The organism is Pantoea wallisii (assembly GCF_002095485.1).
In the GTDB taxonomy this organism is placed as follows: domain Bacteria; phylum Pseudomonadota; class Gammaproteobacteria; order Enterobacterales; family Enterobacteriaceae; genus Pantoea; species Pantoea wallisii.
Genome location: NZ_MLFS01000015.1, coordinates 1 through 57,443 on the forward strand (window position 1 = coordinate 1; position 57,443 = coordinate 57,443).

Sequence of the window (57,443 nt, forward strand, 5' to 3'; positions counted from 1 at the left end):
TAATGGCGGAAAGTCGTCAACGGGTTTCGTAAAAAAAGCGTAGCATTCGTGACTGACTGCCTGCTTTTCAGACAGGCTGCGCAAAAAGCCTACGCCAGGGCGCCATTTTTGCGGCACAGCGCGATGCCCAGTACATCCTCCGCCAGCCCGCGCGCGGTCGCCACATCCATAACGTTGCGCTTAACCAGCAGCTTACTCAGGCACCCTTCCAGGATCAGCTCCATCTGGTCAGCGACCATTGTCGGGTTATCCAGCGCCAGCTCAACCAGAATTTCATGGGTAAATTGCCATGAGCTGCGCTTCTGCTGCTCTGCAAGTTGGTGCACCGGCTGATCTGGCTGGGGATAGAAGCTGCAGGCAGCGATAAACAGGCAGCCGGGAAAACGGCCTTTGCTGACATACTCAGTCAGCACTTCGTAGCGCGCCAGCAGTTTCTGTTCAGCGCTGAGCTGGTCGTCGAGCTGCACCTGGCGGCGCCAGCTATCAATTTGCTGCGCGTGATAGCGCAGCGCGTCATACAGCAGAGCATCGCGATCGGGCCAGTAACGTGCCAGCTGCTCTGTTGTCAGGCCGGTTTCTCCCGCCAGCTGCTGGAGGGAGGTGGTGGCAGCAAGCCCGCGCTGTTCGAGTACATTCAGCGCATGGTCAAGAATTTGTTCGCGTTGCAAGTGGCTCTCCTCTGGAATGCGAGCCCGCTCGCTGGCGAGCGGGCAGTGTCCTGCAACCAGTGTCGTTTAACGCGGCAGATTGTGCAAATGCGTCTGAAAATCCGTCGCGTTAAGGAAACCGGTAATGCGTGAACCAGGGATCTCTTCACCCCGGGCATTGAAAAACAGGATGGTAGGCAGCCCCAGAACCTGTAAATGCTGCAATAGCGCATTGTCCTGCGCGCTGTTGGCGGTGACGTTGGCCTGTAGCAACTGCACGTTGCTCAGTGCGCTGCGCACGCCGTCATCACTGAAGGTGTACTTTTCGAACTCCTTGCAGGCGACACACCAGTCGGCATAGAGATCGACCATCGTGATACGGCCTTGCGCCTGTTGCAGCGCACTGTCGAGCTGCTCGCTGCTGGCGATGCGCGTGAAGGGCAGGTGCGCGACCGCGGAGGCGCTATGGCTGGTGCCAAAGGCCCAATCCTGTAACGGACGCGCCACGACCAGCGCGGCAGCCAGCATCAGGATTTGCATCAGGCGCCACGCGCCGCCTGCGCGCAGGCTGAGGCTAAAGCCCCAGGCAAAGAACGCCACGCCGAGCAGGCTCCATAAGCGCAGCCCCCAGACATCACCGATGATCCGCTCCAGCAGAAACACCGGCAGCGCCAGAATCACGAAGCCAAAGCCCTCTTTAACGCTCTGCATCCACGGCCCGCTTTTCGGCAGCAGCCTGTTCCCGAACAGGGTGATAGCGATCAGCGGCAGCCCCATACCGAAGGCGTACAGCCAGAGCGTGCCCGCGCCGGCCCACAGATTACCGCTCTGCGCGATATAGAGCAGGATGGCGCTGAGTGGCGCGGTGGTGCAGGGCGAGCAGATTAAACCGGCCAGCGCGCCCATGAAAAACACGCCGGGCAGCGATCCGCCCTGCTGACGGTTGCTCCAGAGCGCCAGCCGCGTTTGTACGCTGGTGGGCAGCTGCAGCGGGAACAGGCCAAACATCGACAGCGCCAACGTCACAAACAGGGCAGACAGCGCGATCAGAACGTAAGGGTGCTGCAGCGCAGCCTGAAAGCGGAGACCGGCAGCAGCGACAACCACGCCAAGCAGCGTGTAGGTTAGCGCCATGCCCTGTACGTAGACCATCGCCAGCGCGAACAGCCGGCCTGGCGAGTAGCGGCGCGATCCCCCGAGGATGAGGCTGGAGATCAGCGGATACATCGGCAGGACGCACGGTGTAAAGGCTACGCCAATCCCAATCAGCAGCGCCCAGAGCGGTGAAAAGGGCAGCGGCGTGGGATGAGGCTGAGCGGCAGGCGCATCGCGGGTGGCGCTCACCGCGCTGAGCGGTACGGTGCGGGTCTCCGGCGGATAGCAGAACCCGGCGGCGGCACAGCCTGATAAGTCACGGTTACGGATGCGCCGTCTCCGGCCTGCTGTATCGATACCGGTACCTGCACATCCTGCGGGTAGATTTCGCTTTTGCCATAAAACTCATCTTCGTGCGGCTGGCCGGGCGGCAGAGCGAGCGGGGCAAGCTGTGCCTTTTGCGGCGTAATATGCAGCTGCTGGCGATAAAGATAGTAACCCTCTTTGACTCGCCAGCTCAGTTCCAGCTGATTGTCGTGCTGGCTAAAATCGAAAGCAAAAGCCTGATCGACCGGCACAAAGCGGCTGCTGTTTTGGGGGGAAAAGAGGCTGGCCTGCGCGGAGAAGCAGAACAGCAGTGCCAGGCACAAAGCCATCAGGCGGGAGAATCGGACGGCCATAACGAATTAATCAGCTCCGGTGGCGAAGGGGCCGCGATCATAACACGGCCGCTTCGCCACGAGGTTTTCAGGATGTAACGGCGCTACAGGATTAGGCTACCAAACAGGAAGCCGAACGCCACCGAGAAGGCAATTGCCAGTACGCCGGGAATAATAAAGGAGTGGTTAAAGACAAACTTGCCGATTCGGGTTGAGCCGGTGTCGTCCATTTCGACCGCCGCCAGCAGCGTAGGATAGGTTGGCAGCACGAACAGGGCGGAAACGGCAGCAAAAGAGGCCACGGCCGCCAGCGGTGACACGCCCAGCATCAGCGCTGCGGGCATCAGCGCTTTGGTGGTCGCCGCCTGCGAATAGAGCAGGGTTGCAGCGAAGAACAGCACCAGCGCCAGCATCCACGGGTAGCTCTGCAGCATATCGCCGGCCAGAGTCTGGATCTCGTTCAGGTGGGCCTTCACAAAGGTATCGCCCAGCCATGCCACGCCCATGACGCAAATACAGGCGCTCATACCAGATTTAAAAGTGCTGGCGCTCAGGATCTCACCGGTATCGATTTTGCAGGTCAGGCAGATCAGCGTGGCCACGGTAAGCATAAACACCACGATTGCCTCATTGCGCGGCAGCAGCGGGTTGGCGATCAATCCCACGCTGTCGCTGATGGCGGTGGCGTACAGCACAACCGCGATGATACCGATCAGGAACAGCAGCACAGCACGCTTCGCGCCGGGTTTGATCTGATAAACCTGCTCGCCGCGCAGCGTCACTTCACCTTTCGCCAGGCGCGCCTGATAGACCTCATCATCCTTCAACTCTTTGCCGAGGAAATTGGTAATGATGGCTGCGCAGAAGATGGCTGCCATCGTCGAGGGCAGCGCGACGCCGAGCAGCGCCAGATAACTCACGCCGCGCGGTTCAAGAAGAGAGGCAAAAAACACCACGGCAGCAGAGAGCGGTGACGCGGTGATGGCGATTTGTGAGGCGACCACGGCAATAGAGAGCGGGCGCGATGGACGTACGCCTTGCTCTTTTGCCACTTCAGCAATCACCGGCAGCGTGGAGAATGCCGTATGGCCGGTGCCGGCCAGCAGCGTCATCAGATAGGTCACCAGCGGCGCGAGAAAGGTAACGTAGCGTGGATGACGGCGCAGCAGGCGTTCCGCCAGCCCGACCAGATAATCCATGCCGCCCGCAACCTGCATCGCGGCGATTGCCGCGATCACCGCCATAATAATTTCAATCACATCAAACGGGATAACGCCGGGCTTCATGCCGCAAAACAGCGTCAGCACCAGCACGCCCAGCCCGCCGGCAAAGCCGATGCCAATACCGCCCAGCCGGGCCCCCAGCCAGATCGCCAGCAGAACCACCACCAATTCCACGATTACCATGCGTTTTCACCCCTGAGCCGGAGACGTCCGGCTCTTAAAGTTGTAGCCGTCAAAATAAAAAAAGCACGCCGTATTGTATACAGGCGTGCTTTGAACGACTTGATCCGGCGTAGATTATTGTTCGTTTTCGTCGGTGTAGCGTTTGGCTTTATAGGCAGGATGCATCAGGTTCTGAATGGAGAAAATATCATCCAGCTCGGCTTCGGTCAGCAGGCCACGCTCCAGCACCACTTCACGCACGCTCTTACCGGTCTCCGCACAGATTTTGCCAACAATATCACCGTTATGGTGGCCGATGTACGGGTTGAGGTAAGTCACGATACCAATGGAGTTAAATACGTAAGCTTCACACACCGCTTTGTTGGCGGTGATGCCGTTGACGCATTTCTCCAGCAGGTTGTAGCAGGCGTTAGTCAGAATACTGATGGATTCAAACAGCGCCTGACCGATAACCGGCTCCATCACGTTCAGCTGCAGCTGACCCGCTTCGGAGGCCATGGTCACAGTGATATCGTTGCCGATCACTTTGAAGCACACCTGGTTGACGACTTCCGGCACCACCGGGTTAACCTTGGCTGGCATAATGGACGAGCCCGCCTGCAGTTCCGGCAGGTTGATCTCATTCAGGCCAGCACGCGGGCCGGAGGAGAGCAGGCGCAGGTCGTTACAGATCTTCGACAGTTTCACCGCCAGACGTTTCAGCGCCGAGTGCACCATCACATAGGCACCGCAATCGGAGGTCGCTTCAATCAGGTCCTCTGCCGGCACGACTGGCAGATTACTCACTTCCGCCAGACGCTGTACTGCCAGCTGCTGATAGCCATCCGGTGTATTCAGGCGCGTACCGATCGCGGTCGCCCCGAGGTTCACTTCCAGCAGCAGCTCCGCCGTACGCAGAATACTGCGCGTCTCTTCGTTCAGTAACACGTTGAACGCGTGGAACTCCTGACCGAGTGACATAGGCACCGCATCCTGCAGCTGGGTACGGCCCATCTTCAGAATGTTTTCAAACTCTACGGCTTTACGCTGGAACCCTTCGCTCAGCTGGCTGATGGCATCCAGCAGCTTCAGAATGGAGGCGTAAACCGCAATGCGGAAACCGGTGGGATAAGCATCGTTAGTGGACTGACACTTATTCACGTGATCGTTAGGGTTGAGGTACTGATACTCACCTTTCTGATGGCCCATCAGTTCCAGACCGATGTTGGCCAGCACCTCATTGGTGTTCATATTGACCGAGGTGCCGGCGCCGCCCTGATAGACGTCCACCGGGAACTGATCCATGCATTTACCGTTATTCAGTACTTCATCACAGGCCTGAATGATGGTATTCGCGATATTACGCGGGATGGTCTGCAGCTCTTTGTTGGCGAGCGCGGCTGCTTTCTTTACCATCACCATACCGCGAACGAATTCAGGTATGTCACTGATTTTACTGCTACTGATATAAAAGTTCTCAATCGCACGCAGAGTATGAACACCGTAGTAAGCGTCTGCCGGAACTTCGCGCATGCCTAACAGGTCTTCTTCGATACGAATGTTGTTCGCCATGATTACCTTCTTATTATTTCTGCGGGTTACTGCCTGGCCGGCCGGGATGGACGGGCGGCAAATAACGTGCAGGTGAAGCAATTATATTGTCGTGGAATACCAGTGCCGACATTTTATCCATCTTCGGGCTGGCGAGCACGATCATATTCTGTTGTTACAAAATTGTTTGTGCACAGATCACTTTACGGGCATTTGCTGGCCCGTCGGTAATAACGATATGTGATGTAGTTCGCATTTTTAAGTCGCCAGTAAAAATTTAACCCGACAGGTTGAATTTGCCCGGCATAGCGCCCACTTCAACAGTTGAGGTCCATGCTGACCGCCCCATTTTGCCGCTGCGCACGCTGCGTGACGGCCCAACACACAGGAGATATCGGTGCGCTGGTTACCGTTTGTGATTTTTTTTGTTCTGGCCTGGATTGAGATCTCACTCTTCATCCAGGTTGCGCATGCGCTGGGCGTGCTGCTCACCATGCTGCTGGTGATCTTTACCTCTTGCATTGGCGTGTCGCTGGTTAAGAATCAGGGCATGAAGAACTTCATGCTGATGCAGGAGAAGCTGGCGCGTAATGAGAGCCCGGCGGCGGAGATGATCAAAAGCGTTTCGCTGATCATTGCCGGCTTCCTGCTGCTGCTGCCTGGCTTCTTTACTGATTTCCTCGGTTTGCTGCTGCTGCTGCCGCCGGTGCAGAAGCACCTGACGCTGAAACTGATGCCGCACCTGCGCGTCTGGCGTGGGCCAGGCCAGGGGCCGGACAGTGGTTTCACCATGGATGGCGAGTTCGAGCGCAAAGATCAGGACCGTATCGAACAGGATAAAGATCGATAAAGGTTAACGAGGCGGCGGAAGCCGCCTTTTTGCTGGCTTTTTCGCCAGCTGTTACAGAAACGAAAATTTTTTATTTTTTTGCCCTTGAAAGCCTCTCTGCTCATCCCTATCTCTTCCACCACGAGGCCGGAAGCCATGCAGCCCGGTGTTCAACCCAAAAACTGAATGATTGGACTTCTCAAAGGAGAGCTATCACATGAAAATTCGTCCGTTGCACGATCGCGTTATCGTCAAGCGTAAAGAAGTTGAAGCAAAATCGGCTGGCGGTATTGTCCTGACCGGTTCCGCAGCAGGCAAATCAACCCGTGGTGAAGTTCTGGCTGTCGGCAATGGCCGCATCCTGGAAAACGGTGAGGTTAAGCCGCTGGACGTGAAAGTGGGTGATCTGGTGATTTTCAGCGAAGGCTACGGTGCAAAAACCGAGAAAATCGACAACGAAGAAGTTCTGATCATCTCTGAAAGCGACATCCTGGCGATTGTCGAAGCGTAATTACGCGTAATTCACTGAACGAAACGAATTTAAGGGATATTTGAAATGGCAGCTAAAGACGTAAAATTCGGTAATGACGCACGCGTAAAAATGCTGCGTGGCGTAAACGTACTGGCAGATGCAGTAAAAGTTACCCTGGGCCCGAAAGGCCGTAACGTGGTTCTGGATAAATCTTTTGGTGCACCGACCATCACTAAAGATGGTGTTTCTGTGGCACGTGAAATCGAGCTGGAAGACAAGTTCGAAAACATGGGTGCGCAGATGGTGAAAGAAGTTGCCTCTAAAGCGAATGACGCAGCAGGCGACGGCACCACCACCGCAACCGTTCTGGCACAGTCTATCGTTAATGAAGGTCTGAAAGCCGTTGCAGCGGGCATGAACCCGATGGATCTGAAGCGCGGTATCGATAAAGCGGTTGCAGCAGCAGTTGAAGAGCTGAAAACCCTGTCTGTACCTTGCCAGGATTCACGCGCTATCGCCCAGGTTGGTACCATCTCTGCTAACTCTGATGAGAGCGTCGGCACCCTGATCGCCCAGGCGATGGATAAAGTGGGTAAAGAGGGCGTGATCACGGTTGAAGAGGGCACCGGCCTGCAGGACGAGCTGGATGTGGTTGAAGGTATGCAGTTTGACCGCGGCTACCTCTCTCCTTACTTCATCAACAAGCCAGAAACCGGTGCGGTGGAGCTGGAAAGCCCATTCATCCTGCTGGCTGACAAGAAAATCTCTAACATCCGCGAAATGCTGCCAGTACTGGAAGCCGTGGCGAAAGCCGGCAAACCACTGCTGATCATCGCTGAAGATGTGGAAGGCGAAGCGCTGGCAACGCTGGTGGTCAACACCATGCGCGGCATCGTGAAAGTGGCTGCGGTGAAAGCGCCAGGCTTCGGCGACCGTCGTAAAGCGATGCTGCAGGATATCGCGATCCTGACCGGCGGTACCGTGATCTCTGAAGAGATCGGTATGGAGCTGGAAAAAGCAACGCTGGAAGATCTGGGCCAGGCGAAGCGCGTGGTGATCAACAAAGATACCACCACCATCATCGATGGCGTGGGCGATCAGGGTGCTATCTCTGGCCGCGTAGCGCAGATTCGTCAGCAGATTGAAGAAGCAACCTCTGATTACGATAAAGAGAAGCTGCAGGAGCGTGTCGCGAAACTGGCAGGCGGTGTTGCCGTTCTGAAAGTGGGCGCAGCTACTGAAGTTGAAATGAAAGAGAAGAAAGCGCGCGTTGAAGATGCCCTGCACGCAACCCGTGCTGCGGTTGAAGAGGGCGTGGTTGCGGGTGGCGGTGTAGCGCTGGTTCGCGTTGCGGCGAAGATCGCTGCTTCTGGTCTGAAAGGTCAGAACGAAGATCAGAACGTCGGTATCAAAGTTGCGCTGCGCGCGATGGAAGCGCCACTGCGTCAGATCGTCTCTAACGCCGGTGAAGAGCCATCTGTTGTGGCTAACAACGTGAAAGCGGGCGACGGTAACTACGGTTACAACGCGCAGACTGAAGAGTACGGCAACATGATCGACTTCGGTATCCTGGACCCAACCAAAGTGACCCGTTCTGCGCTGCAGTACGCATCCTCTGTTGCAGGTCTGATGATCACCACCGAAGCGATGGTGACCGACCTGCCGAAAGGCGACGCGCCTGATTTAGGTGCTGGCGCTGGCGGTATGGGTGGCATGGGCGGTATGGGCGGCATGATGTAATTGCCCTGAACGCTTAGTTCGCTGAGAAACCCCCGATCGGAAACGGTCGGGGGTTTTTCTTTTGGCGGCGAACAAGGTATAAGTATGAGCGCACTACTTCGGCTCTGCGGGTTTATACCCGTCATATTTCAAATTGCAGATGCGTTGGCTGCGTGCATTCACCCCAGTCACTTACTGGAGTAAGCGCCTGGGTATTCATGCCCTTGCCGCCTTTCTGCACCTTGAACTATTTAGGGTATAAGGCAATGAATGTTCAGAAAAAATATGCGCTTTTCTGCTACGCTGCCGCCCGACACTGATGATAATAAATGGGGATTATAATGCGGATTAACCTCTTGCCTGGACTGGCAGTCGGCGTTTTGCTGCTGGCGGGCTGTAGCACCTCTAACCAACTGAGTGCCGCTGGCGAACGTGTCACCTTCGTTGATCAACAGCCAGGCAGCCAATGTCAGCTGCTGGGCAACCTGACCGGCTCACAGAGCAACTGGCTGAGTGGTTCTGGCGGTGAAGGCAGTTCACTGCGCGGCGCGGCGAATGACCTGCGCAACCGCGCGGCTGAGATGGGCGGTAACGTCATTTACGGTGCCACCAGCCCGACGCAGAATCTGCTCTCTGCTTTCGCCCCGCTGGACAGCAAAATGTCTGGTCAGGTGTATAAGTGCCCGTAATGGCATAGCAGAAATAAAAAAAGCCGCGCCTGCGGCTTTTTTTATTTGCGGCGGGATGTGGGGGGATTACGAGCCGCTGTGGTCGCCATTAATGGCGACCCTACATAAGCGCGCCGGGCACGCATCAATCGTGGGATGTCTGTTTGTAGGGTGCGCATTAATGCGCACCGGGTAGGGGCGCAAAAGGTTATGCCTGCCGCAGCTGCAGATCCAGCGGCGTCTTGCTTGGCTCACCGCCAATCTCTCGCGCCAGTTTCGGCACCATATAGCCAGACACCATGCTCAGCAGCTGTCGCATCAGCGCACGGGCTTCATCATCAGAGACAAAAAAGTGCGCTGCGCCCTGGACCTTATCCAGCACGTGCAGGTAATAGGGCAGAATGCCGGCATCAAACAGCGCATTGCTGAGATTTGCCAGCGTCTGCGCGCTATCATTTACGCCGCGCAGCAGCACGCTCTGGTTGAGCAGCGTCACGCCGGCGCGTTTCAGCATCTGCATACGCTCGCGCAGCTCCTCGTCAATCTCCTGCGCGTGATTGATGTGGCTTACCAGCAGCACCTGCAGCCGCGTTTCCGCCAGAGTCTGGCACAGCCCTTCCGTAATGCGCGCCGGAATCACCACCGGCAGGCGACTGTGAATACGCAGACGCTTCAGGTGCGGGATTTTTTGCAGCTCGCCCACCAGCCAGGTCAGCTCGTGATCTTTCGCCATCAGCGGATCGCCACCGGAGAAAATAATCTCGTCCAGCTCCGGATGTGCGGCAATGTAATCAAGCGCGATCTGCCAGTTACGTTTATTGCCCTGATTATCCTGATACGGAAAATGGCGGCGGAAACAGTAGCGACAGTTGACCGCGCAGCCGCCCTTGACCAGCAGCAGCGCGCGGTTCCTATACTTGTGCAGTAAACCCGGCACCACGCTGCTCTGCTCGTCGAGCGGATCGGTGCTGTAACCCGGCGCATCCTGAAACTCCTGATGGCGGGTGATGACCTGCAGCAGCAGCGGGTCCTGCGCATTGCCCGGCCGCATGCGCCGGATAAAGGCCCGGGGCACGCGCAGGGCAAAAAGCCGGCGCGCGTCGTGGCCTGCGGCCAAATCCGCATGCTGTTCAAGGGATAAAAGTTGCAGTAATTCAGCAGGATCGGTGACAACATCAGCAAGTTGCTGCAACCAATCTTCTCTGACAGGGGAATTTAGGGTTACAATGTGTGCCATTTTTTTGGCTATTACCAGTTCAATATTTACAGAGGGCCTTTATGGCGACTTATCTTAGCAACGATTTCCGTCCCGGTCTTAAAATCATGTTCGAAGGCGAACCTTATGCCATCGAAGCCAGTGAGTTCGTTAAGCCGGGTAAAGGCCAGGCATTCGCACGCGTTAAAATGCGTCGTCTGCTGACCGGTTCTCGCGTTGAGAAAACCTTCAAATCTACTGACTCTGCCGAAGGCGCAGACGTTCGTGATATGACGCTGCAATACTCTTACAACGACGGCGACTTCTACTACTTCATGCACCCTGAGTCTTTCGAGCAGTATCAGATCGAAGCCAAAGTGCTGGATGACGTGACCAAGTGGCTGCAGGATAACGCCGATTGTATCGTTACCCTGTGGAACGACAAAGCGATCGCGGTTCAGCCACCGAACTTTATCGAAGCCGAAGTGACTGAAACCGACCCGGGCCTGAAGGGTGATACCGCAGGTACCGGCGGCAAGCCTGCTACGCTCTCTACGGGCGCAGTGATCAAAGTTCCACTCTTCGTGCAGATTGGCGAAGTGGTTAAAGTTGACACCCGCTCTGGCGAATACGTCTCCCGCGTAAAATAATCGTCACATCAGGCGCATCAATGATGCGCCTTTTTTCTGCTCGCCTGCCAGACCCCGTCTTTTTTCAGCGCGTTAACCGCCAGCCTCGCGTATCCGGTCTATGCTTTAAAAGCTGTACTTTTACTGCAACCAACAAGGATATGGCTATGTTCAAGAAAAGTATTGTCGCAATTTTCTCGGTACTGGTGCTCTCCTCGCTGCTCTCTGCCTGCAACACCACGCGTGGCGTAGGGGAAGATGTGGAAGCCGGCGGCCAGGCAATTCAGCGCACCACGCAATAACACCCACCGGTACGAAACAGGCTTTCGTACCGGCTTTTTTCCGCTTCACTCTCTTCTCCGGCCTGCCGTTTCTGAAACTGCGCAGTGCACGTGCCGCGTCGTTGTTTGCCATCGTCAATACGGGTAGACTTCCACCCCTTATCTGTATGAGGAGTCATCAACATGAGCGAAACGGCAAGCTGGCAGCCGAGCGCACCCATTGCCAATTTGTTGAAACGCGCCGCGATCATTGCGGAGATCCGTCGTTTCTTTGCCGATCGCGGCGTACTGGAAGTGGATACCCCGGCCATGAGCCAGGCAACCATCACCGATATCCATCTGGTGCCGTTTCAGACCCGCTTTGTCGGGCCAGGCGCAGCGGAAGGGCGCGATCTGTGGCTGATGACCAGTCCGGAGTACCATATGAAGCGCCTGCTGGCGGCGGGCAGTGGCCCAATCTACCAGATGGGCCGCTGCTTCCGTAATGAGGAAGCGGGACGTCACCACAATCCGGAATTCACCATGCTGGAGTGGTACCGTCCACATTACGATATGTACCGCCTGATGAATGAAGTCGACGATTTGCTGCAACAGGTGCTGGAGTGCGACAGCGCCGAATCACTCTCCTATCAGCAGGCCTTTATTCGTCACCTTGAGCTCGATCCGCTGTCGGCGGATAAAGCGCAGCTGCGTGAAGCGGCGGAGAAGCTGGGCGAGGGTGAGCTGGCGAATCGCGAAGAGGATCGCGATACGCTGCTGCAGCTGCTATTTATGCTGGGCGTAGAGCCGAAGATCGGTAACGATAAGCCGTGCTTCGTTTACCACTTCCCGGCCAGTCAGGCAGCGCTGGCGGAGATCAGCACTGAAGATCACCGCGTTGCAGAGCGATTTGAGGTCTATTACAAAGGGGTTGAGCTGGCGAACGGGTTCCGCGAGCTGACCGACAGCCGCGAGCAGCGTCAGCGTTTTGAGCAGGATAACCGCCGCCGCGCCGCGCGGGGCCTGCCACAGCATCCAATCGATACCTATCTGCTGGATGCGCTGGCGCACGGCATGCCAGCCTGTTCCGGTGTCGCGCTGGGCGTTGATCGCTTGATTATGCTGGCGCTCAGAGCGGAAGCGTTGAGTGATGTCATCGCCTTCCCGGTGGACCGCAGTTAAGGCCCTTTGCAGCGCAATGCATCATGGGAAGCGGTGACATAAGGCTGGCGCCGCTTCCCATAAAGTTACTGTGACGGCGTGTTTGTGGCTTCCGGAAACTCCTGAATGGTCACCGGCAGCGTCATTTTCTGTTCATTACGCAGTATCTGCACATCAATCACCGAGCCCGGACGAATCTCCGCAACCTGATCCATGGTCTCCTGCGCCGAGAGCGCCGGTTTGCCGTTCACCTGCAACAGCACGTCGTTGGCCTGCAGGCCGGCGCGATCGGCGGGCCCGCCGGGCGCCACATCGCTGACGATAATGCCCTGAACCCGATCCAGATTACTGCCCTGGCCGTGCAGCGGCGGCAGTTCACGGCCGGTGATCCCGATATAACCGCGAATGACGCGGCCATCACGAATCAGCTTATCCATAATTTTGCTCGCCAGCGCGGTGGGAATGGCAAAGCCGATGCCCTCTGGCGTTTCGCCGTCATTGCTTTTATCAAAGGTCAGGGTATTGATGCCCATCAGCTCGCCGAGCGAGTTGATCAGCGCACCGCCGGAGTTACCCTGGTTGATAGAGGCATCGGTCTGCAGGAAGTTTTGCCGGCCAGAGGAGCTGAGCCCGATACGCCCGGTGGCACTGATAATGCCCTGCGTAACGGTTTGCCCCAGGTTGTAAGGGTTACCAATCGCCATCACCACATCGCCAATATGCGCTGCCCGCTTCGAATTTATGGGGATCACCGGCAGGTTGGTGGCATTGATCTTCAGCACGGCCAGATCGGTCATGGCGTCGGAGCTACCAGCGTGGCTTCAAAGAAGCGTCCGTCCTGTAAGGCGACAATGATCTGATCGGCGTTATTAATGACGTGCTTATTGGTAAGGATGTAGCCTTTTACGTTCATGATCACGCCGGAGCCCAGCGTGGTGATGCCGCGGTTATTGTTACCGTGGGCGCTACGGTTATAGACGTTGACGACCGCAGGAACGGCACGGCGCACGCCCTGATTAAAACTGAAGGGCGCTTCATCGGCGCTGCTGTCATGCTCGAAAGTGACGTTGCTGCCCATTCGCAGCGCAGGGATCGCGACAAGTAGTAAACCCGCCACGATCAGGCCCATCACCACTGAACGCAAAAGTTTAAGAAACATGGTGTTATTTCAAGCCAGGTGAGATCGCAGGGCAGAATAGCACGAGAAAGGCGGACAAACACCTGCTTGTCCGCCTGATGCGAGGATTATCGCAGAAGCAGGTAGATCGTCTCGTCGCCGCGTACCACGTTAAGAGCCAGCACCGGCGGTTTACCCTCCAGCACCTTGCGCATTTCAGCGAGGTTTTGCACGCGAGTGCGGTTAACGCCGATGATCACGTCATCCTTCTGCAGGCCAACCTGTTCTGCAGGCGTGCCTTTTTCAAGGGTATCGACCTTCACGCCTTTATCACCGGTTTTGGTGGTGCCATCGCTCAGCGTTGCGCCCTGCAGGGCCGGTGACATCAGCTGTGCGCTGGCCGTAGATTGCGCGCTCTGTTCCAGCGTGACGGTCACAGTCACCGGCTTACCTTCGCGCAGCAGACCAATTTTCACCTGCTGGCCCGGCGGCGTGGTGCCCACTTTCACGCGCAGCTCCGCAAAGCTGGTAATCGGTTTATCGTTAATCGCGGTAATAATATCGCCCGCTTTAATGCCAGCTTTCTCCGCCGCGGATTTTGGCAGCACTTCAGAAACAAATGCACCGCGCTGGGCATCAACGTTAAATGCTTTGGCGATATCGGCGGTCATCTCAGTACCTTTGATACCGAGCTGGCCGCGCTTCACTTCGCCGAACTGAATCAGCTGCTGTGCAAGGTTCATCGCCATGTTACCGGGAATAGCGAAGCCGATGCCGATATTGCCGCCGCTGGAGGCAAGAATCGCGGTATTAATACCAATAAGCTCGCCGTTGAGGTTAACCAGCGCGCCGCCGGAGTTGCCGCGGTTGATCGCTGCATCGGTCTGGATAAAGTTCTCCAGCCCCTCAAGGTTCAGGCCACTGCGGCCCAGCGCCGAGATAATCCCGGAGGTTGCCGTCTGACCCAGGCCAAATGGGTTACCGATCGCCACGGCAAAGTCGCCGACTTTCAGCGCATCGGAGTCAGCAATTTTCACCTGCGTCAGGTTTTTCGCCCCTTCAACCTGAATCAGCGCAATATCAGTTTGCTCATCGTGACCGATCAGTTTGGCATCGTACTCATTGCCATCGCTCATCTGCACGCTGATTTTGTCTGCACCGTTGACCACGTGGTTATTTGTGAGGATATAGCCTTTCGCGGCATCAATAATGACGCCGGAGCCCAGCCCTTCGAACGGCTGCGGCTGCGCCTGACCCGGCGCCTGACCGAAGAAGCGCTTCAGCGGTTCAGGAATGTCCTGCGCCTGCTGGCCGCTGTCGGTGCCTTCCACGTGCACGCTGACCACGGCCGGCAGCACTTTTTCCAGCATCGGTGCCAGGCTTGGCAGATCCTGTCCCTGAATTTGTGCGGGCAGCGTCGCCATTGCAGCCGGTGCTGCCGCCAGACTCATCCCAATGCTCAAGGCTAATGCGCTTAACAGGTTTACTTGTTTTTTCATTGCTACAACGCTCTCGCTGCGAAAAGGGGGATAAAAGAAGTGTGACAGTTGTTTGTAATAAGTGTTCGGAAAACAAAAAGGGCACAGCGATGCTGTGCCCCAAAAGGATTAGTTGCGTGGAGTACGTTCGCCACCGCGCAGTAAACCGGATGCGCCTTCAGAGTAGTCGCGCGGGATCTGCACCGGCGCCTGATCGTTATCAGCTTCGGCTTCCGTCAGCTGGTAGGCAAACGGGTTCTTTTCACCCGGCAGATCGGGCAGCAGGTCATTCGACCCTTTCGCCATGTGCTGATACAGCTGGCGATAATCACGCGCCATGTTGTCCAGCAGCTCTGCACTGCGTGCAAAGTGGTTGGTGAGCTCTTCGCGATAATCTGCCAGCTCGGCCTCGATTTTTCCAGTTCGTACTGCATGCTGCGCTGCTCACGCAGCTTTTTGTTGCCAAAACGCACTGCTACAGCGCCGACAATAATGCCAATCACTAAACCAATCAGCCCGTATTCCCAGGTCATAATAACTCCCGTGTAATTTCCGTTGCTTCGTAGGGCATTGCTTCTGTTTCAACTTCAATAGTAGCCACTATACCCGTTAATCTATTGGAAGTGGAACTCTCAGGCTGTATCGCTTAGTGTAGAGCGGCCTAATTTTCGACAACCGACACGTGGATCGGACTTATTCAGGGATTCTGGAAGAACCATGCAAACCTCATCTCCGCTTGCGCGCTATGAGCAGGCGCTGTCGCAGGGCGAGTTTCGTCCGGACGATGTACAACGTGCAGCAATTACCCGTTTAGATCGCATCCAGCAAGGATTGATTGCCCGTGCGGGCAGCCAGGAGCCGGCCGCGAAAGGGCTGTTGGGACGCCTGTCAAAGCTGATGAATAAAGAGAGAAGCAGCAGCGAAGCGCCGGTGCGTGGCCTGTACATGTGGGGCGGCGTCGGACGGGGAAAAACCTGGGTGATGGATCTGTTTTTTCAGTCTATTCCTGGCGATCGCAAACTGCGTCTGCATTTTCACCGCTTTATGCTGCGTGTCCATCAGGAGCTGACGCAGCTGCAGGGCCACAGCGACCCGCTGCTGATTGTGGCTGACCGCTTTAAAGCCGAAACTGACATTCTCTGTTTCGATGAGTTTTTTGTGTCGGACATCACCGATGCGATGCTGCTCGGCACGCTAATGGAAGCGCTGTTTGCCCGCGGCATTTCACTGGTCGCTACGTCAAATATTCCACCGGATGAGCTCTACCGCAACGGCCTGCAGCGTGCGCGCTTCCTGCCCGCGATCGAACAGATAAAGCAGCATTGCGATGTGATGAATGTGGATGCCGGAATTGATTACCGCCTGCGCACGCTGACGTCGGCGCACTTATGGAACTTCCCGCTCAGTGACGCCACGCACGCCGAGATGGAGCGCATGTTCCGTGCGCTCTCCGGCAAATCGCGTGAAGAGGCGCCGGTACTGGAGATTAACCACCGGCAGATGCCCACGCTGGGCGTGCATGAAGGCGTACTGGCGATTAACTTCCTGACGCTGTGCGGCGAAGGGCGTAGCCAGCATGACTATATTGAACTGTCGCGCCGCTTCCACAGCGTGCTGCTGTATGATGTGCCGGTCATGATTTACAAAACCGAAGACCAGGCGCGCCGTTTCCTTGCGCTGGTGGATGAGTTCTATGAGCGCCACGTCAAACTGGTGGTCGCCGCTGAAACGTCGCTGTTTGAGATTTATCAGGGCACGCGCCTGAAATTCGAGTACCAGCGCTGCCTGTCGCGCCTGCAGGAGATGCAGAGCGAGGAGTATTTGCGTCTGCCGCACCTGCCCTGATAATGAGCAGGAATCGTCGAATTAGCTGTAAAAAGGTTCGATCTTTGAGTTCGACTTCTCTATAATCTTGCGACCCCACGTTACGGCATAGATTTTCTTTTCCCGGAAAGCTATGTGATCCGGTAACTCTACCTGAGGGGGTGGGCTTGCTGGGCGAAATGGTCGTGTGAGCCTCAATCGTTAACTTAGCGTTTGGGATTTCACCAACGTGTAACTTTTATTTGGGTAAGCTTTTCAATGAAAACTTTTACAGCTAAACCAGAAACCGTACAGCGTGACTGGTATGTTGTTGACGCAACTGGCAAAACCCTGGGTCGCCTAGCGACTGAACTGGCGCGCCGTCTGCGTGGTAAGCACAAAGCGGAATACACTCCGCACGTTGATACCGGTGATTACATCATCGTTCTGAACGCTGAGAAAGTTGCTGTAACCGGCAACAAGCGTAACGACAAGATCTATTATCACCACACTGGCCACATCGGTGGTATCAAGCAAGCGACCTTTGCAGAGATGATCGAACGCCGTCCTGAGCGTGTGATTGAAATCGCGGTTAAAGGCATGCTGCCAAAAGGCCCACTGGGTCGTGCTATGTACCGTAAACTGAAAGTTTACGCAGGTAACGAGCACAACCACGCGGCGCAGCAACCGCAAGTTCTTGACATTTAATCGGGATTATAGGCAATGGCTGAAACTCAAAACTACGGCACTGGTCGCCGCAAAAGCTCTGCCGCTCGCGTCTTCATCAAGCCGGGTAGCGGTAACATCGTAATTAACCAGCGCTCTCTGGAGCAGTACTTCGGTCGCGAGACTGCACGCATGGTCGTGCGTCAGCCGCTGGAGCTGGTTGATATGGTTGGTAAACTGGACCTGTACATCACCGTTAAAGGTGGTGGTATTTCTGGTCAGGCTGGTGCGATCCGTCACGGTATCACCCGCGCTCTGATGGAATACGACGAGTCTCTGCGTTCTGAACTGCGTAAAGCGGGCTTCGTTACCCGTGATGCACGTCAGGTTGAACGTAAGAAAGTCGGCCTGCGTAAAGCACGTCGTCGTCCGCAGTTCTCCAAGCGTTAATTGTTTGCTGCTTCGGCAGTTACAATTGGCTCAAAAAACCCGCTTCGGCGGGTTTTTTATTGCCTGAATGCGCGATATTTCAGGCTAAAAACGCGAGCTTTCCCCGCATTTTGCCTGCAAATGATCAACCCCGCCCCACAAGCTGCTTAAAATCTGGTAAACTCACTGACACTTTGCGCCCGCGAGCCGCTGCGTTGTGCCTGTCGTTCCTGTCGGGAAGACCGGACACAGCACTGCACGCCCGGCTGTGTGCGAATCTGATAAGCAGGTGAGTCGCCGCGTGGTGGGCTATTCGCAGTATTTTTTTGTGAACAAACTTGGAGGTTTTCATGGCTGTCGCTGCCAACAAACGTTCGGTAATGACGCTGTTTTCTGGTCCGACTGACATTTTCAGCCATCAGGTACGTATTGTGCTGGCTGAGAAGGGCGTCAGCGTGGAGATCGAGCAGGTTGAAACGGATAATCTGCCGCAGGATCTGATTGACCTCAACCCGTACCGCACTGTGCCAACGCTGGTCGACCGTGAACTGACCCTTTACGAATCCCGCATCATCATGGAGTACCTTGATGAGCGCTTCCCGCACCCACCGCTGATGCCGGTCTATCCGGTTGCGCGTGGCGAAAGCCGCCTGATGATGCACCGCATTGAGCAGGATTGGTATAGTCTGATGCGTACCGTGGAAACCAGTAGCGGTGCCGATGCCGATGCGGCGCGCAAACAGCTGCGTGAAGAGCTGCTGGCGATTGCGCCTCTGTTCGCACGTACCCCGTTCTTCATGAGCGAGGAGTTCAGCCTGGTGGATTGCTACCTGGCCCCGCTGTTGTGGCGTCTGCCGCAGCTTGGCGTGGATCTCTCCGGTGCCGGTTCAAAAGAGCTGAAAGGCTACATGACGCGCGTATTTGAGCGTGACTCTTTCCTCGCTTCATTGACTGAAGCAGAACGTGAAATGCGCCTGCAAGCCCGAGGCTAATCTATGGAAATGTCGCAACTTACGGCTCGTCGTCCCTATCTGCTGCGTGCATTTTATGACTGGTTGCTGGATAACCAGTTAACGCCGCATCTGGTGGTCGATATCAATCTGCCGGTGTGCAGGTGCCGCTGGAGTATGCGCGTGATGGGCAGATCGTTCTGAACATCGCGCCGCGTGCGGTCGGCAACCTCGACCTCGCCAATGATGAAGTGCGCTTCAACGCACGCTTCGGCGGCGTACCGCGTCAGGTTTCTGTACCGATGGCGGCAGTGCTGGCCATCTATGCGCGTGAAAACGGCGCAGGGACCATGTTCGAACCGGAGCCGGCCTACGAGCTGGCAGGGGATGAGCAAGAGGGTGGTCAGGAAGAGACCGTGATGTCGGTAATTGATGGCGATCGCCCTGACGATGCGACCGACGACGATCACTCGCCGGATGATGAACCCCCGCCGCGTGGAGGACGACCTTCACTGCGCGTCGTGAAATAGTTCATGCATAATAAAAAACGGGCCATCAGGGCCCGTTTTTTTATGGCTGCGCGCCTCAGTAAACGTCGCGCAGATAACGCTTATCTTTCTTCAGCTGGTCAATATACGCGGCCGCACGCTCGCTGGAGAGGCCACCAAACTGACGCACCACTTCATACAGCGCGGCATCGACATCCTTCGCCATGCGGGAAGCGTCACCACACACGTAGAAGTACGCACCTTCCTGCAGCCAGGCGTACAGCTCAGCGCCTTTCTCCAGCATGCGGTTCTGCACGTAAATCTTCTCTTCCTGATCGCGTGAGAAGGCCAGATCAAGATTTGTGAGCAGGCCACTCTGCTGCCAGCCAGCCAGTTCATCCGCGTAGATGTAGTCGTGCTCCTGATGCTGATCGCCAAAGAAGAGCCAGTTTTTGCCCTCTGCGCCGGTTGCCTGACGCTCTTGCAGGAAGGCGCGGAACGGTGCAATACCGGTGCCCGGTCCCACCATAATCAACGGCGCACTGTTGTTCTGCGGCACGCGGAAGGCTTTGTTCGGCGAGATGAAAATAGCCGGTTTCTCACCGCGGCGCACGCGCTCGGCAAGATAGGTTGAGCACACGCCTTTACGCTCACGTCCGCCGCTGTGATAGCGCACAGAAGCAATCGTCAGGTGCACCTGATTAGGATGTGCTTTCGAACTGGAGGAGATAGAGTACGCGCGGTGCTGCAGCGGGCGCAGCATCGCCACGAATTCCGGTACTGACAGGCTGCGCTTCAGCTCGAGCTGCAGCAGATCCAGCGTATCTTTGCCCCACAGCCAGTTAGCCAGCGTGTCTTTATCATCATGCTGGAGCACGTGCAGCAGCTCCTGGTTCGACGTGTGCTGGCCCACCCACTCAATCAACTTACGTGACGGCTCAGAGATCTCAAACTGATGCGTCAGTAAATCGCCCAGATTGCGATCGAAACCAGGCACCGGCGTTTCGTAGTCGGCTTTTAGCTCGTTCAGCAGCAGGCTAACCAGCTCTGCATCGTTGACCGGGATGATACCCAGCGCATCGCCCGCTTCGTATTTCAGGCCGCTGTCGGTCAGGTCGAACTCAAAGTGACGGATATCTTTGGCCGACTGCTCGCCCGACAGGCGTTTGTTTGTTGCCAGAGCGGCGGCGTACGGGTTCTGTTTGTTGCTACCCGGAATCACCGGCGCCTCTGGTGCGCTCTCTAACACCGTGCCACTGCTGCCCGCGCTGGCGGCAAACTGCGGCATGGCGTTACCAATCCATTCGCTGGAGGGCTCTTCAAAATCGATATCGCAGTCGATACGATCGAATACGCGTTTCGCGCCCAGCTGCTCCAGACGCATATCAAAGAATTTGCCGGCCTGGCAGAAACCATCGTAGCCGGTATCGCCAATGGCCAGGATGGCGAAGTGCATCTGTTCCAGACGCGGTGCAGTGCTGGCAGAGAGCGCCTGCCAGAACAGCTGAGCGTTGTCCGGCATCTCACCTTCGCCGTACGTGGAGGTGACAATCAGAACGTGGCGCATGGTGGCGAACACATCCAGATCGACTTCGCCCAGTGCCTGAACCACCGGCACCAAACCTTTGGCGCGTGCCGCTTTCGCTGCGCTCTGCGCCAGCGCTTCTGCGTTACCGGTCTGTGAACCGAACAGAATGTGCAGCTGGGCGCTGGCGCCCGCACCGGCAGCCGGTGCGGTCTGCTTATCTTCTAATACCAACAGACGCGAGTGGAGACCGGCGAGAAAACCCGCCAGCCAGTATTTCTGCTCGCCGTTAAACGGCGCATCTTCAGGAATGTAAGGAATCTTCATGGCTATCAGTACTCAAACCCGTTTCGTCATCAATATTCTTCAGTACAGCGATCAGGAGAGTTTCCCGACCGCAGCAGCGATTTCTGGCAGTGCAGCACGCGCAAACAGCTCTTCAAAATCAGGCAGATGACCGAGCACCTCGCGGTTGCAGGCATCCTGGTAAATGATCCAGCCGTAGGTCGCCAGGCTATCCATGGAGCGAATGTTACGCTGCGTCAGCGCCGCTTTGTAATCCGCCATACGTTTCGCCCCGATCAGGCTGGCCAGCTCATCATCGCTGTAGCTCTCAATTGCCGCGCGGGCGTGGCGCTGCAGCTTACTGACCAGCGCGAAATCTTCGGTCATCAGCAGGTTACGCACCGCTTTCTCAACTGCCGCATCTTCACCGCCGTGCCTTTAGGCAGTTTGCCCAGTGCCAGCTGCTGCGCGAAGCTCAGTACGGTGTAGTTGTTCAGCAGCACAAACATCTCTTGCGTGTCCGTCGCGCCGTAAGCCGGCACGGCACCATCCGCGATGGTTTTCCCGGCGCGCCAGGCGGACTTAAATTTCGCGACCTGATGCGCCGCCAGCGATGTCGACAGCTCTTCCAGCAGATCTTTGCGCGATTTCGCTTTCAGGATCTCACCGCCATCCTGATACAGCAGCAGTGAACGCGGCATCACGTAGACGAAGTGCTGACACTCCGTTTCCCAGTTCTCCAGCAGCCATGCGGCACGCGGGGATTGCGTCGCTTCCAGATGCCAGTTCAGCATCGCCAGCACCGCCTGTTTGTGCACCTGCGCCATTTCATCCGCATCGGCGATGGAGCCAAACAGTACCGAATCACCTGCAGCATGCGCCGCAAGCGCACCGTACGGATCGTACTGGTAGGCAAAGCCGCCGCTCATACCGTTGCCGAAGCCTTTACCAAAGGTCCCGAGGTTAAGAATCGCGCCGTTCGTCATATATTCACAGCAGAAGTCGCCCACGCCTTCCACCACTGCCGTGGCACCGGAGTTACGTACCGCAAAGCGGTCACCGGCCTGACCCTGCACGAACAGACGACCACCGGTGGCGCCAAACAGCGCGAAGTTACCAATCAGCACGTTGCCGTCACTGTCCTGCGCGCCGCCGCCCGGTGACATCACTACCAGCTCGCCGCCGCACTGACCTTTCCCGACGCCATCGTTACAGGTGCCGTAGTGTTTCATCTGCATGCCGTCGTTACAGAATGCGCCGAACGACTGGCCGGCTGAGCCACTGGTGTGAATCTGCACGGTGCGCGGTGCCAGGTAGCGGCGGCCGCGATCGTCTTTCAGAACTGCAGGCATCGCAGCCAGCTGTTGTGCTGACAACTCGTGGTTCAGCATACGTTCGATGTCGATGGCCAGCTGGCCGCCGACGCTCTTGTTACGGTTATTCAGGGTGATGCCTGCACCAAGAGCAATCTCGCGGCTTGCAGCACCGATCAGCTGCGTTTTCAGCGCCTCAACCCAGCCATCGTCCAGCTCGAAATCTTTTTCCAGGTAAACCGGCTTGGCGATCTTCTGCTCCGGGACAACCGTCAGCATGGCGCGCAGATCGAGCTTGCCCACCTCCAGCGGATGGTCCATCAGGTGCAGCAGATCCGCACGGCCGCGCGCTTCGCGCAGGGAGCGCAGGCCAAGACGTGCCAGGAACTCACGCACCTCCTGCGCAACGTTGATGAAGTACTGCGCCAGCTGACGCGGATCGCCATCAAAGGCTTCGGCGTTGGTCGTCAGGCCGGCCGGGCACTTAACGTTACAGTTTTTCGCCATTACGCACTTCAGCATCATCAGCGCGGTGGTACCGAACTCAAAGCTGTCGCCGCCAAGCAGGGCGGATTTAATCACGTCGCTGCCGGTTTGCTGCGCGCCGGAGCAGCGCAGCTGGACTTTGTCACGCAGGCCATTGGCACACAGCGCCTGGTGCACCTCAGCAATACCGATTTCCGCCACGCGGCCGGTATATTTCAGGCTGGTGACGGAAGCCGCACCGGTACCGCCAGTGTTACCCGCCACGTTGATCACATCTGCGCCCGCTTTCGCCACGCCCACGGCGATGGTGCCGATGCCCTCAGAGGAGACCAGTTTTACGATGACGCGCACGCGCGCGGCTTTACAGTCGTGAATCAGCTGCGCCAGATCCTCGATCGAATAGGTATCGTGGTGCGGCGGCGGTGAGACCAGCTCCACGCCTGGCGTACCGCCACGGGCAGCCGCAATCTCAACGGTGACTTTCGGCGCCGGCAGCTGACCGCCTTCACCCGGTTTCGCCCCCTGACCAATTTTGATCTCCAGCTCTTCCAGCATTGGATCGGCGAGATAGGCCGCCCATACGCCGAAACGGCCGGATGCCAGCTGCTTGATGCGTGACGCACGAATGGTGCCGTGACGCGAGTAGTGCTCGCCACCTTCACCACAGTTGCTCATGCCGCCGACCATATTGGTGCCGTGTGCTACCGCTTCATGTGCCGGAGCGACCAGCGCACCGTGGCTCATGGCGCCCGAGGCAAAGGTACGGGTAATTTCGTGTGCAGGCTGGATCTCCTCCAGCGGCAGCGAAGGCAGTGCAGTGAAGATCTTCGACAGATAGTCAGCGGCTTTACCATACGCGGTGATCTGCAGGGCGCCATCGGCCACGCTGCTGCTCTCGATCTCATCACTGAAGCGGGTTTTCAGCGCGCGCGCCAGTGCTGCCAGACGCTCGCTCTCCGGCTTCAGGCCATCAATCGCATCCACCAGACGCAGTTCGAACTGGTTCATGCTGCCGTTTACCGCTTCACACTTCAGGCCACGTGTGGCAAATCCATTGTTGGTGAGCGAATAGCGGCCCAGCTTGCGGCCGAACTCAGCTTCGCTATCCACGTGCGTTAAATCACACGGCAGCGCGAGAATGTCGCGCAGGGCGGCCGGACGACGCTTACGCTCGGCGTGCATCAGGCTGGAGAACTGGCGGTAATCCGGCGTGATAGCAAAGGTATCGATCACGGCATTCGGGATGCGCTCAAAGCTGCTGTCCTTGAAGGCGTCCGCTTTGATGCTGAACGCATTCTCCAGTTTGGCCAGCGTCATCAGACGGATAAAGTTATCCTCTTCACGCGCTTTATCAGCGAAGCGAATTGGCTGCTCCGTCATATCAATAAAGGTACGTACCGCGATGGTGCCGTATGAGTGACCCGCGCCTTCGGAGCGCTCTTTAAACAGGCCGAGCAGCGGGACTTCCGCTTCGCCCTGGATTTTCAGCGCGCTTTGATGCCAGTCCACCGCCATCTGGGCAATGGCCGGGAAGCCCGCGCCGCCCACCGGCGTTTTAATGTTCGGGAAGTACTTCTTCAGTACCGGATCTTCGGTATCAAGGAAGTTCGGTTCAAAGAACTCGCCGCAGCTATAGCTCTCAACGGTACACAGGCCCACTTTGCCCATGGTTTTCATCAGCGCTTTTTCAGCTGCTTTGGCGTAGCGTTTGAACGCTTTATTGCCCTCTTCACCTTCACCAAACTTCTCTTCTGCGCGCATCTGTACGCCCAGCGGATAGACCGCAGAGGCGCCGAAGCCTAAGGTGGCGGCGATGTGGTGGGAGGAGATGCTCTGGCCGCTCTCAACGACCAGCGACACATCCAGACGCAGACCCTCCTGCACCAGACGCTGGTTGATGGCGGAGACCACCAGCAGCATAGGGATCGCCGCGTGGGTTGAGGAGATATGGCGATCGGTAATGACCGCAATACCGCCCTGCTCACGCGCGAAATCCACCACCTGCTGAGCCAGATCGTCGATGGCGCGCTCCAGCGCGGCAGCATTGGCCGCACGGCTGACGATATCTTTACCGATCACCGGCTCATACAGCATCTCGAAACGCGCATAAGGGGCAACGTTCTGCTCACGCAGGCGCAGCATGTCCAGGTGCGTCAGGATCGGGCTTGGCACAATGATCTGCTGGCCTTTACTGCGGCCAAGGTGCGGTTTGGCACCCAGTGCCACACGCAGCGTCATTCCGTCCGCTTCACGGATGGAGTCGAGCGGTGGGTTAGTGACCTGCGCAAAACGCTGCGAGAAGTAGTGCGCCATGCCGCCTTCGTGGTCGGACAGGCCATTGATGGCGTTGCCGTAACCCATGGCTGAGATCTTCTCAGCGCCGGTTTGCAGCATCGGGTCCATCATGAATTTGAAGCTCTCCTGGTTGTAGTAGTAAGCCACAAAACGCTGATAGGTTTTGAGGTCACCCCGATAGCGCAGCGGTGAACCGAGCTGTTCCGCCTGTACTTCCGGCAGCTCCTGCAGTTCGACGCGCGCCGCTTTCACCAGTGCCTGATAATCTTTCTCTGCCGCCAGCTTCTCCAGCGCTTCTACCGTGGTGTAAGAGCGCTTCTCTTTGTGATCGTAATAGAGCATGCCACCCGCTTCGATACGGCCGCGACGCAATACGCTCTCTGGGGGGAAGGCGATCTGACCGGCTTCCGACATGGCACCGATATACTCAGCGGTCTCCACTGAGCGCAGCGGACGCAGGCCAAGACGATCCAGGCGTGCACCGATAACCTCGCCGTTGCCGAAGATCAGCGCCGCCGGGCCATCATTCTTCTCTTCATACAGTGAGAAGTACTCCAGCATGGCGCGCACATCGTCTGACAGCGACGTATCATTCTCCCACGCCGGCGGCATCATGGAGACCACGGCGTTGATCAGGTCGAGGTTATCTTCCATCAGGCGGCTATGGATGCTCTGGTCGAGGCGCGAGCTATCGGACTGGCCTTTCGGCCGCACGATTTTCTTGCCGCGCGCCAGCATCAGTGCGGCTTCCGCGATGCGGTTTTTACGATCGGTGTTCAGCTCGCCGTTGTGCGCCATCAGGCGGAACGGCTGGGCCATAGTGGTGTGCGGATCGGTATTGGTCGAGAAACGGGTATGGAAGAACAGCCCGCGTACCTGGTGATCGGCATCGGTTAAATCTTTGAAGTAAGGAATCACTTCGTTGGAGTTCAGGCGCGCTTTAAACACCTGTGTGCGCGACGAGAGCGACAGCGGATAGAGGCCGCCAAATTCACTTTCGGTAAAGGCGCGCGCCTCAATATCCAGCAGCGCACGGTAAATGTGACGTTCGAATTCGTTTTGGTCGCTGATACCCTGTGGCGCCGCAAATACCCACTGCACAATCGGCAGCTGGAAGGGCTGCGCCGCCGGGCGGGTTACGCTGCTGTCCAGCGGCATATCGCGCCTGACCAGAATCGGGAAGTTATACGCGGCAAGGGTCTCTTCTACCAGACGCTCGGCGTTAGCGCGCTGCTCAGCATCTTTCGGTACGAAGAAGTTACCCACGCCAAAGCGACCGGCTTCCAGCGGCTGGCCGGTAACTTTACGGAAAAAGTTCAGGGAGAGGTCAACGTTAACGCCAGCACCATCGCCAACGCCCTCGGCAGACATACCGCCACGATGCGGTACCGTGCACAGTGCGCTGTGCGCCATCTGCAGAATTTCATGGGTCTGCTCGCCGTCCTTACGGGTAATAAACCCTACACCACAGCTGTCGCTTCCTGCTGATGGATCATACAAACCCCAGGGATTCGGTTTTTGAGTGGACATTGAGGGTCTCCTTAAACTGCTTTAGACATTACCTGCATTATTTCAGGCACAGAGCGCTACTGCGTGCTGTATCTGTTTGTTTTCACGCGCTTTATCGCGGACGTCGCAACACCGAGCAAAGGCTCTCAGGACACTGTTGTCACGTCCTTGATGAGCTGCTCATAAATTCCGGTCTCTAACGGGAGATAACTTGCATCCAGAGGGAGTCTTCTTGCTGCATAGATATGCCGAGACACAGTCCCGACTGGAAAGCATCCAGCGGAGTTCCAACTTATCGGGAAAGCGTACTCAGGTCAAATCGCCAGCTTTATTGCGGTTAATACGCCCTTTTTGCACTTAATTATATGATTTTTAAGGTTTAGTTACGTAAATATATGTCAATCTGAGCATTCCCATTGCAGGGTGAAATGTGAGCCGTCTCACTATGCATACGGCTGCCGATATCTAAACAATGCTAATTAATGCAGTGATCACAGTATAAAATTCTATTCGGACCGTTTCGTGCACAGCATGTATCTGTTTTTCTTATGGCGCTATATTTGAATCAAAATGGGGTAACCATTAGTAAAATTAATCAGCAGGAAGGTGATTAAAATAGCGCTTAATTTGAATGGATATGCAATAACGAGGCGCAACCATTGTGATAAATGGCTGCTGAAAGAAGCAGATAAGCAGCAGGTGCTCATAGATGACCGCAAAAAAGGCGGCCTTTCAGATTATTCAGTTGGCAGAATTAGTCAAGCGCTTTGCGCATAAAGGGGGGAACGTCGCCGAAATCCCCGTGAGCTGCACCATAACAGAGCAAAACCGCTGCGTTTTGACCCTCTGAAGCGGCGCAGCAGGGTGATAATTACGCTATCATGAGCCTGATTCGTTCAGGGAGCCCGTAATGAAACAAATTCGTCTTTTAGCGCAGTACTACGTTGATTTAATGGTCAAGCTTGGGCTGGTACGCTTCTCGCTGCTGCTGGCCTCTGCGCTGGTGGTGCTGGCAATGATCGTCCAGATGGCCGTCACCATGGTACTGCGCGGCCATGTCGAAAGTATTGATATGGTGCGATCGATATTCTTCGGCCTGTTGATTACGCCCTGGGCGGTCTATTTTCTTTCGGTGGTGGTTGATCAGCTGGAAGAGTCACGCCAGCGTCTGTCGAAGCTGGTGGATAAACTGGAGGAGATGCGCACGCGCGATCTTGAGCTCAATCAGCAGATGAAAGAGACCATCAACCAGCTCAATCAGGAGATTAGCGATCGTATAAAAGCTGAGCAGGCGCGTGAGCAGGTGATGGATAAGCTGCGTGAAGAGATGACGCGCCGCGAGCAGGCGCAGATCGAGCTGGAGCAGCAATCTTCGTTTCTGCGTTCGTTCCTTGATGCCTCACCGGACCTGGTTTTCTACCGCAACATTGATAAACAGTTCTCCGGCTGTAACCGGGCAATGGAGCTGCTGACCGGCATGAGCGAGAAGCAGCTGATTGGCCTGACGCCGCGGGATATCTATGACGAGGATGCCGCCACTAAGGTGCTGGAAACCGACGAGAAGGTGTTCCGCCACAATGTCTCCCTGACATACGAACAGTGGCTGCAGTATCCGGACGGCCGCAAAGCCTGCTTCGAGATCCGCAAAGTGCCGTATTACGATCGCGTCGGCAAACGCAGCGGTCTGATGGGCTTTGGGCGCGATATCACCGAGCGTAAGCGTTATCAGGATGCGCTGGAGAGCGCCAGCCGCGAAAAAACTACCTTTATCTCTACCATCAGCCACGAGCTGCGCACGCCGCTGAACGGTATTGTCGGGCTGAGCCGTATTCTGCTGGATACCGATCTCAATCAAGAGCAGCTCAAATACCTGAAAACCATTCATGTCTCAGCTATCACACTCGGTAACATCTTTAACGATGTGATTGAAGTGGACAAGATCGAACGGCGTAAAGTGCAGCTCGACAATCAGCCGCTGGATTTCACCGGCTTCCTGGCCGATTTAGAGAACCTCTCCGGCCTGCTGGCGCAGCCAAAAGGGCTGAAATTTGTTATGGCGCCCGCGCTGCCGCTGCCGCATAAGATCATCGCGGACGGAACGCGTCTGCGCCAGATTCTCTGGAACCTCATCGGCAACGCCGTGAAGTTTACCCAGCAGGGTGAAATCGTTGTGCGCGTGGCTTATCAACAGAATGAGACGCTGCGCTTTGAGGTGCAGGATTCGGGCATGGGCATTCCGCAGGAGGAGCAGGACAAGATCTTCGCCATGTATTATCAGGTGAAAGATCAGCACGGCGGGAAACCTGCGACCGGCACCGGCATCGGGCTGGCGGTCTCACGTCGGCTGGCGCAGGCGATGGGCGGTGACATAACCGTCAGCAGCGCGCCGGGGCAGGGATCGTGCTTTGTTGTTGAGATCAATGCACCGCGTGTGGCCGATGAAGTCGAGGATGAAAGTCCGGACGACAGTATGCCGCTGCCGGCGCTGCACGTGCTGCTGGTTGAAGATATTGAACTCAATGTGATTGTTGCCCGTTCGGTACTGGAGAAGCTGGGCTGCAGCGTGGAAGTGGCGATGACCGGCAGCGACGCGCTGGCGATGTTTGACCCGCAGGAGTTTGATCTGGTGCTGCTGGATATTCAGCTACCGGATATGACCGGCCTTGACGTATCGCGCGCGATTCACCAGCAGCACGCTGGCGTGACGCTGCCGCCGCTGGTGGCGCTGACGGCAAATGTTCTCAAAGATAAAAAAGAGTATCTCGATGCCGGAATGGATGATGTGCTGAGTAAGCCGCTGGCCGTGCCGGCACTCACCGCAGTGATTAAACGGTTCTGGGACTATCAGGCGGAGCCGGAAACCACGCTCAGCGACTCATCGGACGAGCAGTCACGCTCGCTGTTAGATGTGGCAATGCTGGAGCAGTATATCGAACTGGTGGGCCCGGGGTTGATTACGCAGAGCCTGACGATGTTCGAGAAGATGATGCCGGGCTATCTCGACGTGCTGGATTCCAACATGATGGCGCGAGATCAAAAAGGCATTGCCGAAGAGGGCCACAAAATCAAAGGTGCTGCGGGATCGGTTGGCTTGCTGCATCTGCAAAAGCTGGCGAAACAGATTCAGTCACCGGAACTGCCGGCGTGGTGGGATAACGTACAGGAGTGGGTTGACGAGCTAAAACAGGAGTGGCAGCACGACGTAAACGTATTGCGCGCGTGGGTGGCGGAGCGGGAAAAGTAGCGAACGCTGGAAAAAAATGACCCCAGTCGAAACCGGGGTGCGCGAATACTGCGCCAACACCAGGGAAATGGGCGCTGTTGCTATCGTTAGAAGTCGAATATAAAAGCAACAGCGTGGTATTGGTTAACGCTTTAAAATCACCTTAGCAAATTCGTCACCGCTTGTGACAAGATTCATTAAATTGTGTGATGTTGAGCAGCGTTTAAATACAGAAAACATTAATTTGCTGACACAGTCAAGTAAGGAATCAATTTCTTTGCCGTATTGCTCTATTTTTAACCATAAAAAGGCCTTTTTGCCTGGTTTTAACACAGACCAATGTGAGAATTACCCGTTAGTTACGACGAAACGGGGTCGCTGAAGCAAAGTCAGTGATTTTTAGGAATAAGTGTATGATTTGTAAAGCGATAAAGGGTTGTGAAGGCAGGTTATCCAAAACGTTTTGGAAACCCTCTGCTGAAAGTTCCAGTTTACGCTTCATATGAGAAACGTAAACTAAATGACAGCTAAAATGCTTTACAACATAATCACGCGGTTATTGCCTGCTGGCCGGCATTTCACACGCAATTTTAAGACTGGTCTCAGTTATTAATGAAGCAGAGCCGATGATGGCAACATCCATTGTTAAGCAGCGTGAAACTTTATTTGTGAGCTTCATCACGCCAGGTAAAGTATTTAATGTGAGGCGCTTTGCACGGTTTTTCACCATGGAACCGATTCCTGAATGATGGAAGTGCTTGATGTAAATGGCTCTAATAGAGGAACAGTGAGTGTCCGGACAATCACTTTTTCCAGCCGCGGTTACGCTTCTGAGATAAAATTTCCCTTTGCATGACAACTATTCGCAATCATGACTTTAGTGATTGATAAACACAGGGAACAGGTGAGAGAACATTTGATGAGTAAGAGTAAAGGAAAAGGGGCGCGCCGCATCAGGCTGCTGATAGCAAAAATTGTGCTGGCGTGGCTGGGCATCTGGCTGGCCGGCATTTTACTGTTCGCTTTTGTGCCGGTGCCCTTTTCAGCTGTGATGGTAGAGCGTCAGCTTGGGGCCTGGTTCAGTGGCCGTTTCGATTATGTAGCACACTCTGATTGGGTTGGTATGGATGAGATTTCACCGTGGATGGCGCTGGCGGTGATTGCCTCAGAGGATCAAAAATTCCCCGAGCACTGGGGTTTTGACGTACATGCAATTCAGCAAGTGCTGGATAACGACGGAGGCGAGCGCATGCGCGGGGCTTCAACGTTGTCGCAGCAGACAGCCAAGAACCTGTTTTTATGGGATGGCGCAGCTGGGTGCGTAAAGGTCTGGAGGCGGGTCTCACCGTCGGCATTGAAACCGTCTGGACTAAGCGTCGCATCCTGACGGTGTATCTGAACATCGCCGAGTTCGGCAACGGCGTATTTGGCGTAGAAGAGGCGGCGCAGCGCTATTTTCACAAGCCAGCCAGCCGCCTGACTATGTCGGAAGCGGCACTGCTGGCGGCTGTGTTACCCAACCCGATCCGTTTTCGTGCCGATGCGCCTTCCGGCTACACCCGACAACGACAGCAGTGGATAATGCGGCAGATGCGTCAGTTGGGCGGCGAGGGCTTCCTGAACCGCTACCAACTGCACTGAGCCGCTTAATCCTCATCAAAGCCGGCTTCAAACAGTTCGATGACCGCAGCCAGCGCCTGCACCTCCTGCGGGCCGCTGGCTTCTATCTCAATGTGGCCACCTTTTGCTGAGTCGAGCATCAGCAGAGCAATCACGCTGCTGGCTTCGGCCTCGGTGCCCGCTTCGTTGCGTAGCAGGACTTCAGCATCAAAACTCTGCACCAGTTCAAACAGCTTCATGGCCGGGCGAGCGTGCATGCCCAGCTTGTTGCGGATCTCAACGGTTTGCTTCACGGTCATGATTTACGTTTTTCCAGAGTGCGATGGCGCGACTGCACATTTTTGCCGCGCGATCGGAAATAGTCCGCCAGCTGCTCGGCAATGTAAACTGAACGGTGTTTGCCCCCGGTACAGCCAATTGCCACCGTCAGATAGCTGCGGTTGTTGGTCTCCAGCATGGGCAGCCACAGCTCAAGGTAACTGCGCGTCTGATAGATAAAGTTGTGCACTTCGGTATGGCGATCGAGGAAGGCGGCGACCGGACGATCCAGACCGGTCATCGGACGCAATTTGGGATCCCAGTGAGGGTTTGGCAGAAAACGCACATCGAACACGTAATCTGCGTCAATCGGAATGCCGTGCTTGAAGCCAAAGGATTCAAACACCATCGTCAGCTCGCGCTCGCGCTTGCCCAGCAGGCGCGTACGCAGCATCTCGGCCAGTTCATGCACCGACATCTCCGACGTATCGATGATCAGGTCAGCGCGCGAGCGCAGCGGCTCCAGCAGGTCGTTCTCTTCATCGATCGCGCTCTCCAGCGACAAGTTTTTGCTGGAGAGGGGATGCAGACGGCGCGTATCGCTATAACGGCGAATCAGCGTATTGCGATCGGTGTCAAGAAACAGCAGCTGGGGCGAAAAGGATGCCGGCAGATTATTCAGCGCATGCTCAAAAATCTCCGGGGACTCCGGCATATTACGCACATCAATGCTGACCGCTGCCGATATGTTGCGCTCGGCTAAGGTGTTTGCCAGCTCCGGCAGCAGCACCACCGGCAGGTTGTCGACACAGTAGAAGCCCATGTCTTCAAGCGCACGCAGCGCGACGGATTTTCCTGAGCCTGACCGACCGCTAACGATCATCAGCACCATTACCTATCTCCCGTTTTAAACCGGCGCGCAGGCCGGTAAAGGTATGTAACGCTTACGAGTGTTCTTCCTGAGCTTCTGTAATGATGGCGTAGAGCTCTTCGTTGCTCTGTGCCGCGCGCAGACGGCGGCAGACGGTTTTATCCGCCAGGCGTTTCGCCACCAGCGACAGCGTGTGCAGATGGGTTTTACACTGGTCAGCAGGCACCAGCAGCGCAAACAGCAGGTCAACCGGCTGGTTATCCACCGCGTCAAACGCGATGGGCTGATCGAGCTGATAAACACGCCAACGGCGCGCAGGGTGTCCTCCTCCAGCTTGCCATGCGGGATGGCTATACCGTTGCCTATGCCGGTACTGCCCATGCGCTCACGGGTCAGGATCGCTTCGAAAAGCGTCTGGTGCGGCAGATTGAGCTGCTTTGCGGCCAGCTCGCTGATGATCTCCAGCGCGCGTTTTTTACTTTGGCAGTGTACACCGCTACGGGTGCAGTCCAGCGAAAGGACCGAGCTCAATTCCAGTGTCAGATCGTTATTCATCATCGTTTCACTTGCGTGTTCACAGAGCCACAGACAACGTGCCTTAACGCCGCGAGCGGGCGGGCAGGTTACCTGCTGGCGCTTGCGCAGATAACAAAACGGGGCGGTGACTCGCCCCGTTTCCTCTCTGAGTGCTGAACCAATCAGCACTCTGCAAGCGTGAAGGTTAGTGTTTTTTCAGTTTGTCTTTGTGTTTGGTCAGCTGGCGGGCCAGCTTATCAATCAGCCCGTCAATGGCCGCGTACATATCTTCCGCTTCCCCTGTGGCGTGCAGCTCTCCACCGTTAACGTGCAGCGTTGCTTCTGCAATCTGCGTAACCTTCTCCACTTTCAGAACAATATAAACCTGATTGATACGATCAAAATAGTGTTCCAGTTTGGCAAATTTGCTATTTACAAACTCGCGCAGTGGGTCAGTGATTTCAACATTAAGTCCGGTAAGATTAAGCTGCATAGGTCTTCCTTCTTCGTTCGGTCAAACCAGCTGTTTACGCTGGTTTGATGGCGGTATAGATAAAGACTCGCGATACTTCGCAACCGTACGTCGCGCCACCATGATGCCCTGTTCAGATAACATGGAGGTGAGTTTGCTGTCGCTCAAGGGTTTTGCGGGATTTTCCGCAGAGATTAACTTCTTCACCAGCGCACGAATCGCCGTAGAAGAGGCCTCGCCGCCGCCCTCGGTGCTGACGTGACTGGAGAAAAAATACTTCAGTTCAAAGATGCCTCGCGGGCTGTGCAGATACTTTTGCGTGGTAACGCGGGAGATCGTGGATTCATGCATATCCACGGCCTGCGCAATATCGGCCAGCACCATGGGGCGCATATACTCTTCGCCCTGTTCGAAAAACGCCTGCTGCTGCTCGACGATGCAGCGCGTTACTTTTAACAGCGTATCGTTTCGGCTCTCCAGACTTTTAATCAGCCAGCGCGCTTCCTGCAGATTGCTGCGGATGAACTGGCTGTCGCTGTCATTACGCGCTGAGCCACCCATCGCCGCATACTGCTGATTAATTTTGAGGCGCGGCAGGCTATCAGCGTTGAGTTCAACCGTCCAGCGCGTGGCGGTTTTACGCACCAGCACATCAGGAATCACATACTCAGGTTCGCTGGTGTTTACAGACTGGCCGGGACGCGGGTCGAGCGACTGAATCAGCAGCATCGCCTCTTTCAGAACATCCTCTTTCAGCCGCGTGACGCGCATCAGGCTGCGGAAATCGTGGTTCGCCAGCAGGTCGAGATGCTCGCTGACAATCAAACGCGCTTCCGCCAGCATCGGCGCATCGGCCGCATACTGCGAAAGCTGCACCAGCAGGCAATCGCGCAGATCGCGCGCGCCAACGCCGACGGGATCGAAACGCTGCACGCGTTTCAGTACCGCTTCCACCTCTTCCAGCGTCAGCTCTTCGTCACCAATACTGTCATAAATGTCCTGTAAGCTCACCGTGAGGTAGCCGGTATCATCAATGGCATCGACAATCGAGGTCGCAATGGCGCGATCGGTATCCGTGAACGGCGTCAGCTCCACCTGCCACATCAGGTAATCCTGCAGTGACTGGGTGGTTTCACCCTGATAAACCGGCAGCTCGTCATCCTGATAATCGGTGCCGGTGCCGGAAGGCGTGCCTGCGGTGTAGATCTCGTCCCAGGTGGCATCAAGCGGCAGCTCATCAGGCATCTCTTTCTGCTCAAGGGCTTCACGTGTATCCAGCGCTTCACTCTCCTGGAGCTCACGCGTATCGATCTCTTCATGCAGATCGGTTTGTTCAAGCAGTGGGTTGCTCTCCAGCGCCAGTTGCAGCTCCTGCTGGAGTTCAAGCGTTGAGAGTTGCAGCAAGCGGATTGCCTGCTGCAACTGGGGAGTCATCGCCAGCTGTTGGCTGAGCCTGAGTTGCAAACCTTGCTTCATAATCCGGCTTGAATTTCCTAAGCAGATGTCGGGTATAACGACACCTTATCAGAGTCTGAACTCTTCGCCCAAATAAACCCGCTTAACCTGCTCATCTGCAAGAATTTCATCCGGCGTACCGTGGGCAATAAGGTTGCCCTGGCTTACGATATAGGCACGTTCACATACCGCCAGCGTTTCGCGCACGTTGTGGTCAGTAATCAGTACGCCGAGACCACTGTCACGCAGGTGCTCAATGATCTTTTTAATGTCGATAACGGAGATTGGGTCGACGCCGGCAAAGGGTTCATCCAGCAGGATAAACTTTGGATTCGCGGCCAGCGCACGGGCGATCTCAACGCGACGGCGTTCACCGCCCGACAGCGCCTGCCCCATGCTGTCACGCAGATGCTCAATGTGGAACTCTTCCATCAGCTCATTAGCGCGATCCTGACGCTGCTCTTCCGTCAAATCGTCACGTATCTGCAGAACCGCCATCAGGTTGTCATAGACGCTCAGACGACGGAAAATCGATGCCTCCTGCGGCAGATAACCGATGCCGCGACGCGCGCGCGCATGCAGCGGCAGGATGCTGATATCCTCTTCGTCAATAACGATACGGCCGGCATCACGCGGCACAATACCCACCACCATGTAGAAGGTAGTGGTTTTGCCGGCACCGTTTGGCCCCAGCAGCCCGACAATTTCGCCGGACTTCACCTGCAGGCTAACATCTTCTACCACGCGGCGGCCTTTGTAGGCTTTCGCCAGGTTTTCAGCGATTAATGTGGCCATGGCTATCAGTTACTCTTTTTTGGGCTCGCAGAGGAACCGTTTTTATCCTGCAGCTGTGACGGCACCAGCACGGTGGTCACGCGCTTGCTCTGGCCCTGACTGTAGGCCTGCATTTTCTGCTCTTTCACCAGATAAGTGATGCGATCGCCAGTGATATTGCTGTCCTGCTGTTCGATAAACGCGTTACCGGTCAACTCTACAAAATCGTTGGCCAGTTCGTAATGCAGTTTGGCGGCGTGGCCCTTAACCGGCTTGCCGTTGTCCTGCATCTGGTAGAAGGTAGCCGGATTGCCATAAGCATCAACGATGGTTTTGTTGCTGTCGCCGCCCGGACGCGTTACCACCACTTTATCCGCGGTGATTTTAATGGTGCCCTGCGTCACGATGACATTGCCGGTAAAGGTCGCCACATTGCCCTGCAGATCCAGCGCCTGGTTAACCGAATCAATGTTAACCGGCTTATCCGAGTCGCCGGTTAACGCCAGCGCAGGCAGGCTGGTCGCCAGCAGGGCACTCACCAGCAATAACTTAAGGCTGCTTTTGTTCATTTTGAATTTCATAGGAAGTTTTGACCTTTTCAAGCAACTCGGCATTTTTTGTCCGTAAGTTGCCGCGCATCTTCATGCCGGTGGAGTTAAAACTGCGGCCAAAAAGGGTGACCTGATCGTCAGACGTCACATCCTGGGTGACCAGATTTACCTGAGCATTATCGGTGATAATGCGTTCAAGCTGAGAATCCTGTGTCAAAGTGCGTACTTCTACGTGGCCGTAAAGATAAAGCATACGATCTTTCGTCAGCTTTGCTTTATCGGCACGTACTGACCATGTCGGCACTTTGTTTTCGTCAAAGGTGGTCATGATCGGGTTATCGAACCAACTCACTTCATCGGCCGAAAAATAGGTCACCTTATCGGAAATCAGCTTATAGGCCAGCGCACCGGTGGGGTTATACACCACGGAGTTTGAGTTGGCGCTGGTGTACGTGGGCTCCTGCTCGTTGGTCGCCACCGGCGTTTTGCTGTCATCCTGATTGGTCAGATTCCAGCCGATCAATACCAGCGCGATCAGGGCCAGAATCAGCGTTATCCAACGCCTGCTTTTACTCATACCGATTGCCCTTTGGCATCCTCAAATTTATTCTGCGCCATTAAAATCAGGTCGCACAGTTCGCGAACTGCGCCGCGCCCGCCCGCGATGCGCGTGACATAGTGCGCGCGCGGCAGTAACACCGGATGTGCATCCGCCACCGCGACGCTCAGGCCAGCCTCAGCCATTACCGGCCAGTCGATCAGGTCGTCGCCGATATAGGCGACCTGTTCGGCAGACAGTGACAGTTTATCCAGGAGTTCGCGCCAGGCCAAAAGCTTATCCGATTGTCCCTGGTAAAGATGCGTAATGCCGAGCGTCTTACAGCGATCTTCCAGCAGTTTCGCGCGCCGGCCTGTAATGATAGCCACTTCGATGTCGGAGGTCAGCAGGCAACGTACGCCATACCCATCGCGCACGTTAAAGGCTTTCAGCTCTTCACCGCTGTTGCCCATGTAGATCAGGCCATCAGACATCACGCCATCAACGTCGCAAATCAGCAGACGGATTTTCGCGGCGCGAGCCATCACAGCCGCACTGACCGGACCGTAGCAGGTTTCGACCAGGGTGGATTCAGCACTCATTATGTTTTCCCGTTCAGACCACGCCAGCGCGCAGCATGTCATGCATATGTACCACACCGAGCAGGCGATCGTCATCGGCCACCAGCAGCGCGGTAATGTTTTTGTTTTGCATCAGATTAAGGGCGTCTACCGCCAGCATATTTGGCCGGACGCGAATGCCGCCGCGCGTCATGACATCCTGAATGCTCGCCGCCTGGAAATCGACGCCCATGTCAAAGACACGACGCAAATCCCCGTCCGTAAAGATGCCTTCAATTTTCATCAGATCATCCACAATCACCGTCAGGCCAAGATTTTTGCGGGTGATCTCCAGCAGCGCATCGCGCAGCGAGGCTTCACGCGTTACGTGCGGAATCTCATCACCGCTGTGCATGATGTCGCTGACGTGCAGCAGCAGTTTGCGGCCCAGCGCGCCGCCAGGATGCGACAGCGCAAAATCTTCCTGCGTAAAACCGCGCGCTTCCAGCAGCGCCACGGCGAGCGCATCGCCCATCACTAACGTGGCGGTGGTGCTGGTGGTCGGTGCCAGACCAAGCGGGCAGGCTTCCTGCGGGACCTTCACGCACAGATGCACATCGGCCGCCCGGCCCATGGCGCTCTCCGGGCGGCTGGTCAGGCAGATCAGCTGCACTTTCTGGCGCTTAAGTACCGGAATCAGGGCGAGAATTTCACTGGATTCACCGCTGTTAGAGATCGCAATCACCACATCATTGGTGCTGACCATGCCGAGATCGCCGTGGCTGGCTTCGCCAGGATGCACAAAAAACGCCGGCGTGCCGGTACTGGCAAAGGTTGCGGCCATCTTCTTGCCGATGTGGCCGGATTTTCCCATGCCCATCACCACCACTTTGCCGCGGCAGGCAAAAATCATTTCGCAGGCGCGGTTGAAGTCGGCATTAATATACTGGTCGAGCTGCTCCAGCCCTTCACGCTCGATGCGCAGTACCGCTTTTCCTGCCTGTTGAAAGTCGAAATCCGCTTGCTGCTGTAGCATGGTCAGTCCGTCCTTAATAGCTTGCGATAAGCGCAGGGCCGAGCCAAAGCCACAGCACCCACACAATAAATCCACCTAATAACAATGTGCCCGCTACGCGGCCAATGCGCCGTTTGCGCAGCAGGCAGAGCAGGGCAAAGAGCACGCTCACGCCCAGCATAATCCAGTAGTCACGGGCAAAGACGTGCGTATCTATTTCGCCAGGATGAATCAGTGCAGGCAGGCCGAGCACGATCGCCAGGTTAAAAATGTTAGCACCGATCAGATTGCCGATGGCGATATCGTCTTCGCCCTTCAGTGCGCCCGCCAGCACGGTGGCCAGCTCGGGCAGGCTGGTGCCCACCGCGATCAGCGTCAGGCCCATCACCAGCTCGCTCACGCCGAAGTAGTCCGCAAACACTGTCGCGTTGTCGATCACCATATGTGTCGACATAGGCAGAATAATCAGCGCGACCGCCAGCCACAGAAACGCCACCGTATTGCCGGTTTCATCGCGCGGCAGTTCGGCCAGTTGCTCACGGGTTAAGGTGTCGTTATTGTCGCGCTCGGCGCGGCGGGCAATATGGATCACTGCCACCACGTAGCCCGCGGCGAGCAATAACAGCGCGACGCCATCCAGCCGGCTGAGAAAGTTGTCAAACAGCACAATGCCGCTCAGCAGTGAGACCAGCAGCATTAACGGGAGTTCGCGCCGAATCAGTCTGGAGTGTACGGTTAAGGGGTGCAATAACGCTGCGCAGCCAAGAATCAGCAGGATGTTGGTAATGTTTGATCCCAGCGCGGTGCCTACGGCCAAATCCATCTGCCCATGCTGCGCCGCAGAAAAAGAGACAATCAGTTCGGGTAACGATGTGCCGATACTCACCACTGTCATTCCGATGATCAGCGGCGGTATGCCGAAGGATCGACACAGGATCGCGGCGCTGAATACCAGACGATCGGCGCCGTAAGCCAGTAAAATCAATCCGATAAACAGCAGGGCAGTGGCTACGAACATGAAAAATCCTTGATGGATAACGGTGCCGGCAAACCTTGTCCGACAGGGAAAAACGTTGCGCGCGCGGAAACAGCCGCTGATTTTGACTGTCTGAGAGGCAAAAGTAAATTTTAAGGCCGTTTTCGCCACACCGGACGGGTAAGTTTCTGTAAAACTATCGTGCATTGGGGTTTACCAGGCTACCATCCACGACGTTAATAATGCCCGGTCCGCATAACGAGGTAATGATGATCCAGCAGCAAACGAATCTGGTTGAGGTTCGTGGCGTCAGTTTTACACGCGGCGATCGCACCATCTTCGACGATATCTCCCTGACGGTCCCGGCGGGCAAAGTCACCGCCATCATGGGGCCGTCCGGCATTGGTAAAACCACGCTGCTGCGCCTGATTGGCGGCCAGCTGCAGCCGGATAAGGGCGAGATCTGGTTCCGCGATCAGAACATCCCGACGCTGTCGCGCCGTAAATTGTATGAAGTGCGCAAAAAGATGAGCATGCTGTTCCAGTCAGGCGCGCTGTTTACCGATCTGAACGTCTATGAAAATGTCGCCTGGCCGCTGCGGGAGCATACCCGCTTGCCGCCGGAGCTGCTGCACAGCACGGTGATGATGAAGCTGGAAGCGGTAGGTCTGCGTGGCGCAGCTAAGCTGATGCCCGCTGAGCTCTCTGGAGGCATGGCGCGGCGTGCTGCGCTGGCGCGGGCGATTGCCCTTGAGCCAGAGCTGATTATGTTTGATGAACCCTTTGTGGGCCAGGATCCAATCACCATGGGGGTGTTGGTCAAGCTGATCGATGAACTCAATCACTCCTTAGGCGTCACCTGCATTGTGGTTTCGCACGATGTGCCTGAGGTATTGAGCATTGCCGATCATGCCTATATTGTTGCCGGGCAAAAGATAATTGCTCAGGGCAGTGCGCCGCAGCTGCGGGAGAATCCCGATCCGCGCGTGCGCCAGTTTATTGAGGGTCATGCGGATGGTCCGGTACCGTTCCGTTTCGCCGCCGGGGATTACCTCGACGATTTGACCCGCGCAGGGAGAACCTAAACTGATGTTGCTACAGGCACTGGCGGCATTTGGCCGTCAGGGAATTAACACATGTGCGTCGTTTGGCCGTGCGGGCCTGATGCTGTTTCATGCGCTGGTGGGTAAGCCCGCGTTTCGTAAGCATACGCCACTGCTGGTGAAGCAGCTATACAGCGTTGGGGTGCTGTCGCTGTTGATCATCGTGGTGTCCGGGCTGTTTATCGGGATGGTGCTGGGCCTGCAGGGCTATCTGGTGCTGACCACCTACAGCGCGGAAACCAGCCTTGGCATGCTGGTGGCACTTTCACTGTTACGTGAGCTGGGGCCGGTGGTCACTGCGCTGCTGTTTGCCGGGCGTGCCGGGTCAGCGTTAACGGCGGAGATCGGCCTGATGAAAGCCACCGAGCAGCTCTCCAGCATGGAGATGATGGCGGTGGATCCGCTGCGTCGCGTGGTATCACCACGCTTCTGGGCCGGTTTTATCAGCATGCCGCTGCTGGCGCTTATCTTCACCGCAGTGGGTATTGCCGGTGGGGCGCTGGTGGGCGTTGGCTGGAAGGGTATCGATCCCGGCTTCTTCTGGTCAGCCATGCAGAGTGCGGTCGATTTCCGTACTGACGTGCTCAACTGCATTATCAAAAGCGCGGTCTTTGCCGTCACGGTAACCTGGATTGCGCTGTTCAATGGCTATGATGCTATTCCGACCTCGGAAGGGATCAGTCGGGCAACGACGCGTACCGTAGTACATGCTTCACTGGCGGTACTCGGATTGGATTTTGTGCTGACAGCACTGATGTTTGGGAATTGATGCAATGCAAAGCAAGAAAAACGAAATCTGGGTTGGCGTATTTATGCTGGCCGCGCTGGTGGCGCTGCTGTTCCTCAGCCTGCGCGTCGCCGATCTCAAATCGCTCGGAACCGAGCCGACATGGAAGCTCTACGCGACCTTCGATAACATTGGTGGCCTGAAAATCAGTTCACCGGTGAAGATTGGCGGCGTAGTAATTGGACGCGTAACGGACATTTCGCTGGATGACAAATCACTGTCGCCGCGCGTAACCATGGCGATTAGCGATCAATATGCCGACAAGATCCCGGATACCAGCTCGCTGGCCATTCGCACCCAGGGATTGCTGGGCGAGCAGTTCCTTGCGCTCAATTTAGGCTTTGACGATCCCGATCTCGGCTCTGCGATGCTGAAAGATGGCGGTACACTGCGTGATACCAAATCTGCGCTGGTGCTGGAGGATCTTATCGGTCAATTCCTCTACAAGAGCGGCGATAATAAAGACGAGAATAAATCAGCGGGGGCGGAGAGCGCGCCTGCACCTGCAGCACCTGCCACAACGGAATAACCCAGAGAGGATGAACACGATGTTTAAACGTTTTCTGATGATTGCCCTGCTGGCCATTGCGCCCGTGGCGGCGAATGCAGCCGGTACGGACCAGAGCAACCCGTACAAGATGATGAATGAAGCGGCGGAAAAAACCTTTACGCGTCTGAAGAACGAACAGCCGAAGATCAAGCAGGACCCGAACTACCTGCGCCAGATCGTACGTGAAGAGCTGCTGCCCTATGTGCAGATTAAATACGCCGGTGCGCTGGTGCTGGGCCGTTACTACCGTGAAGCCACGCCTGCACAGCGTGACGCTTACTTTGCCGCATTTGGTGATTATCTGGCCCAGGCATATGGCCAGGCGCTGGCGCTCTACCATGGCCAGACGTATCAGATTCAGCCAGAGAAACCGATTGGCGATGCCAATATTGTCGCCATCCGTGTCACCATCCTTGACCCGAATGGTCGTCCGCCGGTGCGCCTGGATTTCCAGTGGCGTAAAAACAGCCAGACCGGTAACTGGCAGGCGTATGACATGGTGGCTGAAGGGATCAGCATGATTACCACCAAGCAGAATGAGTGGAGCGATCTGCTGCGTACCAAAGGCATTGATGGCCTCACCGCGCAGCTGAAAACCTACGCCGCACAGCCGATTACCCTGGATAAGCAGCAATAATGAGCGAACCTTTACGCTGGCAGCGCACGGCCAGCACGCTGGCTTTGAGCGGTAAGCTGGATCGGGACACGCTGCTGGCGCTGTGGCAGGATCGTGATACGGCGATGGCCGGTATCACGACCATCGATGTTGCGGCGCTGGAGAGGGTGGATTCTGCCGGGCTGGCGCTGCTGGTGCATCTGCGCGAAATTGCACGCGCCCAGGGCAGCACGCCGCTTTTCACCGGTATTACCGATAAGCTCCAGTCGCTGATCACGCTATACAATCTGCAGCAGATTATTGTTTCTGCGGAAAAAATCGCCTGATTGCCCGCTGGCTCTGCTAAGCCCCTGATTTTTTCAGGGGCTTTTGCGTATTTAAGAGTCTGGCGCTTTCCTCTAAGATACCCCTCTTATTATTATCAAGTGAAGCAATGAGCAATGGAAAATAGTGAAGTTCAGGCCGTGCTGATGCAGGCGCTGCCATTAGAAGAAGTACACGTACTCAGCAACGACGGCAGCCATTTCCAGGTTATCGCGGTTGGCGACATGTTTGGCGAACTGAGCCGCGTGAAGAAGCAGCAGGCTGTGTACGCGCCGCTGATGGAATACATTGCGGATAACCGTATTCATGCGGTTTCCATCAAGACCTATACCCCAGCCGAGTGGGCGCGCGACCGTAAACTCAACGGTTTCTGAGTGCCGCACTGGCTGTTTTATTGATTGATTATTGAGAGCCGTGTTAATGGACAAATTTCGTGTGCAAGGCCCCACCCGTTTAAGTGGTGAAGTGACCATTTCCGGGGCGAAAAATGCTGCGCTGCCGATTCTGTTTGCTGCCCTGCTGGCTGAAGAGCCGGTAGAGATTCAGAACGTGCCGAAGCTGCGTGATATCGATACCACCATGAAGCTGCTGAGCCTGCTGGGCGCACGCGTTGAGCGTAATGGTGCGGTTCACGTTGATGCTCGCGAAGTTAATGTTTTCAGCGCGCCGTACGACCTGGTGAAAACCATGCGTGCATCAATTTGGGCGCTGGGCCCGCTGGTGGCACGTTTTGGCCAGGGCCAGGTGTCGCTGCCGGGCGGCTGCGCCATCGGTGCACGTCCGGTTGATCTGCACATCACCGGTCTTGAGCAGCTGGGTGCGGAGATCAAGCTGGAAGAGGGCTACGTTAAAGCTTCCGTGAAGGGCCGTCTGAAGGGCGCGCACATCGTGATGGATAAAGTCAGCGTTGGCGCGACCGTGACCATCATGAGCGCCGCGACGCTCGCTACCGGCACAACCATCATTGAAAACGCCGCGCGCGAGCCAGAGATTGTCGATACGGCAAACTTCCTCAACACGCTGGGCGCGAAAATCAGCGGTGCCGGTACTGACAAAATCACCATTGAAGGCGTTGAGCGCCTGGGCGGCGGTGTTTACCGCGTGCTACCGGACCGCATTGAAACCGGTACATTCCTGGTCGCCGGTGCGATTTCACGTGGTAAAGTGGTGTGCCGCAATGCTCAGCCGGATACGCTGGATGCAGTACTGGCGAAGCTGCGTGACGCCGGTGCAGAGATTGAAGTGGGCGAGGATTGGGTCAGCCTGGATATGCACGGTAAGCGGCCTAAAGCTGTTAACGTGCGTACAGCGCCGCACCCGGGTTTCCCGACCGATATGCAGGCCCAGTTCACCCTGCTTAACCTGGTTGCAGAAGGGACCGGTGTGATTACCGAGACCATTTTCGAAAACCGCTTCATGCACATTCCGGAGCTGATCCGTATGGGCGCGCACGCGGAGATCGAAAGCAACACGGCCATCTGCCACGGCGTAGAAACGCTGTCGGGTGCGCAGGTGATGGCGACCGATCTGCGCGCATCAGCGAGTCTGGTGCTGGCGGGTTGCATTGCGGAAGGTACCACGGTGGTGGATCGCATCTACCATATCGATCGTGGTTACGAGCACATCGAAGATAAGCTGAAAGCGCTGGGCGCCAATATCGAACGCGTAAGCGGCGAATAATCTGGCGGCTTGTGCAGGCAGAAAACCAGACACGATAACGTGGCTGGTTTTTTTTCATCTTAGCGACGCGCTTTGATCTTTTTCAGATCCTGCGGCGATCGAATGCGCTTCTTACGATCCAGCAGCCGTGAGGTGACAGGATCAAAATAGCGGCTGGGCCAGATCTCGGAAGGGTGCACATTGAGTGCATTGGCGATCAGCCACTCTCCTTTCGGCCAGGGACGGCTCAGCGCGTTCGCTAAGGTCGATGAACTTAAACCCGATTGGCGCGATAGCGCAGCCATGGATGTCCCACGTTTGCGCAGGGCGGCAATGATATCCGCCGGGTGCCAATCCTCTCTCCTTGCATACATAACTCTCTTCTCCGTGTCCGTGTTATTACTGCCTCGCTGTTGTGTCAGCGCCAGGGCGGCGCAGAGACAACTGGAAAAATCCGGATTTTTATAGCAAATAATTTCCATAAGTTTCCAGTAATTGTTTTACCAGCGCACGAAACTGCGTCGCTTTTCGCAAAAAAGCTGCAAACGGATGTAAGCAAGTGGGGGGGAGGGGAAAGCGAACGGGGCCCGCAGGCCCCGTGTGAGATCAGAAGTCGCGCTGCACTGACATATGTGCCAGCGCTTCCAGCGCACTGCGCCAGGGGGTTTCAGGCAGGGCCTGTAGCGCCGCGATCGCTTTATCTGCCTCCTCTTCAGCACGCTGACGCGTCCAGGCCAGTGAACCGGTTTGCTGCATCGCAGCCAGTACCGGCTCCAGCAGATGACGTCCATTGCCCTCTTCAATGGCCTGACGAATCATCTGCGCCTGCTCTGGCGTGCCGTTATGCATGGCATGCAGCAGCGGCAGGGTCGGTTTACCCTCGCTGAGATCATCACCGGTGTTTTTTCCCAGCGTTTCGCCATCGGCACTGTAATCCAGTAAATCATCAATTAACTGGAAAGCCGTGCCGAGGTAGCGACCGTAATCCTGCAGCGCTTTTTCCTGTTCAGGCGAGGCTTCAGCGAGGATTGCAGACGCCTGCGATGCGGCTTCAAACAGGCGGGCTGTTTTGCTGTAAATCACCCGCATGTAGCTCTCTTCGGTGATGTCCGGATCGTTCACGTTCATCAGTTGAAGTACTTCACCCTCGGCGATCACGTTTACCGCTTCCGACATCAGCGCAAGGATCTTTAACGATCCCATACTGGTCATCATCTGGAAGGCGCGAGTGTAGATAAAATCGCCCACCAGCACGCTGGCAGCATTGCCGAACGCCGCGTTAGCGGTGGCTTTACCACGGCGCATATCGGATTCATCCACCACATCATCGTGCAGCAGCGTCGCCGTATGGATAAATTCGATCAGCGCCGCATTGGTAACGTGCAGCGACCCCTGATAATTGAGCGCACGTGCTGACAGCACCGCGATCATTGGCCGGATACGTTTGCCCCCGCCGCTGATGATGTAGTAGCCCAGCTGGTTAATCAGTGAGACATCTGAATTCAGCTGGTCGAGGATGGTCTGGTTGACGGCCGCCATGTCCTGCGCGGTTAATTCGTTTATCTGTTCTAAGTTCATTCGTCTGTTCAGCTTTGACTCGTTTTTTGCATGGTAAGCGCTTTTACCCAGCGTGAGTTCAGGTAATCTGTTACTGATTGTACTTGAAAAATTGGGTTGAGAAACGTTTGCATTCGCTCTGCGCTTTTTTTCTGCAAAGGAGTGCAAAGTGCACTTGTTTTCTACCGGGGATTTGCGTAGAATTCGCGCCCTATTGTGAATATTTATCGCGCCGCCTGATGAACAGAAAGGCATGCGCAGAAGCGGAGTTTTATATGTACGCGGTTTTCCAAAGTGGTGGTAAACAACACCGAGTAAGCGAAGGTCAGACCGTTCGCCTGGAAAAGCTGGACATCGCAACCGGTGAAACCATCGAGTTTGACCAGGTTCTGATGATTGCAAATGGCGAAGACGTGAAAATCGGCGCGCCACTGGTTTCAGGCGGTGTGATCAAAGCAGAAGTTGTTGCTCACGGTCGTGGCGAGAAAATTAAAATCGTTAAGTTTCGTCGTCGTAAACACTACCGTAAGCAAGCTGGTCACCGTCAGTGGTTCACTGATGTGAAAATCACTGTGATCAGCGCGTAAGAGGAGATCTGACAAATGGCACATAAAAAGGCTGGTGGCTCGACTCGTAACGGTCGCGACTCCAACGCAAAACGTCTGGGTGTTAAGCGTTTCGGTGGTGAATCTGTTCTGGCAGGTAGCATCATCGTTCGTCAGCGTGGTACCAAATTCCACGCCGGTAACAACGTAGGCTGTGGTCGTGACCACACCCTGTTTGCTACCGCAGACGGCAAAGTTAAATTCGAAGTTAAAGGTCCGAACAACCGTAAATACATCAGCATCGTTGCTGAGTAAGGTTGTCGTGCCGCAGACGTTAACCGTCTGAATACACGAATGGAAGGCCCCGCAGCTTTGCGGGGCTTTTTACATTCTGCCGCAGGTTACGGAACACGTTCTGATCTTGCGGCACTGTTTGCTGTACAATTAATGTACATATGGCATTGCCAATCCTGTATTATCCGCCGCCGGTCAGCGCAGAAGACCCTGGCGGACCCGTTTGCCGCCTGCAGGCTGGCGCAAACGACAGTGTGACGGAGATTAAAAATGAAGTTTGTTGATGAAGCGACGATCCTTGTGGTCGCGGGTGATGGCGGTAATGGTTGCGTAAGCTTCCGCCGTGAAAAATATATTCCGAAAGGTGGCCCGGACGGTGGCGACGGTGGCGACGGCGGTGACGTCTATCTGCTGGCGGATGAAAACCTTAACACCCTGATCGATTATCGCTTTGAGAAAGCTTTCCGCGCCGAGCGTGGCCAGAACGGCCAGAGCCGTGATTGCACCGGCAAGCGTGGGAAAGACGTAACGATTAAAGTGCCAGTGGGCACCCGTGTAATTGACCAGGGCACGGGCGAAACGCTGGGCGATATGACGCGCCACGAGCAGAAGCTGATGGTGGCAAAAGGCGGCTGGCATGGCCTGGGCAACACGCGTTTTAAATCGTCTGTTAACCGTACGCCGCGTCAGAAAACCATGGGTACGCCGGGTGAGAAACGTGACCTGCAGCTGGAGCTGATGCTGCTGGCGGATGTGGGGATGCTTGGCCTGCCAAATGCCGGCAAATCGACCTTTATCCGTTCGGTCTCTGCGGCGAAGCCAAAAGTGGCGGATTATCCGTTCACCACCTTAGTGCCGAGCCTTGGCGTGGTCCGTATGGACAGCGAGAAGAGCTTTGTGGTGGCGGATATCCCGGGCCTGATTGAGGGCGCAGCAGATGGCGCCGGTCTGGGTATTCGCTTCCTGAAGCACCTTGAGCGCTGCCGCGTACTGCTGCACCTGATTGACCTTGCGCCTATCGATGAGTCTGATCCGGTTGAGAACGCCCGCATCATTCTGGGTGAGCTGGAGAAATACAGTGAGAAGCTGTTCCGCAAGCCGCGCTGGCTGGTGTTTAACAAATGTGATCTGCTGGACCGTGAAGAGGCGGAACGTCGCGCCAAAGCGGTGGTAGAAGCGTTGGGCTGGGAAGAGAAGTACTATCTGATCTCTGCGGCCAGCCATGATGGCGTGAAAGATCTCTGCTGGGACGTGATGACCTTTATCATCGAGAACCCGAAAGAAGCCGAAGAAGAAGCGAAAGAGCCGGAGAAAGTGGCCTTCATGTGGGATGACTATCACCGTGAAGCCCTGGAAACCGCGCAGGAAGCCGAAGAGGACGATGACTGGGATGAAGACTGGGATGATGAGGACGACGAAGGCGTCGAAATCATTTATCAGCGCTAATGTCGTTTATCTGAGCCGTTGAGGGTGCGCATGAGTGCGCACCCTGGGTTAATCTCTGACAGCGGCACATAAATGCACATCCAGCCCTAAGGTCGCCATGCATGCGACCTCCATCTGCAACAAAACACGTCAGTAAAACTACCCCAGCACCGCCACCGTCAGCCTCGACGTACAGCACAACTGATCGCGCCCGTTACGGATCTCAATCTCCCAGCTTTGATTGCGGGCCCCCAAATGCAAGGGACGGCAGATACCGCGCACTTCGCCGCTGCTTACCGCGCGATGATGGCTGGCGCTCACCTCAATGCCGACCACGCTTTTGCCTTCATCAACACTGAGGTAACCCGCGATCGATCCCATCGACTCAGCCAGCACCACCGATGCGCCGCCGTGCAGCAATCCGAAGGGTTGTTGGGTACGTGCATCCACCGGCATGGTGGCTTCCAGATAATCCTCACCGATCGCGGTGAAGACAATGCCAACGTGAGCGACCAGTGAGTTATCGCCCATCCTGTTGAGCGTCTCAAGATCAACTGACCGTTTCCAGATTGCCATGCTTCAGGCTCCCAGCGTTGCGCCACCATCCACCACGATATCCTGCAGCACCACATGGCTGGCAAGATCCGAGGCAAGGAACAGAACGTTGTTCACGATCTCCTGCGGCTTCGCGATCTTGCGCAGCGGGATCCCCAGCTTGTACTGATCCGGGAAGCCATTGATCATCTCCTGCTCGGCTTCAGGCGTGTGCCACAGGCTGCGCTGCATATCGGTATCCGTAGAACCCGGCGAAACAATATTACAGCGCACGCCATATGGCGCCATCTCCAGTCCAACAGTCTGACACAGGCTGCGCAGGGCGGCTTTTGAGGCACCATATGCCGACATTCCCAGACGCGGTGCGTGTGCGGCGTTAGAGGCGATAGTCACAATCGCGCCGGCGCGCTGCTGGCGGAACACGGGCAGCGTCTGCTGGAACATATTGAACGCGCCGCCGGCATTGACCGCCAGACACGCCTGCCAGTCAGCAAAGGTCAGTTCATCGGTGCTGCCGATGCGCAGAATACCGGCACCGTTCACCAGCACATCCAGACGCGGCTGCTCTGAGAGCAGGCGCCGGCACAGGCTTTTTACCGCGCCGGCATCAGCCACATCCAGCAACTGCGTGGCAAACGGATAGTCAGCCTGATCGAAACGCAGATCGAAGCCTACGACCTGCGCGCCGGCCTGCTGAAAGGCCAGGGCTGTGTGATAGCCGATGCCTTTACCTGCGCCGGTGACCCAGACAATCTTGCCGCTAAAATCGAAGGAGGCACTCATTTGGCCGGCACCCGAGACAGCAGCGCCCACCAGCCATCAATGCTGGGGTTCTTCGCCAGGCTGACAAAATCAATGTCGCGGTGCACCTGGCGCCAGCGCGCGGCCAGCGCCATCACGCGCACCGAATCAAGGCCGTAATCGATCAGGTTCTCATCATCTTCCGGTACGTCGTCATCTTCCAGCAGCGGCAGAATCAGCGCACGCAGCTCATCTTTGCTGAGCGGCAGCGGCATTAAGTCGGCGGTCATTACCACTTTACCGCTGCGTCCGGCGGTGTAAGTCAGCGCCATCATGTGCTCTTCGCGTGAGAAGTCGGCCAGCGCATCGGCCACCATGAACGGCTGGATATTACGCATAAAAGCATCGGTTGCCGTGGTCAGACAGCCGATGTGCGCATAGACGCCGGTAATGATTAGCTGGTCGCGTCCCATCTCCTGCAGCGTCGCTTCCAGCGGCGAACGGACAAACGCGCTGTAGCGCCATTTGGTCAGTACCTGATCGTCCTGATCCGGCGCCAGCGCCGCCACGATCTTCTGCTGCTCCGGATGCTTGTTCAGGCCCGGGCCCCACATATCATTAAGCAGCGCACGATCTTCATCACTCTGCTGGTTCGGCTGGGCGGTATAAAACACCGGGATCCCCTGAGCTTTACACCAGGCACGCAGGCGCGCGATGTTCTCCACCACCTGGTTCACCAGCGGGCTATTTTCACCCCAGAAGTTCAGGAAATAGGCCTGCATATCGTGAATCAGCAGCGCCGCACGCTGGGGCTCAACGGTCCACTGCACTTTATTGGCCGGCAACTCGGCTGCTTCAGGCAGTGCATAAGCGTTCAGTTTTGGAATAGCCATTACAATCTCCGGAAAATCAGGCTTGCGCTTGTTGATCGGCAAGCTGTTGACGTAAACGTTTTTTATCTACCTTGCCCACCGGGGTCAGCGGCAGGGCGTCTACGCAGGTAATACGGTCTGGTAATTTGAACTCGGCGATGCCCAGTTCACGCAAATGGCGGCGCAGCGCAACCGGTTTTACCGGCTGACGGGCAACGATAAAGGCGCAGCTCTTCTCCCCCATCAGCTCGTCATGCATTGAGACCAGCGCAGCATGGATCACATCGGGATGGCGCAGCAGCAGGTTTTCGATCTCTTCAGCGGCGATCTTCTCACCCCCGCGGTTGATCTGATCCTTCTCGCGGCCCTGCACGGTGATATAGCCCTGCGCATTCATCTCGATCAAATCGCCTGAACAGTAGAAACCGTCGGCGTTAAAACTGGCTGCGTTATGCTCCGGGCTGTTGTAGTAGCCGCGGAAGGTATAGGGGCCGCGCGTCATCAGGCGACCCACCGATCCCGGCGGCAGCGGCTGTCCCTGTTCATCCGCCACCCACACTTCATCATCCTCAGAAATCGGCCGCCCCTGCGTGGTAAGCACGGTGTGTTCGTCATCACCGAAGCGGGTGTAGTTGACCAAACCTTCGGCCATACCGAACACCTGCTGTAACTGACAGCCAATCTCAGTCTGAATTCTTGCAGCCAGGGTCTCTCCCAGCTTCGCGCCACCCACCTGAATGCGCTGCAGCGAGGCCAGCTGCCGGTTGCTGCCCCACTCCTGAATAGCCTGCAGCCACAGGCTGACCGCCGGCGGCACCAGGCCGGTATCGGTCACCTGATGTTTCTCAATCAGCGGGAAGCACAGCGTGGCGCTCGGGTCGGCCGCCAGAATCACCTGGCCGCCGGCATAGAACACGCCAAGCGAACCGGGTGAGCTCATGGCAAAGTTATGGGGCGCGGGCAGGGCGATGAGATAACGCGTATCAGCATTAATCAGGCAGATCTCATCGCTGGCGCGGATGCTGTAGTAGTAATCGTTGTGCGTGCGCGGAATCAGCTTTGGCGTGCCGGTGCTGCCACCGGATAGCTGGAAAAAGGCCACTTCGTCGCCGGCGGTTGGCGTCGGCTGGAAATCCCCTGCGGCTTCCGCCTGCAGCGCTTCCAGGGTGTTTTCCGGCTGGTGGTCATTACGCAGAATCACCTGCTGCAGCGAGGGCTGCGCGGCACACAGGGTATTGATGAAGTCATCTGTGGCAAACAGGGCATGCTGACGATCGGCGATCAGCAGCCTGGGCGCGATCTGCTGCGCATAGGCCAGCAGCTCGGTGCGCTGATGGCTGAACAGCGCATATACCGGGGCCACACCGAGCTTAAACATAGCAAATACCGTGACATAAAAATCAGCCACATTACCAAGCTGTACCAGCGCGGTATCGCCGTTTTGCAGGCCACGGCGCTGCAGCGCGGCAGCAAGATTGTCACTGCGCTGCGCCAGCTGGCGATAGCTCAGCTGCACATCGCCTTCGATAACGGCGATCGCGTCATTGTGGCGGTGGCGATCGAGAATGTCCGTCATCGGCACATCAAGCCAGTAGCCTTTAGCACGGTAACGCGCCGCTAAATCGTCCGGCCAGCGGGTATAGGGAATGCTCATGCTTGTTCCTTTATTGCAGTCCAAAAGCGCGCAACATCGTGTCCAGTTTCACGCCGGTTTCACGCCATTCTGATTCAGGTTGAGAATCGGCGACAATGCCCGCGCCGGCAAACAGGCGTACGCGTGCGCCATGCACCGTACCGCAGCGGATGGTCACGACCCATTCACCGTTGCCTTCGCTGTCGCACCAGCCGACGATACCGCCAAACAGCTGGCGATCGAACGGCTCCAGCTGCTGAATCAGCTGCTGAGCGCGCGCGTGCGGAAACCCGCTCAGCGCCGGCGTAGGGTGTAGCAGACAGGCCAGCGACAGGGCATTTTCACGCTCATCCTGCACTTCACCGTCAATCTGCGTGGCAAGGTGCCATAAGGTGGCGGTGGTGATCAGTGAGGGCACCGTTGGCACCGACAGCAAACGGCTGCGCGGCTGCAGCGTGGCGCGCATGGCATCGGTCACCAGCTGGTGTTCGTGGCGATCTTTGCCGGAGTGCATCAGCGTGTTACCCGCAGCGCGATCCTCGCTGGCACTATCCGGATGACGCCGAGCCGATCCGGCCAGCGGGCAGGAGCTAAAATCGCGCCCCTGTTTACGCAGCATCAGCTCCGGACTGGCGCCGACCAGCGCGCCGCCTTCGGCCAGCGGCACATGGAAGTGGTAGCTATTGGGGTTTTGCGCAATCACGCGCTGTATCAGCGCAGCGGTATCGACAGGGTGCTCCGTCACAATATCCATCAGGCGCGACAGCACCACTTTATCGGGGTCACCGCCTTGAATCGTGGCAACCGCATCCGCCACCATGCGGGTGAAAACAGCGTGATCCGGCACGGCGGTACGGCGGCGTACCTGCGGCAGTTCGCTGAGCGAAGAGGGCAGCGCGCTCTGCAGATCGGCACGGTTAAAGGTGCGATGAGATTCCGGAATGAACAGCGCGGCAGGCTGGCTGACATCAAACGGGATGGCGCCAACCAGAATCGGGTTCGCAATGCCCTGTTTCTTTGCCGCCGCAAAGTGCTGGCGCAGCTGCTGTTGAAAATCACCCTGCAGCAGGGCCGCATCCTGAACCGGCGTAGCGATCGTGGTATAGCACCCTTGTGTAACCAGGCTGCGCCATGGCGAGGTAAACAGAAAGCCGCGGCACAGCGCGGAAAAATCCTTCAGCCAGGCATTTTCAAACGTGGAGGTTTCCACCATAATTTTCACCTATAAATGATAAGATTATTAAGAATGATTATCATTTTTATTATGGCCCTGTAACCTACGTCGAATGGATTTCAGAGTCAATCCATTCGCGGGATTTTGCATGCGTTTGCGCGTAATAAACGCGTGACGCCAGGCCAGGCTTTAAGCTAAAAGGTGGACCAAAACTTATGAATAAATGCGGTTTATGGGGCATGGTTGCTCTGCTGTTCATTTTCCAGACTTTCACCAGCGTGGCGCGTGCCGAACAGGGCTGGCCACGGACCGTGCAGGGGGCAAACGGGGCGGTGACGCTGCAACAGCCGCCACAGCGCATTGTCTCCACCAGCGTGACGCTGACCGGCTCGCTGCTGGCTATTGATGCGCCCGTTGTTGCCTCAGGCGCAACCGCACCCAACAGCCACCTTGCGGATGGTCAGGGCTTTTTCCGCCAGTGGAGTGAGGTGGCACAGCAGCGCCATCTGAAGCGCCTTTATATTGGCGAGCCCAGCGCCGAAGCCATTGCGGCGGAAGCGCCGGACCTGATTATCGTGAGTGCTACCGGCAACGACTCCGCCATTAAACTGGTGAGCCAGCTTTCGGCCATCGCCCCCACGCTGGTGATCAACTATGACGACAAAAGCTGGCAGGAGGTGGTGGCTGAGCTTGGCCGCGCGACCGGCCATGAAGCGCAGGCCGCACAGCGCGTCCAGGCGTTCGATGCGCGTGAAGCCGCGCTGAAAAAAGCCATTACGCTGCCGCCGCAGCCGGTTTCGGCGATGGTCTGGAACGGCGACGGGCGCGCGGTGAATGTCTGGACCGGCGCGTCGGCACAGGGCAAGCTGCTGCAGCAGCTGGGCTTTACGCTGGCGCTGCCGCCGGCGGACGCGCAGCAGGGCCACAGTATGGGCCAGCGCAAGGACATCATTCAGCTCTCAGGTGAGAACCTTGCGACGAACCTGACCGGCAAAACGTTCCTGCTGTTTGCCGGCGATGATAAAACCGCGCAATCGGTGCTGAGCAATCCTTTCCTGGCGCATCATGCCGCGGTAACCAACCATCAGGTCTACGCGCTGGGCATTGACACCTTCCGCCTCGATTACTACAGCGCCAGCAATCTGCTGGCGCGTCTGGAAAAGCTCTTTGTTAAATCATGATGCTGCTGCGCCGGCGTCGGTGCCGGCGTTTGATAACTGCGCAGGCGCCGCATCACCAGCCACATCAGCATGCCCAGCAGCGCTGCCGTAAAGCCAAACACGGCCGCGGCCTGCGGTGGCAGCAGCCACGATCCCATCGCGCCCAGCAGCGCGGCACCGATAGCATCGCCGGTGACGTTCTGCGCCGTCCATAAGCCATTAATCCTCCCCAGCAGGTGATCGGGCGTCAGCTGCTGGATCATGGCGTACTGAATCAAACTGTTGATAGCGCTGAAGTAGCCAAACGCCACCAGACAGAGCAGCCCCAGCGGCAGGCTGGGCATCAGGCTGAACAGGCCAAGCGCGAGAAAGGCGGCAATGGCGCTGCCAAGTATCAGCTGACCCGGACGCGCAGCGTGCTTGAGTCTGCCGCTGGTGAGAGCCCCGATGGCCGCACCGAGCGGTACCGCAGCGTACATCATGCCCAGCTGGTCAGCAGTGACCGACCAGTGTGGCGCCAGCGCCGGATAGAGTACCCGCACGGCGCTTGCCAGCGTCACCAGCGCGCCAATCAACGCCACCATGCCAACAATCGGGCTGGCGAACAGGAACTGCACGCCCGCCGCCAGCGATTTCAGCGGATGTTCGCGCGGCTGCGGCGGCGGCGCCAGCAGGGGCAGTTTCAGTAAGGTCAGCACGGTCAGTAGCGTACCGAATGCCGCCAGGCCGTAATTCCACACCACGCCGCCATGGGCGATAATCACACCAGCAATCGCTGGCGAAAGGATCGAGCCAAAACGTACCGTCAGCATGGTTATCGCACCGGCCTGCATAAGATTTTCGCGGCCTACCAGCGCGGGTGTGGCCGCCAGCAGTGCGGTAACACCGATTGCGCCGAAGAATCCATCCCAAAAGCCCAGCAGATAGACGGCCGTCAGTGAGGGCGCCGGTAGCGCGGCGTTAACCGCCAGCGCGACGAAGCCAAGACCGCAGGTGGAGCGGGCAAAGAGGATGAGCTTTTTACGCTCATAGCGATCCGCCAGCACGCCGCCAAACAGCAGGCCGATAAACATGCCGGAGGCGGATAGCGTAACCGCCAGGCCCACCAGCAGCGGTGAGTGCGTCATCTGCTGAATCTGCACCGGCACGGCAACGGCCAGCATGCCGAGCGCAACAATCGAAATGAAGCGTGCGATAAACACGGCGCGAAACGCAGCGTGCGTTTTCAGCAGCGAGAGATCAATAAAATGGGAGGATTTGTTCATTTGTTCGCCTTTTTGCACCAATTTTCCTCATCGTCCGCGAGGCGAGTCATGGTAACATAGGCAAACGCGAGTAATAACGATAACAAATATCATTATCAAATTACGCTGCGTCAGCAATGACGCTGAACAGTGAAGGTTTAGAACGCTATGCGCCAGATTCGTGCATTAGCAGGCTCAGGGATTCTGCTCTTGCTCCTCATCGCACTCAGCCTGATGCTGGGGGCGAAATCCATACCGCTTTCCGATGTTTATCACTCTCTCACCGCCGATTGCACCCGCGCGGAGTGCATTATTGTGCGTGACGCGCGCCTGCCGCGCACGCTGGCTGGTTTACTGGCCGGCGTTGCGCTGGGGCTGGCCGGCGCCTGATGCAGAGCCTGACGCGTAATCCGCTGGCGGAGCCGGGCATTCTTGGCGTGAACGCCGGGGCCGGTTTCGCCATTGTGCTCGGTATAGCACTGTTTGGTGCGGATACTCCACTGGCGTGGCTGGCGCTGGCCTTTAGCGGCGCGCTGCTGGCCTCGCTGCTGATGACGATAATCGGCGCGATGGGCGGCGGGCGCGTTAACCCGGTGCGCTTAACGCTGGCCGGCGTGGCGCTGGCCGCCGTGCTGGAAGGACTCACCTCGGGCTTATCGCTGCTCAATCCGGACATCTACGATCACCTGCGCTTCTGGCAAAGCGGCTCGCTGGATATCCGCGATTTTGCGGCGCTGCGCACGCTGTTCCCGGCGGTGCTGGTCGGCGGCGCGGTCGCTATCAGCCTGGCGCAGGCGCTGAACAGCCTGAGCATGGGCGGCGATATGGCGGCTGCGCTGGGCACGCGCGTTATCCGCACGCAACTGCTGGGACTGCTGGCGATTGCCCTGCTCAGCGGTGCGGCCACCGCAGCCGTCGGACCCATCGCCTTTATTGGCCTGATGACGCCGCACCTGGCGCGCTGGCTGGTGGGTAACGATCACCGCTGGCTGCTGCCGGCTACGGCGCTGATTACGCCGATCCTGCTGCTGGCGGCAGATATTCTGGGGCGTGTGATGGTGGCAGGCGAGCTACGCGTGTCTATCGTTACCGCGATTCTGGGCGCGCCGATGTTGATTGTGCTGGTGCGCCGTAAGCTCGGGCGAGGTGCGCTATGACGCGGCGTGCCTGGCTTCATGGCTGCTGGCTGGTGCTGGCGTGCGCGCTGCTGGCATGGCTGGCGCTGACGCGCGGTGCCTTACCGATCGGTGGAGAACAGATATGGCAGGCGCTGCGCGGCCAGGGCGCGGCCAATATCCAGCTGATCGTCGTGCAGTGGCGGCTGCCGCGCCTGCTGATGGCACTGCTGATTGGCGCGGCGCTCGGCGTGAGCGGCGCCATTTTCCAGTCGCTGCTGCGTAATCCGCTCGGCAGCCCCGATATTCTTGGCTTTAATACCGGCGCCTACAGCGGCGTGCTGGTGGCACTGGTGCTGTTCAATCAAAGCATCACGGCGATGACCGGGGCCGCGCTGCTGGGCGGCATTGCCACCGCTGCGCTGGTCTATGCGTTTGCCTGGCGCAACGGCGTAGAGACCTTCCGCCTGATCATCGTCGGTATCAGCGTGCGTGCGCTGCTGATGGCGCTGAATAGCTGGCTGATTATCAGCGCGTCGCTGGAGTCTGCGCTCAGCGCCGGGCTCTGGAGCGCCGGTTCGCTCAACGGCATTACCTGGGCGAAAACGCCGCCGGTGGTAGCGGTACTGTTGGCATCGCTGCTGCT

The 57,443-nt window shown here is 56.7% G+C and carries 49 protein-coding genes and 8 pseudogenes (1 of these 57 running past the window's edge); 27 read left to right on the forward strand and 30 right to left on the reverse strand.

What is annotated here, in order from left to right; translation table 11 throughout:
• Positions 1-89: 89 nt before the first annotated feature.
• The 4 genes and pseudogenes from dicD to aspA form a co-directional block, all read right to left on the reverse strand.
• Positions 90-668, reverse strand: coding sequence for a division control transcriptional repressor DicD (gene dicD, locus HA48_RS07490; RefSeq protein WP_128600464.1), 579 nt, complete (start codon positions 666-668; stop codon positions 90-92).
• A 66-nt stretch (positions 669-734) separates the two neighbouring features.
• Positions 735-2,422 (reverse strand): annotated as a pseudogene (locus HA48_RS07495) (protein-disulfide reductase DsbD).
• An 83-nt stretch (positions 2,423-2,505) separates the two neighbouring features.
• Positions 2,506-3,807 carry an anaerobic C4-dicarboxylate transporter gene (locus HA48_RS07500; RefSeq protein ID WP_128600465.1) on the reverse strand — a complete coding sequence of 434 codons (1,302 nt, stop codon included), beginning with the start codon at positions 3,805-3,807 and terminating at the stop codon, positions 2,506-2,508.
• Positions 3,808-3,921: 114 nt separating this feature from the next.
• Positions 3,922-5,358 (reverse strand): aspartate ammonia-lyase, encoded by a 1,437-nt coding sequence (aspA, locus tag HA48_RS07505; RefSeq protein ID WP_128600466.1) that lies wholly within the window; start codon positions 5,356-5,358, stop codon positions 3,922-3,924.
• 376 nt (positions 5,359-5,734) lie between these two features.
• On the opposite strand from aspA, the gene HA48_RS07510 reads away from it, so the two are divergent.
• The 4 genes from HA48_RS07510 to HA48_RS07525 all read left to right on the forward strand — a co-directional run bounded on the left by HA48_RS07510 (position 5,735) and on the right by HA48_RS07525 (position 9,046).
• Positions 5,735-6,187, forward strand: coding sequence for an FxsA family protein (locus tag HA48_RS07510; RefSeq protein WP_128600467.1), 453 nt, complete (start codon positions 5,735-5,737; stop codon positions 6,185-6,187).
• A gap of 196 nt (positions 6,188-6,383) precedes the next feature.
• Positions 6,384-6,677: a co-chaperone GroES gene (locus HA48_RS07515; RefSeq protein ID WP_033749242.1), complete on the forward strand. Its 294-nt coding sequence runs from the start codon at positions 6,384-6,386 to the stop codon at positions 6,675-6,677.
• A 45-nt stretch (positions 6,678-6,722) separates the two neighbouring features.
• Positions 6,723-8,378, forward strand: a complete 1,656-nt coding sequence (gene groL / locus HA48_RS07520; protein WP_128600468.1) for a chaperonin GroEL — start codon at positions 6,723-6,725, stop codon at positions 8,376-8,378.
• A gap of 320 nt (positions 8,379-8,698) precedes the next feature.
• Positions 8,699-9,046 carry a DUF4156 domain-containing protein gene (locus HA48_RS07525; RefSeq protein ID WP_128600469.1) on the forward strand — a complete coding sequence of 116 codons (348 nt, stop codon included), beginning with the start codon at positions 8,699-8,701 and terminating at the stop codon, positions 9,044-9,046.
• 187 nt (positions 9,047-9,233) lie between these two features.
• On the opposite strand, the gene epmB is transcribed toward HA48_RS07525, so the two are convergent.
• A complete protein-coding gene (gene epmB / locus HA48_RS07530; protein ID WP_128600470.1) occupies positions 9,234-10,262 on the reverse strand; it encodes an EF-P beta-lysylation protein EpmB in 1,029 nt (342 codons plus the stop codon).
• 41 nt (positions 10,263-10,303) lie between these two features.
• Here epmB and efp point away from each other — a divergent pair, with 41 nt between their 5' ends.
• From efp to epmA, 3 genes are all read left to right on the forward strand, one after another.
• Positions 10,304-10,870 (forward strand): elongation factor P, encoded by a 567-nt coding sequence (gene efp / locus HA48_RS07535; protein WP_039327432.1) that lies wholly within the window; start codon positions 10,304-10,306, stop codon positions 10,868-10,870.
• A gap of 146 nt (positions 10,871-11,016) precedes the next feature.
• On the forward strand, positions 11,017-11,151 hold the full coding sequence (locus HA48_RS07540) for an entericidin A/B family lipoprotein (RefSeq protein ID WP_128600471.1): 135 nt from the start codon (positions 11,017-11,019) through the stop codon (positions 11,149-11,151).
• A gap of 162 nt (positions 11,152-11,313) precedes the next feature.
• Positions 11,314-12,291, forward strand: a complete 978-nt coding sequence (epmA, locus tag HA48_RS07545) for an elongation factor P--(R)-beta-lysine ligase (RefSeq protein ID WP_128600472.1) — start codon at positions 11,314-11,316, stop codon at positions 12,289-12,291.
• A gap of 65 nt (positions 12,292-12,356) precedes the next feature.
• Here epmA and degS read toward each other — a convergent pair.
• From degS to zapG, 3 genes and pseudogenes are all read right to left on the reverse strand, one after another.
• Positions 12,357-13,429: pseudogene (gene degS / locus HA48_RS07550) on the reverse strand (outer membrane-stress sensor serine endopeptidase DegS).
• An 86-nt stretch (positions 13,430-13,515) separates the two neighbouring features.
• Positions 13,516-14,886 (reverse strand): serine endoprotease DegQ, encoded by a 1,371-nt coding sequence (gene degQ, locus HA48_RS07555; protein WP_128600473.1) that lies wholly within the window; start codon positions 14,884-14,886, stop codon positions 13,516-13,518.
• A gap of 108 nt (positions 14,887-14,994) precedes the next feature.
• Positions 14,995-15,398 (reverse strand): annotated as a pseudogene (gene zapG, locus HA48_RS07560) (Z-ring associated protein ZapG).
• Positions 15,399-15,582: 184 nt separating this feature from the next.
• Here zapG and zapE point away from each other — a divergent pair.
• The 5 genes and pseudogenes from zapE to sspB all read left to right on the forward strand — a co-directional run bounded on the left by zapE (position 15,583) and on the right by sspB (position 19,243).
• Positions 15,583-16,710, forward strand: a complete 1,128-nt coding sequence (gene zapE / locus HA48_RS07565; protein WP_128600474.1) for a cell division protein ZapE — start codon at positions 15,583-15,585, stop codon at positions 16,708-16,710.
• 237 nt (positions 16,711-16,947) lie between these two features.
• Positions 16,948-17,376, forward strand: coding sequence for a 50S ribosomal protein L13 (gene rplM, locus HA48_RS07570; RefSeq protein WP_128600475.1), 429 nt, complete (start codon positions 16,948-16,950; stop codon positions 17,374-17,376).
• Between the two features lie 15 nt (positions 17,377-17,391).
• Positions 17,392-17,784 carry a 30S ribosomal protein S9 gene (rpsI, locus tag HA48_RS07575; protein ID WP_021507754.1) on the forward strand — a complete coding sequence of 131 codons (393 nt, stop codon included), beginning with the start codon at positions 17,392-17,394 and terminating at the stop codon, positions 17,782-17,784.
• 329 nt (positions 17,785-18,113) lie between these two features.
• Entirely contained in the window at positions 18,114-18,755 is a 642-nt protein-coding gene (gene sspA, locus HA48_RS07580; RefSeq protein ID WP_128600476.1) for a stringent starvation protein SspA, read from the forward strand.
• Positions 18,756-18,758: 3 nt separating this feature from the next.
• Positions 18,759-19,243 (forward strand): annotated as a pseudogene (sspB, locus tag HA48_RS07585) (ClpXP protease specificity-enhancing factor).
• Positions 19,244-19,298: 55 nt separating this feature from the next.
• Here sspB and HA48_RS07590 read toward each other — a convergent pair.
• Positions 19,299-21,053 carry a sulfite reductase subunit alpha gene (locus tag HA48_RS07590; protein WP_128600477.1) on the reverse strand — a complete coding sequence of 585 codons (1,755 nt, stop codon included), beginning with the start codon at positions 21,051-21,053 and terminating at the stop codon, positions 19,299-19,301.
• 51 nt (positions 21,054-21,104) lie between these two features.
• A pseudogene (locus HA48_RS07595) lies at positions 21,105-26,635 on the reverse strand (glutamate synthase-related protein).
• Between the two features lie 889 nt (positions 26,636-27,524).
• On the opposite strand from HA48_RS07595, the gene arcB reads away from it, so the two are divergent.
• The gene (gene arcB, locus HA48_RS07600) at positions 27,525-29,858 is read left to right on the forward strand and encodes an aerobic respiration two-component sensor histidine kinase ArcB (protein WP_128600478.1); all 2,334 of its coding nucleotides are present in this window, start codon (positions 27,525-27,527) and stop codon (positions 29,856-29,858) included.
• 535 nt (positions 29,859-30,393) lie between these two features.
• Here arcB and HA48_RS22030 read toward each other — a convergent pair.
• Entirely contained in the window at positions 30,394-30,567 is a 174-nt protein-coding gene (locus HA48_RS22030) for a hypothetical protein (protein WP_158086960.1), read from the reverse strand.
• A 189-nt stretch (positions 30,568-30,756) separates the two neighbouring features.
• Between HA48_RS22030 and mtgA the strand changes: the two are divergent.
• Positions 30,757-31,478: pseudogene (gene mtgA / locus HA48_RS07605) on the forward strand (monofunctional biosynthetic peptidoglycan transglycosylase).
• A gap of 5 nt (positions 31,479-31,483) precedes the next feature.
• Here the strand turns inward: mtgA and npr are convergent.
• From npr to HA48_RS07660, 11 genes and pseudogenes are all read right to left on the reverse strand, one after another.
• Entirely contained in the window at positions 31,484-31,756 is a 273-nt protein-coding gene (npr, locus tag HA48_RS07610) for a PTS phosphocarrier protein NPr (RefSeq protein ID WP_084934318.1), read from the reverse strand.
• Positions 31,753-32,607, reverse strand: a complete 855-nt coding sequence (gene rapZ / locus HA48_RS07615; protein WP_128600479.1) for an RNase adapter RapZ — start codon at positions 32,605-32,607, stop codon at positions 31,753-31,755. Before rapZ ends, npr begins: the two co-directional genes overlap by 4 nt.
• A 52-nt stretch (positions 32,608-32,659) precedes the next feature.
• Positions 32,660-33,141 (reverse strand): annotated as a pseudogene (gene ptsN, locus HA48_RS07620) (PTS IIA-like nitrogen regulatory protein PtsN).
• 166 nt (positions 33,142-33,307) lie between these two features.
• On the reverse strand, positions 33,308-33,595 hold the full coding sequence (gene hpf, locus HA48_RS07625; protein WP_128600480.1) for a ribosome hibernation promoting factor: 288 nt from the start codon (positions 33,593-33,595) through the stop codon (positions 33,308-33,310).
• A gap of 21 nt (positions 33,596-33,616) precedes the next feature.
• Positions 33,617-35,050 carry an RNA polymerase factor sigma-54 gene (gene rpoN / locus HA48_RS07630; protein WP_128600481.1) on the reverse strand — a complete coding sequence of 478 codons (1,434 nt, stop codon included), beginning with the start codon at positions 35,048-35,050 and terminating at the stop codon, positions 33,617-33,619.
• A gap of 48 nt (positions 35,051-35,098) precedes the next feature.
• On the reverse strand, positions 35,099-35,824 hold the full coding sequence (lptB, locus tag HA48_RS07635) for an LPS export ABC transporter ATP-binding protein (protein ID WP_128600482.1): 726 nt from the start codon (positions 35,822-35,824) through the stop codon (positions 35,099-35,101).
• Positions 35,825-35,829: 5 nt separating this feature from the next.
• Positions 35,830-36,384 (reverse strand): lipopolysaccharide ABC transporter substrate-binding protein LptA, encoded by a 555-nt coding sequence (lptA, locus tag HA48_RS07640; protein WP_128600483.1) that lies wholly within the window; start codon positions 36,382-36,384, stop codon positions 35,830-35,832.
• Positions 36,353-36,931 carry an LPS export ABC transporter periplasmic protein LptC gene (lptC, locus tag HA48_RS07645; protein ID WP_128600484.1) on the reverse strand — a complete coding sequence of 193 codons (579 nt, stop codon included), beginning with the start codon at positions 36,929-36,931 and terminating at the stop codon, positions 36,353-36,355. The genes lptA and lptC overlap by 32 nt, the downstream gene beginning before the upstream one ends.
• Positions 36,928-37,494 (reverse strand): 3-deoxy-manno-octulosonate-8-phosphatase KdsC, encoded by a 567-nt coding sequence (gene kdsC, locus HA48_RS07650; RefSeq protein WP_128600485.1) that lies wholly within the window; start codon positions 37,492-37,494, stop codon positions 36,928-36,930. Before kdsC ends, lptC begins: the two co-directional genes overlap by 4 nt.
• Positions 37,495-37,507: 13 nt before the next feature.
• On the reverse strand, positions 37,508-38,488 hold the full coding sequence (kdsD, locus tag HA48_RS07655) for an arabinose-5-phosphate isomerase KdsD (RefSeq protein ID WP_128600486.1): 981 nt from the start codon (positions 38,486-38,488) through the stop codon (positions 37,508-37,510).
• Positions 38,489-38,501: 13 nt separating this feature from the next.
• On the reverse strand, positions 38,502-39,485 hold the full coding sequence (locus HA48_RS07660; RefSeq protein WP_128600487.1) for a calcium/sodium antiporter: 984 nt from the start codon (positions 39,483-39,485) through the stop codon (positions 38,502-38,504).
• Positions 39,486-39,712: 227 nt separating this feature from the next.
• Here HA48_RS07660 and mlaF point away from each other — a divergent pair, with 227 nt between their 5' ends.
• The 7 genes from mlaF to murA all read left to right on the forward strand — a co-directional run bounded on the left by mlaF (position 39,713) and on the right by murA (position 44,503).
• Positions 39,713-40,528 carry a phospholipid ABC transporter ATP-binding protein MlaF gene (gene mlaF / locus HA48_RS07665; protein WP_128600488.1) on the forward strand — a complete coding sequence of 272 codons (816 nt, stop codon included), beginning with the start codon at positions 39,713-39,715 and terminating at the stop codon, positions 40,526-40,528.
• Between the two features lie 4 nt (positions 40,529-40,532).
• Positions 40,533-41,315, forward strand: coding sequence for a lipid asymmetry maintenance ABC transporter permease subunit MlaE (mlaE, locus tag HA48_RS07670; protein WP_128600489.1), 783 nt, complete (start codon positions 40,533-40,535; stop codon positions 41,313-41,315).
• A 4-nt stretch (positions 41,316-41,319) separates the two neighbouring features.
• Positions 41,320-41,862 (forward strand): outer membrane lipid asymmetry maintenance protein MlaD, encoded by a 543-nt coding sequence (gene mlaD / locus HA48_RS07675; RefSeq protein ID WP_128600490.1) that lies wholly within the window; start codon positions 41,320-41,322, stop codon positions 41,860-41,862.
• 19 nt (positions 41,863-41,881) lie between these two features.
• Positions 41,882-42,520, forward strand: a complete 639-nt coding sequence (gene mlaC / locus HA48_RS07680; protein WP_128600491.1) for a phospholipid-binding protein MlaC — start codon at positions 41,882-41,884, stop codon at positions 42,518-42,520.
• Positions 42,520-42,825: a lipid asymmetry maintenance protein MlaB gene (mlaB, locus tag HA48_RS07685; protein WP_128600492.1), complete on the forward strand. Its 306-nt coding sequence runs from the start codon at positions 42,520-42,522 to the stop codon at positions 42,823-42,825. Before mlaC ends, mlaB begins: the two co-directional genes overlap by 1 nt.
• Positions 42,826-42,939: 114 nt before the next feature.
• Positions 42,940-43,197 (forward strand): BolA family iron metabolism protein IbaG, encoded by a 258-nt coding sequence (ibaG, locus tag HA48_RS07690; protein ID WP_128600493.1) that lies wholly within the window; start codon positions 42,940-42,942, stop codon positions 43,195-43,197.
• 46 nt (positions 43,198-43,243) lie between these two features.
• Positions 43,244-44,503, forward strand: coding sequence for a UDP-N-acetylglucosamine 1-carboxyvinyltransferase (gene murA / locus HA48_RS07695; protein WP_128600494.1), 1,260 nt, complete (start codon positions 43,244-43,246; stop codon positions 44,501-44,503).
• 59 nt (positions 44,504-44,562) lie between these two features.
• Here murA and HA48_RS07700 read toward each other — a convergent pair whose 3' ends face one another.
• A complete protein-coding gene (locus HA48_RS07700; protein ID WP_128600495.1) occupies positions 44,563-44,856 on the reverse strand; it encodes a helix-turn-helix domain-containing protein in 294 nt (97 codons plus the stop codon).
• A gap of 232 nt (positions 44,857-45,088) precedes the next feature.
• A complete protein-coding gene (gene ispB / locus HA48_RS07705; protein ID WP_128600496.1) occupies positions 45,089-46,060 on the reverse strand; it encodes an octaprenyl diphosphate synthase in 972 nt (323 codons plus the stop codon).
• A gap of 254 nt (positions 46,061-46,314) precedes the next feature.
• Between ispB and rplU the strand changes: the two genes are divergently transcribed.
• From rplU to cgtA, 3 genes are all read left to right on the forward strand, one after another.
• Positions 46,315-46,626: a 50S ribosomal protein L21 gene (gene rplU / locus HA48_RS07710; protein ID WP_021507728.1), complete on the forward strand. Its 312-nt coding sequence runs from the start codon at positions 46,315-46,317 to the stop codon at positions 46,624-46,626.
• Between the two features lie 15 nt (positions 46,627-46,641).
• On the forward strand, positions 46,642-46,899 hold the full coding sequence (gene rpmA, locus HA48_RS07715) for a 50S ribosomal protein L27 (protein WP_006121751.1): 258 nt from the start codon (positions 46,642-46,644) through the stop codon (positions 46,897-46,899).
• A 249-nt stretch (positions 46,900-47,148) separates the two neighbouring features.
• Positions 47,149-48,324: an Obg family GTPase CgtA gene (gene cgtA, locus HA48_RS07720; RefSeq protein ID WP_128600497.1), complete on the forward strand. Its 1,176-nt coding sequence runs from the start codon at positions 47,149-47,151 to the stop codon at positions 48,322-48,324.
• A gap of 138 nt (positions 48,325-48,462) precedes the next feature.
• Here the strand turns inward: cgtA and HA48_RS07725 are convergent, their stop codons facing one another.
• Genes HA48_RS07725 through HA48_RS07745 form a run of 5 tightly spaced genes read right to left on the reverse strand, consistent with a single transcriptional unit; the run spans position 48,463 to position 53,317 of the window.
• Positions 48,463-48,879: a hotdog fold thioesterase gene (locus tag HA48_RS07725; protein ID WP_128600498.1), complete on the reverse strand. Its 417-nt coding sequence runs from the start codon at positions 48,877-48,879 to the stop codon at positions 48,463-48,465.
• Between the two features lie 3 nt (positions 48,880-48,882).
• Positions 48,883-49,641 carry a 2,3-dihydro-2,3-dihydroxybenzoate dehydrogenase gene (dhbA, locus tag HA48_RS07730; RefSeq protein WP_128600499.1) on the reverse strand — a complete coding sequence of 253 codons (759 nt, stop codon included), beginning with the start codon at positions 49,639-49,641 and terminating at the stop codon, positions 48,883-48,885.
• Positions 49,638-50,492, reverse strand: a complete 855-nt coding sequence (locus HA48_RS07735; protein WP_128600500.1) for an isochorismatase family protein — start codon at positions 50,490-50,492, stop codon at positions 49,638-49,640. The genes dhbA and HA48_RS07735 overlap by 4 nt, the downstream gene beginning before the upstream one ends.
• 16 nt (positions 50,493-50,508) lie before the next feature.
• Complete coding sequence (locus tag HA48_RS07740) at positions 50,509-52,125, reverse strand: (2,3-dihydroxybenzoyl)adenylate synthase (protein WP_128600501.1); 1,617 nt, start codon at positions 52,123-52,125, stop codon at positions 50,509-50,511.
• A 10-nt stretch (positions 52,126-52,135) separates the two neighbouring features.
• Positions 52,136-53,317, reverse strand: coding sequence for an isochorismate synthase (locus HA48_RS07745; RefSeq protein WP_128600502.1), 1,182 nt, complete (start codon positions 53,315-53,317; stop codon positions 52,136-52,138).
• A 176-nt stretch (positions 53,318-53,493) separates the two neighbouring features.
• On the opposite strand from HA48_RS07745, the gene fepB reads away from it, so the two are divergent.
• Positions 53,494-54,459, forward strand: coding sequence for a Fe2+-enterobactin ABC transporter substrate-binding protein (fepB, locus tag HA48_RS07750; RefSeq protein WP_128600503.1), 966 nt, complete (start codon positions 53,494-53,496; stop codon positions 54,457-54,459).
• Here the strand turns inward: fepB and entS are convergent.
• A complete protein-coding gene (gene entS / locus HA48_RS07755; RefSeq protein ID WP_128600504.1) occupies positions 54,405-55,703 on the reverse strand; it encodes an enterobactin transporter EntS in 1,299 nt (432 codons plus the stop codon). The two genes, fepB and entS, sit on opposite strands and share 55 nt — an antisense overlap.
• A gap of 213 nt (positions 55,704-55,916) precedes the next feature.
• Between entS and fepD the strand changes: the two are divergent.
• A pseudogene (gene fepD / locus HA48_RS07760) lies at positions 55,917-56,839 on the forward strand (Fe(3+)-siderophore ABC transporter permease).
• Positions 56,836-57,443: the 5' portion of an iron-enterobactin ABC transporter permease gene (gene fepG, locus HA48_RS07765; RefSeq protein WP_128600505.1), read on the forward strand. The gene runs 376 nt beyond the window's last position; only the first 608 of its 984 coding nucleotides appear in the window; the start codon lies at positions 56,836-56,838; its stop codon lies off the right edge, out of view. The pseudogene fepD and the gene fepG overlap by 4 nt, the downstream one beginning before the upstream one ends.

Excerpts from the sequence above, each read along its gene's own strand:
- HA48_RS07660 (WP_128600487.1), bottom strand. The coding sequence starts at position 39,485 with ATGTTCGTAGCCACTGCCCTGCTGTTTATCGGATTGATTTTACTGGCT.
- fepB (WP_128600503.1), top strand. The coding sequence starts at position 53,494 with ATGAATAAATGCGGTTTATGGGGCATGGTTGCTCTGCTGTTCATTTTC.
- HA48_RS07525 (WP_128600469.1), top strand. The coding sequence starts at position 8,699 with ATGCGGATTAACCTCTTGCCTGGACTGGCAGTCGGCGTTTTGCTGCTG.
- rpoN (WP_128600481.1), bottom strand. The coding sequence starts at position 35,050 with ATGAAGCAAGGTTTGCAACTCAGGCTCAGCCAACAGCTGGCGATGACT.
- groL (WP_128600468.1), top strand. The coding sequence starts at position 6,723 with ATGGCAGCTAAAGACGTAAAATTCGGTAATGACGCACGCGTAAAAATG.
- epmB (WP_128600470.1), bottom strand. The coding sequence starts at position 10,262 with ATGGCACACATTGTAACCCTAAATTCCCCTGTCAGAGAAGATTGGTTG.
- HA48_RS07540 (WP_128600471.1), top strand. The coding sequence starts at position 11,017 with ATGTTCAAGAAAAGTATTGTCGCAATTTTCTCGGTACTGGTGCTCTCC.
- aspA (WP_128600466.1), bottom strand. The coding sequence starts at position 5,358 with ATGGCGAACAACATTCGTATCGAAGAAGACCTGTTAGGCATGCGCGAA.
- HA48_RS07590 (WP_128600477.1), bottom strand. The coding sequence starts at position 21,053 with ATGAAGATTCCTTACATTCCTGAAGATGCGCCGTTTAACGGCGAGCAG.
- kdsC (WP_128600485.1), bottom strand. The coding sequence starts at position 37,494 with ATGAGTGCTGAATCCACCCTGGTCGAAACCTGCTACGGTCCGGTCAGT.
- lptA (WP_128600483.1), bottom strand. The coding sequence starts at position 36,384 with ATGAAATTCAAAATGAACAAAAGCAGCCTTAAGTTATTGCTGGTGAGT.
- lptC (WP_128600484.1), bottom strand. The coding sequence starts at position 36,931 with ATGAGTAAAAGCAGGCGTTGGATAACGCTGATTCTGGCCCTGATCGCG.
- npr (WP_084934318.1), bottom strand. The coding sequence starts at position 31,756 with ATGACCGTGAAGCAAACCGTTGAGATCCGCAACAAGCTGGGCATGCAC.
- mlaC (WP_128600491.1), top strand. The coding sequence starts at position 41,882 with ATGTTTAAACGTTTTCTGATGATTGCCCTGCTGGCCATTGCGCCCGTG.
- HA48_RS22030 (WP_158086960.1), bottom strand. The coding sequence starts at position 30,567 with ATGGTGAAAAACCGTGCAAAGCGCCTCACATTAAATACTTTACCTGGC.
- hpf (WP_128600480.1), bottom strand. The coding sequence starts at position 33,595 with ATGCAGCTTAATCTTACCGGACTTAATGTTGAAATCACTGACCCACTG.
- zapE (WP_128600474.1), top strand. The coding sequence starts at position 15,583 with ATGCAAACCTCATCTCCGCTTGCGCGCTATGAGCAGGCGCTGTCGCAG.
- mlaE (WP_128600489.1), top strand. The coding sequence starts at position 40,533 with ATGTTGCTACAGGCACTGGCGGCATTTGGCCGTCAGGGAATTAACACA.
- rpsI (WP_021507754.1), top strand. The coding sequence starts at position 17,392 with ATGGCTGAAACTCAAAACTACGGCACTGGTCGCCGCAAAAGCTCTGCC.
- lptB (WP_128600482.1), bottom strand. The coding sequence starts at position 35,824 with ATGGCCACATTAATCGCTGAAAACCTGGCGAAAGCCTACAAAGGCCGC.
- arcB (WP_128600478.1), top strand. The coding sequence starts at position 27,525 with ATGAAACAAATTCGTCTTTTAGCGCAGTACTACGTTGATTTAATGGTC.
- murA (WP_128600494.1), top strand. The coding sequence starts at position 43,244 with ATGGACAAATTTCGTGTGCAAGGCCCCACCCGTTTAAGTGGTGAAGTG.
- rplM (WP_128600475.1), top strand. The coding sequence starts at position 16,948 with ATGAAAACTTTTACAGCTAAACCAGAAACCGTACAGCGTGACTGGTAT.
- entS (WP_128600504.1), bottom strand. The coding sequence starts at position 55,703 with ATGAACAAATCCTCCCATTTTATTGATCTCTCGCTGCTGAAAACGCAC.
- HA48_RS07725 (WP_128600498.1), bottom strand. The coding sequence starts at position 48,879 with ATGGCAATCTGGAAACGGTCAGTTGATCTTGAGACGCTCAACAGGATG.
- cgtA (WP_128600497.1), top strand. The coding sequence starts at position 47,149 with ATGAAGTTTGTTGATGAAGCGACGATCCTTGTGGTCGCGGGTGATGGC.
- dhbA (WP_128600499.1), bottom strand. The coding sequence starts at position 49,641 with ATGAGTGCCTCCTTCGATTTTAGCGGCAAGATTGTCTGGGTCACCGGC.
- sspA (WP_128600476.1), top strand. The coding sequence starts at position 18,114 with ATGGCTGTCGCTGCCAACAAACGTTCGGTAATGACGCTGTTTTCTGGT.
- rplU (WP_021507728.1), top strand. The coding sequence starts at position 46,315 with ATGTACGCGGTTTTCCAAAGTGGTGGTAAACAACACCGAGTAAGCGAA.
- mlaB (WP_128600492.1), top strand. The coding sequence starts at position 42,520 with ATGAGCGAACCTTTACGCTGGCAGCGCACGGCCAGCACGCTGGCTTTG.
- HA48_RS07740 (WP_128600501.1), bottom strand. The coding sequence starts at position 52,125 with ATGAGCATTCCCTATACCCGCTGGCCGGACGATTTAGCGGCGCGTTAC.
- HA48_RS07500 (WP_128600465.1), bottom strand. The coding sequence starts at position 3,807 with ATGGTAATCGTGGAATTGGTGGTGGTTCTGCTGGCGATCTGGCTGGGG.
- epmA (WP_128600472.1), top strand. The coding sequence starts at position 11,314 with ATGAGCGAAACGGCAAGCTGGCAGCCGAGCGCACCCATTGCCAATTTG.
- ibaG (WP_128600493.1), top strand. The coding sequence starts at position 42,940 with ATGGAAAATAGTGAAGTTCAGGCCGTGCTGATGCAGGCGCTGCCATTA.
- rapZ (WP_128600479.1), bottom strand. The coding sequence starts at position 32,607 with ATGGTGCTGATGATCGTTAGCGGTCGGTCAGGCTCAGGAAAATCCGTC.
- HA48_RS07735 (WP_128600500.1), bottom strand. The coding sequence starts at position 50,492 with ATGGCTATTCCAAAACTGAACGCTTATGCACTGCCTGAAGCAGCCGAG.
- ispB (WP_128600496.1), bottom strand. The coding sequence starts at position 46,060 with ATGAACTTAGAACAGATAAACGAATTAACCGCGCAGGACATGGCGGCC.
- kdsD (WP_128600486.1), bottom strand. The coding sequence starts at position 38,488 with ATGCTACAGCAGCAAGCGGATTTCGACTTTCAACAGGCAGGAAAAGCG.
- mlaF (WP_128600488.1), top strand. The coding sequence starts at position 39,713 with ATGATCCAGCAGCAAACGAATCTGGTTGAGGTTCGTGGCGTCAGTTTT.
- rpmA (WP_006121751.1), top strand. The coding sequence starts at position 46,642 with ATGGCACATAAAAAGGCTGGTGGCTCGACTCGTAACGGTCGCGACTCC.
- HA48_RS07515 (WP_033749242.1), top strand. The coding sequence starts at position 6,384 with ATGAAAATTCGTCCGTTGCACGATCGCGTTATCGTCAAGCGTAAAGAA.
- efp (WP_039327432.1), top strand. The coding sequence starts at position 10,304 with ATGGCGACTTATCTTAGCAACGATTTCCGTCCCGGTCTTAAAATCATG.
- HA48_RS07745 (WP_128600502.1), bottom strand. The coding sequence starts at position 53,317 with ATGGTGGAAACCTCCACGTTTGAAAATGCCTGGCTGAAGGATTTTTCC.
- degQ (WP_128600473.1), bottom strand. The coding sequence starts at position 14,886 with ATGAAAAAACAAGTAAACCTGTTAAGCGCATTAGCCTTGAGCATTGGG.
- HA48_RS07700 (WP_128600495.1), bottom strand. The coding sequence starts at position 44,856 with ATGTATGCAAGGAGAGAGGATTGGCACCCGGCGGATATCATTGCCGCC.
- mlaD (WP_128600490.1), top strand. The coding sequence starts at position 41,320 with ATGCAAAGCAAGAAAAACGAAATCTGGGTTGGCGTATTTATGCTGGCC.